Source organism: Verruconatronum alginivorum, from assembly GCF_056590205.1.
The window spans coordinates 3,458,649-3,516,319 of sequence record NZ_JBWPVQ010000001.1; the positions used below are offsets into that span (position 1 = coordinate 3,458,649).

Consider the following 57,671-nt stretch of genomic DNA (forward strand, 5'->3'; position numbering starts at 1 on the left):
TCTCGCGCTCGACCCGAATCCGTTTCTCCAAGGTGGCGAAATGACCCAGGCGCTCCGTCTGGCGGACGGACGGATCGAGATCGTCTTTGCCAAAGACGACACCCGGCAGAAGCTTCTGATTTGGCCTGATGCGAATCACCCGCTGGTCCATGTCGAGGCCGAAGGGACTGAGTCGTTCGCCGTCACCGCCACCCTCGAGATTATGCGTCCGGAGCCGCGGACGCTCTCCGGACATGAGGCCCTCAGCGCATTGGAAATCGACCAGCGCAAACTGGAAGGAGCGGATACGCTGGTAGCTACCGGCGATGATACGGTTCTATGGTACCACCGGAACGACTCGATTTGGTTTGAGAACAACCTGCGCAAACAACATTTGGAGGAGTTGATCGGAACGATCGAGGATCCTCTTGCCGACAGAACGTTTGGCGGATTGATTCGCGGTGACGGTTTCGCGGCCGTCGACGACGCCACCTTGCGGGCAGAGCCCGCCACCGAACATCGACTTTCCATCGTTGCCCACACTTCGCGCCCGAAAGAAGTGGATACGTGGAAAGAGGAGATACGCGGGCTCGCCATGAAGTTTCGAGAGAGCGACATCGAGGCGATGCGGGCCGCTCACCGTCGGTATTGGGACCGATTTTGGGAGACATCGTTCGTCCGGATTCGGACGCCGGAGGAAATACCCTTCAATGTGCGTCGGCTGGAGCCGACCCGGGAACCGATTTTTCTTGGGGCCAGTCGAGAAAATCGACGCAAGTTCCGGGGGATACTTGGTGGTGCGGCCATCAGTAACTCGATGGTGTCCGAATCCGTTTTGCGCGAACGGGCGCTCGCCGGTCCGGATCAAGTGCCTGACGGGAACGGATTGGCTGTCGCCTGGCGGTTCAATGAGGCGGCGGAGAGCTATTCGCCCGTCGCGGGAGAGGGTGATTTGACTGCGGTCGTCGAGGGGAAAGTCACCCTTGAGGATGGCGGGATTCGGCTTGGGGAGGAGACCCGGCTCCGGATCGACCAATCTCCAGCGATCAGTCTCACAAGCGGATCATTCACCACCGAATTCTGGGTGAAACTCGCCGACGCGGGTGAAGGCGGATTTTTGCTCGAACGGGGGGATGGCAACCGGTCCCGCGAGTTTTATGTCTCTCTTCCGGCAGCCCCCCACAATCAGGTGGCCCATCTTATCTATCGTGAGAATCCCAACCTGACTTCCCGTTTGGTCGGGGGCACGCTTCATAGTGACTCGGAAGTTCCGTATGGCCGTTGGGTTCACCTCGCCGTGGTTTACGATGGCGATCAAGGGATTATTCGGCATTACATGGACGGACGGGAATTGGCGTCATCCTCTCCCGAATACACTCCGGATTTGGTGGCGCAGCAATGGCACCTCACCCGCATGATGTTTGCCGGCCAGGGGAGGGGAGAAATGCCGATCCGGTTCAACGGCCAGCTCTTCACCTTCGCCTCTGCCGCCTACAACGCGGATTTTCGACGTTGGGGGGGCGGTTACTGGCTCCAGAATACTCGCTTGATGTATTGGCCGATGCTCGCCAGCGGTGATTATGAGCTGATGATGCCGTTTTTCGACATGTATGTGAACGCCCTCGATCTAGCTCGTTATCGGACGCGGCATTATTTCGGTCACGACGGAGCCTACTTTCCGGAGACGATGATGTATTGGGGGACGTATGCGGAAGGCTCATACGGACAAAACAGTTTCGGATTCATCAACAACCCGTGGATTCGTTATTACTACAGCGGAAATCTGGAAGTTCTGGCGATGATGCACGATTACTGGGAGCACACCCGGGATCGGAATTTCCTTCTCGAAAAGTATCTCCCGTTTGCGAAGGAGGTGATCGTATTTTACGATCAGCATCATGAGCGCGACGAGAACGGGCTCATCCGCCTCTATCCCGGACAGGCGCTGGAGACATATCAGGACGCGGCCAATCCGGCCAATGAAATCGCCGGTTTGCGCTACCTCCTGCCGCTTCTCGCCGGACTCCCCGACTGGGCGGTCGACGAGGAGACGCGAGCGTATTGGAAATCCATATACGAGATCCTTCCTCCGCTGCCGACTCGGGAGCTCGCCGACGGGCGTATCGTCCTGGTCGCGGCCGAGGAAAAATTTTCCGACGCCCGCAACTCGGAGAACCCCGAATTGTATTCGATTTTTCCATTTCGAATTTTTGGCATCGGCCATCCGGACCAGGCGCTGGCGAATCTCAGCTTTGCCCGCCGGACGAACCGGTCCGCGTTTTCCTGGCAACAAAGTGACACCCAGGCCGCTCTCCTTGGCCGGACGGAGGACGCAACCGATCTTCTGCTCTCGCGCAGCCGCGGCAATCATTACCGGTTTCCAACGTTCTGGCGGCACGGCAACGATTGGGCGCCCGATGGCTGCCACGCGGGCAATTTTCTCATGACCGCCCAAAGCATGCTCCTCCAGGAAGTGGACGGAGAAATCCTCGTCCTGCCGGCCTGGCCGGAAGATTGGGACGTTCATTTCCGTCTGCGCGCTTCCAACAACACCACGGTGGAGGTCCGCTACGTTGACGGTCAAATTCAGGATTTGCTGGTCACTCCCGAAACCGAAAAGTCCCGATTGCGGGTAATGGTTGGCGACGGGAACGGTAGAATCGCGGGAGGAGCCCATGATTAAGCAAGCCGGATGGTTTTGGCTTCTTTTCATGGCCGCGGGAGGAACCATGCTGGGAGATCGACTGGGTTTGCTCGATGTGCCGATCGATTCGGGGAATCCGGTCGATCGATACAACGTTGTCTGGATGGAGCCGAGCGACGGCTCGGCCGATTCGTTTCCCCTGGGCAACGGTGACATCGGATTGAACGCCTGGGTCGATGGATCCGGCGACCTGCTGTTTTATATTTCCAAAACCGACGCTTGGAGCGAGATCAACCGGCTTCTGAAAGTGGGAAGGGTGAGAGTCTCCCTTTCCCCCAATCCCTTTGCCGACGGCGGGGAGGTCGAACAGGCTTTGCTGCTGCGCGACGGGTCATGCCGGGTGTTACTGCAAAACGGAGACCATAAGCTCGCGCTACGCCTTTGGGTGGATGCCAATCTCCCGGTGGTCCGGGTCGAAGTCGAAGGGACGAGTCCGGTCTTGGTCACGGCCGCCTTGGAGGTCTGGCGTGACCGTGAAAATACGATTTCGGGAGACGAAGCCAACAGCGCCTTGGGGGTTTCGGGGCCGCGGGTGGAAAGTGCCGATGTGGTGGTCGAAACCGGGGCCGATTCCGTGATTTGGTATCATCGCAACGAGTGGAGTTGGTATGCCCGTAACCTCGAGCGGCAACATCTGGCCGATTTCCCGGAGCGGCGTGACCCGTTGCTCTACCGGACATTCGGCGGGCGGCTCGCCGGTGACGGTTTTGCCCGGAACGGACCGGCGATCGAGTCGAAGGCGAAGTCCAAACGCCACGCCTTTGAAATCGTGGTCCTGACCGCGCAGGAGCAAGACGTCGAGAATTGGATCGCTGGAATCGAAGCGCTGGCGGAGAAGGTGGCGGAAACGCCGGCGGATTTGGCCTGGAGGGAGCATGTCGAGTATTGGACGGCTTTCTGGGAGCGTTCGTTTGTTCGAGTCCGCACTCCGGAGGAGGATCCGGTTCCGCCGTATATCGTGCGGGGCAACACGGAGCCGTTTCTCTTGGGGGGTCCGACCGGATGGGACCTTCCATATGAAGGAGGCGTGGCGATGATGCGGATGAGCCGCGGGTTGCTTTCGGCGGAGGAACTGGCCCGCCGCGCGGAATCGATCGACGCGCCGGTCGCCGACGAGAATCTTATCGCCGATTGGCGGTTTCGTTCTCCGGAGCGGGAAATGCGCCCTGTTGCGGGAGATTCTTCCCTGGTGGCGAGGGTGAAGGGACCGGTCCGTTCCACCGGCGACAAAATCGATGGCCTGCAACTCGGTGGTGAAACCTCGTTGTCGATCGATTCGCCCGCGGCGGAGTTGTTCGAACAGCCGTTCACGCTGGAATTTTGGGTGCGGTTGACCGAGGAGGACCGGGGCGGCCGGTTTTTGGACAAAACCACGCCCGCTCGGACGGACGAGTTGCAAATCGACATTCCGGGCGATCGGGTTGTGCGATTTCGGACCACGAAACCCCATATCGGCCGGGGGGTGCTTCCACTGGGAGAGTGGGGCCACTTCGCGGTGCAATACGATCCGGACGCCCGGACGAAGACGATCGTTCTGCCTGAGCGGGAACCCCGTGTGCAAACCTACCGCGATCCGCAACCGTACAGTCGCGATTTGCTCGCTCAGCAATGGCATCTCCAGCGTTTCCTCAGCGCTGCCGGGGGAAGGGGAGCGCAACCGATCAAGTTCAACGGATCGATCTTCACGTTTGCTCATCCGGACGACGGTCTCAACGCCGATTACCGCCGATGGGGCGGGTCTTACTGGTTCCAAAACACCCGCCTGATGTATTGGCCGATGCTTGCCAGTGGGGATTATGATCTGATGCGTCCGTTGTTCGGGATGTTCGTCGACGCGCTGCCGCTGGCCCGATATCGGACAGAACATTACTACGAGATCGAAGGGGGGGCTTATTTTCCGGAAACGATCACATTTTGGGGCACTTATAAAGACGACGATTATGGCGGTCCCGGACGAGAGCGGGGGGATGTCCGCAGTCCATGGATACGTTATTTCTACAGCGGCAATCTCGAGCTATTGGCGATGATGCTCGACTTCTGGGAGCACACCGGCGACCGGGAGTTTCTACAGAACGAATTGGTTCCGTTGGCGGAAGGATTCCTGCGCTTCTATTATGGACGCACCGGCCGTGATGAGCAGGGACGAATCCTGTTTTATCCCTCCCAGGCGTTGGAGACTTTCCAGGAGGCGAAGAATCCGGCCAATGAAATCGCCGGATTGAAGTGGGTTCTTCCCTTGCTGATCGATCTTCCTGAATGGGCGGTGAATGAGGAGACCCGCGCTTTCTGGCGCGATTTCCTGGGGAAGTTGCCTCCTCTGCCCAGGCAGGAAGGGACCGACGGCCGAGTGACGCTCGCCGGAGCCGAGGAGATCTTCCAGCCGGCGCGGAATTCCGAAAACCCGGAACTCTACGCGGTCTTTCCCTTCCGGCTGTTTGGGTTGAACCGCCCCGAGCTGGAGCTTGCCCGGGAGACATTTCTCCAGCGGCAAAACGTGGTCGCTTTCGGCTGGCAGCAAAGCGATTCCCAAGCCGCGCTTCTGGGGATGGGCGATCACGCCGAGGAGTTGTTGCTGCACCGAAACCGGTTGGTCGATTACAAGTTTCCGATTTATTGGGGGCCGAACAACGATTGGACGCCCGACCAATGTCACGGCGGCAATCTCCTCCACGCTCTACAGTTGATGGCGCTGCAGGAAGTCGACGGAGAGATCCTCGTCCTTCCAGCCTGGCCGAGTGGTTGGGACGTCCATTTTCGGTTGCACGCTTCCAACAATACCACCGTGGAAGTCCGTTATGTCGACGGGCGGATCGAGGAGTTGTCGGTCACTCCCGAAACGGAGAAGGGACGCCTGCGGTTGGTGGGAAGCGCAAAACGGGACTGACCGTAACGCGGGGGGCGGGGCTCCGTTTTAATATGGTCGGACCGGTCAGCTTCCGGGTTTTTCGACCGGTTTGGCGGCCAACTCCGGGGGGAGTTGGTCGGCCGGGTAGGTCGGGAAGCTGAGGCGGATCAGGCTGAACCAGGGAATGTCGAAGGAGGTGTTTCCGTCGCTGCGGTCGACCATGACCGCCAGTCCGGCGGGAGTGCCGCCCGCTTGGCGGACGATCTCGATCGCTTCCTGGGCGCGCCCGCCGCGGGTGATGACATCCTCGACCACCAGGACCTTTTCCCCCGGGCTGAGGCGGAAGCCGCGGCGCAAGGCGAGCCGGTCGTTCACTTTCTCGGCGAAGATGTAGCGGGATTTGGACTGGCGGGCCACTTCCTGGCCAATCACCAATCCTCCCATGGCCGGAGCTAGGACGGTGGAGAATTCGATGTTCTCAAGTTGCCGGATCAATAATTCCGCCAGTCTTTCGACATGATTCATGTATTGGCAAACCTGGGCGCATTGGAAAAAATGCTCGCTGTGGAGCCCGGACCTCAGCACGAAATGCCCGGTCAGCAACGCCTTGGATTCCTTGAAAATCGATAATACCTCTTCCTGATGATCATTCATGAGCCCGGTCAGAATTGAGGACTCTGCGGAAAATGCCGAGTTCAATTTTCGGGGGAGGAGAGTGGGATAACATGCGGGCGGAGCCGGGACGGCCCTGGGCCTTTGGGATCAGAGGCCGGATTCAGCGAGGCGGGTTTCGGCTTCGGGGAAGGTGATTTGGTGGCGGTGGACGAGGAGGGAGAGGGCGACGGGGGAGGGATAGGTTTGGCCGGATTTCATCCGGGGGGCGACGTAGGCGAGGCAGTCGTGGAGGAGAAGGCAGGCTTGTTCGTAATCAAGAGGGGTGAGCATTTGGAGGTAACGGATGGAGCGATCGATCAACTTCAAGTTAGCCGGGACCACCGAGATCATGACGTTGTCGAGCACCCGGCCGAGGCGGACCATCGTCACGGTGGAGAGGGCGTTAAGAAGCATTTTGGCCCCGGCGCGGCGGGGGCCGTGCAGGAGGGAATCGTCCGACGGAAGGGGGATGAGTATCCGTTGCGCGGGTACGGTCCAGGAGTCGAGGAAGGTGTCGAGTTCGGCGATGGCGTCGGAGGTGCCGAGAAAAACGATGGAGGGGGTGGCGCCGTGGGAGTGGGCGCTTTCGAGTTGGCGGCGGTAAAAGCCGCTGGGATCCGTCAGAGCGGGCAGTTCGTCGGCGGTGAGGATGGCGGTGGCGCCGTCGCCGGGGCGGAATTCGCGGAAGGGAAGGCCGTCGGCGCCGATGCGGAAGCGGAGAATTTCGTCGCGACTGATGTTCCGCATGATCCGATCCTGACGGTCGAGGTCGGCCTCGCCGATCAGGCGGCGGATGGTTTCTCTCGACCATTCGACCGGCTGAAGGTCGCGCTTGAGGAGTGACCGCCAGGCCTCGGAGGTGGTGGGTTCGGGGAGGAAAAGGAAGGACCAGCTTTCGGAGGCGGCGGGGTCGTCGAATTTTTTGAAGGCCGGGATGCAGAACGTCGGGGAACGTTCGGTGGTGTCGGTGAGGACGTCGATGGCGAGGCGGTCGGCGAAGTAATTGTTGCGGCGGTGGGCGCGGTAAATGGTTTCTTCGGTTTCGACCAGGCGGGCGAGAGCCTCGCGGACCGGGGCGGAGCGAAGGGTGGCGTGGATCTCCTCCAACGACCGGAGGAAGGCGTCGGGGATTTCGGCGACGGCCGCGGGGGAGTCGTCGGCGAGGAGGCGGGCGGTCATTTCCAGGAGGGTGGTCATGACGCAGAGCTGGATGCTGGTCGCCTGCATCCGGGTGGAACCGGTGATCGCCATCGGTCCGGTGGTGAGGTTGATCTTTTCGATCCTTGGCTCGTCGATGATTTCGCGGCTGCGTTCCACGGTCTCGCGAAGAAGGTGGTCGGGATTGTTGTAAACGAAGTGAACCTTCGCTCCCGCTTCGACGGCTCGCCAGGCGGTTCCGATGACGAAAGAAGTTTCGCCGCCCTCGGTGATGGCGAAGACGGTGTCGGCGGCGGAAACGCCGAGGTCTTCGATTTGTTGTTTGCCGAAGGCGGTGTAATCTTCGAAGCCTTCGACCGATTTGATCAAGGCGAAGTCGCCGCCTGCCATGACGCTGAAGGCGCGGTATTCCCAGTCGCGGGCGGCGGCCTGGTGTTGGCAGAAGTCGCGCCAGATGGCGGCGAGTTGGATGCTGAGCCGACCGGTGGCGCCGCAACCGGTGAAGAAAACCTTGCCGCCGTCCCGCAGACGTTGGGCGAGGGTCGTGGCGATACGGAGCGGGGCGTCGCCGTCGGCCCAGGTGTGGAAGGTGGCGAGGACGTCGCGGTCGACGTCGAAAAGCAAGTCGAGTGCCTCCGGAATCGACCGGGAGGCGGTGCGGCTCAGCGCACGGCTCCGCGGATGGGGTTGCTCGGTGACGAGGCGTCCGAGTTTGAATTGGTCGGCAATGCGGAGAAAGTCAGCGGCCGGGTTCAAGGTTCAAGGTTCCGGTATGGGGGGGAAGTTGGTGTTCCGCATTTATGCGGTCCGGCTCTGTCTGGTCCGTTGGAAATGTTGGTGCTCGGCACGGAGCCGGGACGCCCCCGCCACTTTGTCAGGAAAAGACCGGCTGAAGCCGGGACTCCAACGAATCCGCGGCGACTTCGGACGATAGTTGGGTCCCGTCCGAAAAGGGTTCGCAGCGACCGGACCGGCCTGGAAACACACCCCACCGCTCTAGCGAGCGGTCCCCCCTCTCAAGAGGGGATCTTTTTGCAAACCATTCCCCTCTTGAGAGGGGGGACCATGCGCGAGCATGGTGGGGTGTGTCCCCGCTGTTTCAGCCAAGCGAACGGCCGCAACCCTTTTCGGATACCCTTTAGTTGGAGTTCCGCATTTATGCGGTCCGGCTCCGTCTGGTCCGTTGGGAGCTTGGTGCTCGGCGCGGAGCCGGGACGGCCCCGCCACTTTGTGCTCCAGCAATGGACCGCGGGCCTTCATCATTCTCTTCAGAGGTATTTGTTGATGTCGGGGATTTGTTTGGCGCGACGACCGGAGGGGAGGCGGTGGAGGTAGGGGTCGCCGGTTTCTTCCCCTTCGGTGGCATCCTCATCCTCTTCGTCCTCTTCAAGGACCGGGAGTTCGTCGAAAATCAGGGAGATGCGGCGGGGTTCGGGTTCGAGGATCAGGGCCGGGTTGCGGGTCTTGTTTCCTTTGACCTGCTCGAAATGACACGGGTAATGCTGGTCCTTTTTGAAGTGGTCGATGAATTCGTTGAGCCACTTTTGAGGGACTTCTTCGCGGCGGTTGACCAGGACGATGTCCGAAAAATGGATACAGGCTTCGTACCAGCGGAGGAGTTCCTTGTGTTCCACTCCGAGTTGGGCGTGGACGACGGTGATGACGCGGGCGAGTTCGACCGGTTGTTCGGCGAGCCAGATGGAAAAGGCTTCGACTTGGTCAACCGGGTTGCCCCGTCCGTCGGCGATCAGGAAGATATGGGTGAACTCGGGGGGGATGACGAGGTTGATTTCGTTGCCGTCCCAATGCCAACTGCCGACGGTGACGTTTTCGCCAGCCTGTTGTTCCAATTCGGCGAGGGCGGTCTCGGCGTCGGAGATCAGGACCAGCGGGCGGGCTTCCTTGTCGAGCCCATTGTGGATGAGATCGAGCAGGAGATCGCGGCGGCCGGAGCCGGGGGCTCCGAGCATGAAATAAATGAACGGTGTTTCGGCCATGGTCTTAAAATTTGAAGGTTTGGGTTTGGGCGGCGTGACGCATCCAGTGGTCGATGAGGACCAGGGCGGTCATCGCCTCGACGATCGGGACGGCGCGGGGGACGACGCACGGATCGTGGCGGCCGCGTCCGATCAACTCGGTTTCCTGTCCGTCGGTGTCGACGGTTTGCTGGGGTTGAAGAATGGTGGCGGTCGGTTTGAAGGCGACCCGGAAGACGAGTTCCTCGCCGCTGCTGATGCCGCCGAGGACCCCGCCGGCGCGGTTGGAGCGGGTGCGGACTCGTCCCTCGCGGATGGTGAAAGAGTCGTTGTGTTCGGAGCCCTTGAGTTGGGTTCCGGCAAAACCGCTGCCGATCTCGAACCCCTTGGTGGCGGGGAGGGAGAGCATCGCTTTGGCGAGATCGGCTTCGAGGCGGTCGAAGACCGGTTCGCCGAGGCCGACCGGGAGGTTGCGGACGCGGCATTCGATAACGCCCCCGACGGAGTCGCCTTTCGAGCGGACCTCTTTGATCCGGGCGATCATCCGTTCGGCGGTGGCGGGGTCGGGGCAGCGGACCGGGGTGGCGTCGACGATTTCGCGGGTCGGGAAGGCCTCGAGCGGCGGCATTTCGATATCGTGGACCCGCGTGATGAAGGCGCTGATCTCGGTGTCGCCCTGGAGGCGGAGAATCTTTTGGGCGATGGCGCCGGCGGCGACCCGGCCGATGGTTTCGCGGGCGGAGGAGCGGCCGCCTCCCTCGTGGTTGCGGATGCCGAATTTCTGTTGGTAGGTGAAGTCGGCGTGGGAGGGGCGGAATTTGTCCCGCATCTCGGCATAGGCACCGGGCCGTTGGTCGGCGTTCGGCACGGTCATGGCGATCGGGGTGCCGGTGGTTTTTCCTTCGAAGACGCCGGAAACGATGGTGACGCGGTCGGTTTCCTTGCGGGGAGTGACGATATCGCTTTGTCCCGGGCGGCGGCGGTCGAGTTCGGGCTGGATGTCGGCCTCGCTGAGGGGGAGGCCGGGAGGGCAGCCGTCGACGACGACGCCGATGCCGCCGCCGTGGCTTTCGCCCCAAGTGCTGATGGTGAACAATTTGCCGAAACTGTTAGGCATGGGAGAGGGCCCCGGCCGGGAGGCCGGGGCAATAGACGATAGACGATAGCTAAGGCTTGTGAGCGCTAGACGGTGGGGAAGCCGGGGATCAGATTTTGCCGGCTTTGCGAGATTCTATCAGTTTGTAGAAATCGATGAACAGCGGGTCGGCGTCGTTGGGGCCGGGGGCCGCTTCCGGGTGGTATTGGACGGTGAAAACCGGGAGGGACTTGTGGCGGAGGCCCTCGACGGTCTGGTCGTTGAGATTGATCTCGGTGACGATGGCTCCCCGTTTTTCGACGCTCTTGCTGTCGGCGGCGAATCCGTGGTTTTGGGAGGTGATCGAGACCTTGCCGGTTTCGAGATTCTTGACCGGCTGGTTGCCGCCGCGGTGGCCGAATTTCAATTTGAAGGTTTCGGCTCCGATGGCATGGGTGACGACCTGGTGCCCGAGGCAAATGCCGAACGTCGGGTATTTCTCGATCAATTTGGCGACGTTTTGGTGGATCGCCCGGATGGCGGAAGGGTCGCCGGGGCCGTTGGAGAGGAAGATGCCGTCGGGCTGGAGTTCCTCGACCTGTTCGGGTGAGGCGTTGGCCGGGACGACGAAGACGTCGAACCCGTGGTTTTGGAGTTTGCGGAAAATGGAATGTTTGGCCCCGAGGTCGAAGGCGGCGACGCGGAACGCCTTTTGGGGGCGGGGGATCGGGTTGAGGTTGGTCCCTTCGACGGTGAACGGAAGGCTTTGGGTGCCGTCGGGATCCCACTGGTAGGGTTCGCTGCAGGTGACCTCTTTGACGTAGTCGATGCCGAGGAGGCCGGTCCAGTCGCGGGCGCGTTGGATCGCTTCTTCGTCGCTGATCTCCTCGGTGCTGAGGCAGGCCTTCATGGCGCCGCTGACCCGGAGCATTTTGGTGACGGCGCGGGTGTCGATCTCCTGGAGACCGGGGATTTTGTATTCCTTGAGGTAATCCTCCAGGGATTGGCGGCTGCGCCAGTTGCTGGTGACCGGGCTGAGTTCGCGGATGACGAACCCGGCGACTTTGGGGGAGTCGGACTCCTGGTCTTCCGGATTGATCCCGTAATTCCCGATCTGGGGGGAAGTCATCGTCACGATCTGGGCGAAGTAGGACGGGTCGGTGAGGACCTCCTGATAGCCAGTCATGCTGGTGTTAAAGACCGCTTCGCCGACCACGGTCGTTTCGTGACCGAAGGGAAGGCCGCGGAATATTGCTCCGTTTTCGAGTGCCAGAACACCTGTTCTCAATTTCGCCATGGTGTTCCAAGGAAACGTATTCGGGCGGCGCTGTAAACAAATTGTTGGTGTTTTAGCCGGGTCTTTTGTAAGTTGGAGGGAATGTGCCGGGACGATTGACCTCGGCTTCGATGAAAGTTTCGCTAAACGAAAGTATGTCTTACCAGGAAAACCGTAGGGAGTGGTTTAAAGGACAGGGATTGTGGAAGGATGTCCCTGAGAACAACTGGAAGGATTGGGTGTGGCAGCTGAAGAACCGGCTGACATCGGTGGCGCAGTTGGAGAAGTATCTCGAATTGACGCCGGAGGAGAAGCAGGGGTGTTACTTCGCGAACAAGAAGTTGGCTCTGGCGATCACGCCTTATTTTTTCAATCTGATCGACCGGGAGGATCCCGACTGTCCGATTCGGCGGCAAGTGATTCCCCGGATCGAGGAGATGACGACTTCGCCGGAGGAGATGAAGGATCCGTGCGGCGAGGACGCGCACATGCCGACCCCCGGTCTGGTGCATCGTTATCCGGACCGGGTTCTTTTTTTGGTGACCGACCGATGCGCCGCCTATTGCCGGTATTGCACGCGGAGCCGGTTGGTGAGCAACAGTCAGGGGTATGATTTCCATCCGGAATTCGAGGGGGCGATCCGCTACATCGAGGAACATCCGGAAGTGCGGGACGTCCTGTTGAGCGGCGGGGATCCGCTGTTGTTGGCCGATCGGAAGCTCGATTATCTGTTGGGCCGGTTGCGGGCGATCAAACACGTGGAATTCATCCGGATCGGGTCGCGGATTCCGATCTTTTTGCCCCAGCGGATCACGCCGGAGTTGTGCGCGATTCTGGAGAAGCATGAGCCGATCTGGATGAGCATCCATGCCAACCATCCGCGGGAGTGCACCCTGGAAGTGAAAGAAGCTTGCGACCGTCTGGCGAAGACGGGGGTGCCGTTGGGGAACCAGTCGGTGTTGTTGAAGGGGGTCAACGACGACGTCGAAACGATGCAAGAGCTGGTTCACCGGTTGTTGCGGATGAGGGTCCGGCCTTATTATCTCTACCAGTGCGACCTGATCACCGGGAGTTCGCATCTGCGGGCCGATCCGAGGAAAGGGTTGGAAATCATCCAGAACTTGCGGGGTCACACCACCGGGTACGCGGTGCCGCAGTTCGTCATCGACGCCCCGGGAGGCGGCGGGAAGGTTCCGATCAATCCGCAATACATCGAATCGTTGACCGACGAGGAGATCGTGTTCCGCAATTACGAAGGCCGGGTGTTCCGGTATCCGTTGGAAGCCGGCGTCGGCGAGTTGCACGAATCGCTGGTGTTGCCGTCGGAGTTGTTCGTGTGAGGAGGGAAACTTAACCGCAAAGGACGCAAAGATCGCAAAGACAAGAGTGGCGGTTTTAAATGCCTTCTCTCGGAAGCGGCTTGCTTGACCGGCTTGTTTCGGGCAGTATCGTGATTATCGGAAGCTTCAACTAACCAACGACAAACAAACTTCTCCCTGTATGAATTGGAAACTTCTCTCCGCTATCGCCGTTGTATTGGCCGTCGTCATGGCGACGGGGTTCGGCTACGAACAACCGATCGTCGGCCTAGTCGCCCTGCTCCTGCTGATCGCCGTCGGGGTTTACACCCTCTACCGGCTTTCCCTCGACGATCCGAATAAACGGAAAAAGAAGGGGCGCGGGAAGACGAAGCCGTGAGCGGGACGGACTGAGGCCGGGAAACGTTCAACTTTCAATTCTCAACGTTCAACGTTCAACGTCCAACGTCCAACGTTCAACGTCCAGAGTTTGAAGTTCCCCCGTCATCCAATTTGAACGTTGAATGTTGAACGTTGAGCGTTTTCTTCCTTTTCCGGTTGAAGCGTCCAACTTTCAACTCCCAACGCTCAAAGAGTGGGAATCCCTTACGCCACCATCGCCCGGGGCTGTTCCTTTGACCGGTATTCGGTCGGGGAGCGGCCGGTGAAGCTTTTGAAGGCGCGGTTGAATTGGGAGAGGGATTGGAAGCCGACCGCGAAGGCGATTTCGCTGATTCGGAGGTGCGGATTGGTGAGCTGGGTCTTGGCGTGCTCGATCCGGACCCGGGTCAGGTATTCGGTGAAGGTCAGGCCGGTTCCTTTGCGGAAGACTTTGCAGAAGTAGAACGTGCTGGTGTGCACGGCGGAGGCGATTTCTTTGAGAGAAATGCTTTCCGAGAAGTTGGCTTCGATGTAGGCCCGGGCTCGCTGGATGATCGGAGCCTCGGTGGTTTCGCTTTCCATCACCAGGCGGTTGCCGATCAGTTCGAGGTGGGTGGCGAACTGGCGGAGAAGACTGACCGTCGCCTCGTAGCGCTGCGCGTTCATTGCGGTCGATTGGAAATAGGTTTCCTCCAGGACCGCGTCGTCGATCTGGGCGCCCATTTGAGCTAGTTTCTCCTTGAGCCGGAGAAAACCGTCGCGGGTGGGGGGCTCGGGGAGGATCTGTCCGGATTGGAGCAGACCGACCGGGGCTCCGTTGACCCGGACCGGCACGGCGGATTCGCGGAATCCGGCGAAGCAGGTGACGGTGGTCGAAGCGCTTTCCGGGGCGGCGCAAATCTCTTTCTGGGTGCCGAGGCAGGCGGAGCACGCCCGGCGGTCACCGGCGAGAATCGCGCAAACGGGATTCTCGTTCTTGCGCTCGTGCTGGGGAAGTCCCCAGGTCTCCAACGGAGTGAGCGTCAGAGGAAGGCCGGTGCTCTCCTGAAACGCCGCCTCGAACTCTTGGTAAGTGGCGGAATCGATGATCTTCTTCAGGATTTGTTTGGACGTGCATTTCATAGGATGGACGGAGCATACCATGTCCATCACTGCGCGCCAATTGGACTAAATTCCACCCGTGAGTAACCGCTTTTTCCTATCGGATATAGGTAAATTGCCTATGGCGGCCCGGCGGCCTGCGGCTTCTGGCCATCAGTCTTGGCTGCCGACCCAGCGGGCGGCGTAGGAGATCAGTTCGCGGGTGTTGGCGAGGCCGAGCTTTTCCTTGATGTGCCCTTTGTGGACTTCGACGGTTTTGCCGCTGATGTTGAGGCGGGCGCCGATCTCCTTGGTGCTGAGTGCCTGGCCGATCAGTTGGAAAACTTCGAGTTCGCGATCGGTGAGGCGTTCGAGAGGGGAATTCTCGGCTTGGGGGCGGCGGCCGGAAAAGAGGTCGAGGATGCGGGCGGAAATCTTCTCGCTCACGTGAATCTGGCCGTCGAGGACCTTGCGAATCGCCTGCATGATCTTTTTGCCCCCCTCCTGTTTCATGACGTAACCGCGACCCCCGGCGCGGAGGACCCGTTCGGCGTAGAGGGATTCGTCGTGCATGGAGATCACCAGAATGAGGATCTCGGGGGCGAAAGATTGGATGTCCTTGATCAGTTCCAGTCCGTTTTTTCCGCTGAGAGTGATATCGATCAGGATGAGCCCCGGTTTCAACGAGCGGACGGCGGCGAGGGCTTGGGCGGCATCCTCGGCTTCGCCGCAGACCTCAAGGTCGCTTTCGCGGGCGATCAATTGGGCGAGCCCCTCTCGCATCATCGGATGGTCGTCGACGATGAGGATCTTCGTTTTCCTGGCGGTGGATGATGAGGACTTGGCGGCCATGAGTCGTTGGGAAGCTAGTTTTCTTCGAGAGTGCAAACCACGCTGACGCCGGTGGGCTTGGAGGGAAGGATTTCGAGGGAGGCGCCGATCATGGCGGCACGGCGTTTCATGATGCGGAGGCCGAGGCCCTCGGCGGCCGGTTTTTTCGGGAATCCGTGGCCGTCGTCGGTGATTCGCAATGTCCGTTTGCCGTCGACCTTGCCGAGACTGACGACGATGCGGGACGGTTTGCCGTGTTTGATCGCGTTGTTGATCGCTTCCTGGGCGATGCGGTAGAGGTGGCTGGCGCGGGTGTTATCCTTGACCAGAATCGGCGAGTCGCACTCGAAGAGGCACTTGATGTTGTAGAGACTCTCGGCCGACGAGCAAAGCTCCTGCAGGGCGGCCATCAGGCCCTCGTCTTCCAGTTGGACCGGGAAAAGGCCGCGGGCGAGCATGCGGGTTTGGGAGATCGCTTCGCGGACATGTTCGGCGATCCGTCCGGCTTGGGCCGCTTGGGGAAGGTTGAGATCGGCGAGTTCCTCCTCCAAAACGTGGCTCATCAATTCGATGCCGGTGAGACGTTGGCCGAGTCCGTCGTGCAAATCCTGTCCGATCCGCCGTTGCTCGCGCCCGCTGACTTCGAGCAATTCCTTTTCGGCACGGCGGCGTTCGATCGACTGGGAAAGGAGGTTGGCCAACGATTGGAGGAAATGGACGTCGTCGGCGGAGAAGCGGCGTTTGCGGCTGGTGTCGACCGCGAGGACGCCGTAGGGACGGTCGCGGTCGAAAATCGGGGCGGCGAGGGAACTGGTGATTCCCCGGGAGGCGAAGGTCGCGGGGAGCTGGAAGCGGGGATCCTCGTGGAGGTCGGTGGCGATGACCGGTTCCAGGGAGGAAAGGGCGAGACCGGCGGGGGTGTCGGCGACCGGGATCGAAATCCGTCCGATTTGCTTTCGCTCCCAACCATGTCCGGCCCGCAGGAGAAGCGAACGGCCGTCGGGGGTAAGCTCGAAAACCTGGCTGAAATCGGCCTCGAAGGTTTGCACCAGCAACGAGGCGGTTTCCCGGAGAAGATCCTCGAAGGAGGCGCCGCCGAGGACCTTTTTGCCGAGGGCGGCGACGGAAGCCTGTTGGCGGATGCGGGCGGCGAGGGCCTTTTCGGTTTCGAGACGACCGAGGACCCGGTCGATGACCGAGGGGAGGAACTGGAGGAAATCGGTGTCCTTGATCAGGTAGTCGCTCGCTCCCCGTTTCATCATCTGGACCGCGACCCGTTCGTCGCCTTGTCCGGTGATGACGATGAACGGCACCCGCAGGTTGCGCTCCTCCAAGCGGTCGATCAGTTGGGCTCCCTCGGCGTCGGGGAGTTTCAGGTCGAGCAACATCAGGTCGACGTCGCCCTCGCCGAGCATCCGGATCGCCTCCTCGGCGGTGGTGGCTGCGGTGGCCTCGTAGCCGGCCCGGCGGACCGTTTTCTGGATCAGGCGGTTCAGGCCCGGATCGTCGTCGACGACCAGGATCCGGGCGGAGGAGGCGGTGACGGTGGTCATCTGTAAAAAGGGGGGGGATTAACCGCAGATCACGCAGATAATCGCAGATGTTTTGGATTCGTGTTTATTCGTGTCTATTCGTGGGTGATCTTCCGTTTCTCAAGGCCGGCCGGGCGGGATCTGGACGAGATTGATGAACGTCCCTAACTTTTGGATGGCGTCGGCGAACTTGTCGTAATCGACCGGTTTCACGATGTAGTTGTTGCAACCTAGATCATGGCAACGGGCGACCTCGCGGGGGTCCTCGGTGGTGGTCAGCATGATGACCGGCATTTTGCGGAGTTCCTCGTTGGCTTTGATCTGACGGAGGACCTCGGTGCCGTCGACTTTCGGCATCCGGATGTCGAGGAGCAGGAGGTAGGCCTGGGTGGCGTCGTGGTGGGGCTCCGGGCCCCGGCGGAAGAGGAAGTCGAGGATCTGTTGCCCGTCGGCGAAACGGAGGATCGAATCCTTCACTCCGGCGCGGGCGAGGTTCTTCTCGATGAGCCGGGTGTGTCCGGCGTCGTCCTCGGCGATCAAAATGACGATTTTATCTTTTTCCTTCATGCTTGTTTCTTACAACTGCCCGGCCGGAAGGCGGCGGGCGGGGATCCGGACGAAAAACGTGCTTCCTTCGCCCGGGATCGATTCGACCTCGATCCGTCCTCCGTGACGTTCGAGGATTTTTTGGGCGATGGCGAGCCCAAGACCTTCGCCGTCCCCCGCGCCGGGGTTGAGGCGGTGGAAAATTTCGAACACCTTTCCCTGGTGCTCCGGGGCGATCCCGATGCCGTTGTCGCGGACCGCGTAGACCGAGAAACCGTCTTCGCGCCGACCGGAAACGGCGATTTCCGGGGGACGGTCCGGGGCGGAATATTTGATGGCGTTGGCGAGTAGGTTGGAAAACACCTGGTTGATCTGGGTCGGGTCGCCGAAGCAGGAGGGGAGTGGCAGGATTTCCAGCGAGGCGGAGGCCTGTTTCAACTCGAACTCCATGGTGCGGGCGATCTCGGCCAGCATCTCGTTCAAATCGAGCTCGCGCGGTTCGAGCGCGGCCCGGCCGAGACGGGAGAAACGGAGGAAACCGGTCAGAAGGGCGTCGATCTTGGCGACCCCGGCGAGGATATATTCGATCGCTTCCGGGACATCCTCGTTGAGCAGCGTGGCGACATCGCCGAGGTTGGCTTTGCGGAATTCCTCGGATTGAAGTTTGGCTTGGATCAGGGAGCAGGCCTCGGCGAGTTCCTTGCTGAAGCCCTGGATGTTGACCAACGGGGAGCGCAAATCGTGGGAGGCGACATAGACGATCGTTTCCAGTTCGCGGTTTTTCTCGGCCAACGTTTGGGCGAGTTCGGCCAATTGGGATTCGGCCCGTTTCCGTTCGGTGATGTTGCGGACGAAGCCTGTGAAGAGACGGCAGTTGGCCAATCGGACCTCGCCGACCGAGAGATCCATCGGAAAAACGGTGCCATCCTTGCGTTGGCCGAGGACCTCGCGGCCGATTCCAATGATCTTGGCCTGTCCGGTATTACGGTAATTGGCAATGTAGCCGTCGTGTTCCTGACGGTAGGGCGGGGGCATCAGGATGTTGACATTGCGCCCGACCAGTTCCCGGGCCTCGTAGCCGAACATCTTCTCGGCGGCCGGATTGACCGATTCGATGATGCCACGGTCGTCGATGGTGATGATCCCCTCGACGGCGGTGTTGACGATGGCCCGGATCCGTTGCTCGCTGTCGCGCAAGGCCGATTCGTGGAGTCGCCGTTCGGTGCTGCGGGCGTCGGCGTCGGCCGCCGAAGAAGCGGCGCGCTCCTCGAGGACCTTGAGACGCTCGATGAGCTCCTCCCGGGACATGCGGGAATAATCTTTCATTTGAAGAGAATCATGAATGATGAATTCGGGATTATGAAAAGAGAGACCCTTGTGGTTCAAGGTTCAATCAATCTCATCATTCATCACTCATTCATTCATCATTCTCTTTCGCATCGCTTCCGGATCTCGGCTTCGTATTCGGGGAAATAGGTGGCGATGACGGGAAGGTCGAAGGAGCGGAGAATGGAGGTGTTGGGCTCGCGCTCGAGGAGAAACTCGAAACTCATGCGGATCAATTCGGCCGGACTGGTCGCTTCTCCGGCGAGGCGGGCGTGGGTCTCGGGGGTGAGCGTCACGGTATGACGGGTGGGGGTGGCGGCGTTGACGGTCACTTCGTAACGCGAGCCGGAAAGCGGTTTCACATCGATCATGGCGGAGGAAAGAAAAAGGAAACGCTGGAGGACTTACCAATGAAACGCTTCGTCCGGCGGATCCTGGGGAGGGGATTCAATGCGGAAGCCCTCGCCCTCGGCCCGGAAGGAGCAACCGGTGAGGAAGGCGACGGCGAGAAGACCGACCCCGAGCGCAACGAACGCGGCTTGGTTAAGACGACCGAAGTTCACGGCCATTCAGCGTAGCCGCCCGGCCCCCTGATGCAAGGAAACTTGGATCGGATGGCGCCGGAACTTGTAAGGAAAACCCACCGACAGGAATGCCGGTGTCACGTGGCACAGACATTCCTGTCTGTGATTTCCGTTCGGTGCGGTCTTCGTGGGTATTGCTACGGTCGGGAGCGGAAGCCGCCGGCGAGGAAGATGATCAAGGCGATCAGGAGGATCAGTCCGATGCCGCTGCCGCCGATCGCCGGTCCGCCGAAATAGAAACCACCGCCGCCGAAAAGCAGCAAAAGAATGAGCAATAATAGTATTAAGTTCATGGCATAAGCATACTTCTGTTTTCGCGCCACCGCCATGGGGATTCGCCTGTTCGAAACCTGAGCCAAATGCCGATCTTAAAGCGAACCCGGGGTTCGGCGTTTTCCCCTGCTTTTTCCTGTTGCCCCGGGGGGCGAACCGGAGTTTTCATTCGGTTATGAACGACTCCGAGCCTTCCGGCAACGTCAGCATCCGCGACATCGCCGCCCGGGCGGGGGTGAACATTTCGACCGTTTCCCGGGCGCTCCGGGACGCGCCTCAAATTTCGCCGGACCGGCGCCGGCAAATTCAGGAGTTGGCCCGGGAAATGGGATATGTCGCCAACCCGCTTTACAGTGCGCTCGGCCAGGCCCGCCGGGCGAAGGTGGTGCATGAATCGATGGTTTCGCTGGCATTTATCACCGATGACGACGACTCGGCGACGGTGCGGGAAATCATGGGGGCGCTTCATCAAAATGTCAGAAGCTACGGATACAGCATCGACATTTTCACCACCAGAAGGAAGACGGCGGATCAAGGGTCGCTTTCCCGGACTTTGTATAATCGGGGCGTGCAAGGGGTCATCCTGGGGCATCTTTCGGTGCCTATGCAAAGCATCGAGTTGGATTGGTCGCGGTTCGCGGTGATTGAGCTCGGATTCAGTCACCGGCTCTCGCCATTGCATCGGGTCGGGTTCGACCACTTCGCGGAAATGATCGACGCGATGAACGCGGTGACCGCAAGGGGATACCAGCGGATCGGGTTGATCATCAGCCCGGAGTCTCACATTCGCACCCGCGGGCGGCGCCTCGGAGCGTATACTGTTTGGCGCGGGCGACCCCCCGGGGCGTTTCAGCAGCCGCTCATGTGGGGACCGGCGACGCCGGCAGAATTCGCGGAGTGGTATGCGAAAGGGAAGTGGGACGCGATCCTGGTGGCGGGTCCGTCGCTCGACGACTGCCGAAATGCATATTTGGCAACAGGCATCGGGCGGGAAATCGGTTTCGCCAGTTTGAACCCGACTGAAAAACACCGTTTGGCCGGCGCGGCCGGAATGGTCCAGCGTCCGTCCCACCTCGCTACGGTCGCTCTTCGAATGTTGCACGGGCTCCTGGTCGGCAACGAACGGGGACTCACGGAGCACGCTCAGGACACGTTGATCCGTTCGGAATGGGTCGACGGGACCAGTTTGCCCGCGAAGAAATGACGGCCTTCCGAGGTTTTCGCGCTTTTGGCGAAGACCTTTGGCCCGGCGGGTCACAAGACGGCGGCTGATGGGCGACCCATCGGTGCGAACGCTACAGATTTCGACCGGCTGGGATGGCATTCCAAGTCGTTCCCCAGGAGGGACCAGCCATTCGGCCTTGGGCTTCGCCCATTCCTTGAGCAACAAGTTGCATAAACGCGCGGTTGACCGTCTGAATGAATTTCAGGATGTTCTATCGGTAGCTGAGCCTCTCTGGATTCAAACGTCGTTTTCAGTCGGTCCAAGTGGCGACGCAAAAACTTAAAATCGCACCCTTAAAGTTTATGAAAGTTACTCGACTCAGATCTCTTAAGAAACACGGGCCCGGGTTTGGCAAAACCGCCGAGGCCTTCACGTTGATCGAACTCCTGACGGTTATCGCCATCATCGGGATTTTGGCGGCCATTTTGATTCCGGTCGCGTCGAGTGTCAGGGCGACAGCGCAGCAAGCGACCTGCGCCAGCAATTTGCGGGCGGTCGCTCTGGCGGCCCATGTTTTCGCGGATGATCACAATGGCGCTTTCCACGGTTACGTGATCGCGAATTTCGAGGCGGGGAATTCGTCCAATTCGCCGAGCGCACCTTCGCCGGGGTTGGCCCATTATCTTGATTTACCGCTCCATCCGCGAGTCGCGGGAAATGTCCCGCCGATGACGACGGTCTTGACTTGTCCCACGTCCCAAATGCTCCGTCCTTCATCGGATCATGCTTTGAGGACGTATACGATCAATCGGGAGGCGACCAGCGACCATCGCAGCCCCAGTGCGATTTTCTCCACACTGTCGCAGGTGGAGAATCCGACCCGGATGGCTTATCTGATGGATGGCGCCCCGTTGTCGGAATCGGCGGCCGGTTGGTATTACGGATTGGCGGGCCGCTCGAACTACATTCCGAATTTCATTTGGCCCCACAAAGGATCGCAGAATGTGGTCTTTCTCGACGGCCACGTGGAGACCTTGGGGCCGGAGTTCTTCACTCAATATGCCTCGGGTGACACGACGACGTTTTGGATTGGTCGATAAAGCCGGTTCAACAATCCCATGAATCACAAAATTCTTCTCACCGTTGCGGTGCTGACGCTCTCACTGGGCCGGTTCGTATTGGGGCAGGGCGATATGGAACGATACGTTTTTCAGGAAAACTTTGACCGGGGTATCGGGGAGTGGCGGGTGACCGATGGGGCGGAGTTGGCCGACGACCGCGCTTTTTCCGGAAAATCGAGCCTGCGGCTTCGGCATGTCGCGGGAGGTCCTCCGGTCGAGGCGCGTCATTCGATTCCCTTCATTGCCGGACATCGGCTCTGGTTTTCCGCGAAAATTCTGTCGCCTGATTCGTGGCCCGGTTACCAGGAACTGGAGGATTACGGCGGATATATGGTGATCGAGTGGTTCGACAAGGATGGAAACCGCTTGGGTAAGACCGGTGATTTTCAGCTCATTCGTCCCTCGTTGCGGGAGCCGGGTAAGTGGGGGAATCTCGGTGGCCGGTTGCACAAGCCTGGCCGGGAAGTTCCCTTGAACGGGGACTCGGTGACCCCGGTCCTTTCGAAGGACGTCGACCGGGTGGATGTGGTGCTCAAGGTTTCTCCCGGCACGACCGCGGACTTTTATTTCGATGCGATCGAAATTCGGCCGATTCCAGCTCCGGTTCTGGTCGCCGAAGTGGTGCGGCCGCGCTACAAACGGGCGCTTCCGCCACAGGGGGAAGGTGAAATTGAAATTCAGTTTCAGACCGCGCCGCAATTCGAGGGCCGCGATGCGGGCAACCGGGAGGTGCGGGTGACTCTTTGGGGACCGGGTGACGAACTGATTACCGAGCGGATCTTCGGGGCAGGTGACATGGACTGGCATCGGGTGGTTTTCCCGATTCCCTCCGAAGCACCGCAAGGGGAATACGCCGTTGAAATCGCCTTGGTCGACCGCGAAATCGAAGGACCGGTCCGGCTCGATCCGGATGTAAAGTGGGGCTTGGAGCAAGGGCCGGCCATCGAAGGACGGCGATTCGTCTTCTTTCGCCGAGAGGTTCCTCCCCGGGCCGGCACAATGGTGGTCGACGAGTACGATCGGCTGGTCCGGGACGGGGAGCCGGTTTTCTCGCGGGTCCTCTATTTGAATACATCGGTCGATCAGGCGCAGTTGGAGAAGGCGTTGGCGGAGTTGGAGCATATTGCGGAAGCGGGCGCCTTTGACGCCGTGATGAACTATGGCATCGTGGTGGGGGATATGGACGGCATTCAGCGCTACCTCGACAAGGCGGCTGAAGTGGGATTGGGAGTGGTCTTCTGCCTGAAGGATATCGGATTGGGGCAGAGCGGTCCGACCAGTGTTCCCGAGCGTTACCGTGCGGGACTGGATCATCTATCCGAGGATCCGGACGCTCTCGCGGCGAAGCTGGTCGAGACGTTCCGGGACCATCCCGCGTTGTATGGCTGGTACATCAGCGACGAAGACTCCCTCTACAAACTCAAACGACTGAATGAACGTTACGAGCTGGTTTCCCGGTTGGATCCGTATAATCCCGTCTTCGCCGCATATATTACGACTGACTTTGGATATTATATCGATACCGGCGACGTGGTTGGGATGCACGTTTATCCGATTGGAAGACGGCAGGGTCACCCCTATGGATTCCGCTCGGTTTATGAGAGAACCAAGGCTGCCGGAGCGGATTTGAAGGGTCGAAGATTGCTCTCTTACGGGGTTCAAATGTTTGATTACCATGCCTTCGAACGCGATTTACCCGGGGCGTTTCCGAGTGAAAGTCAGCTGCGGAACATGCTCTATCAATCGTATATCGCGGGCACGAAGATGGTGTTCGGATATTCTTACACATTTATGATCCGTGGCTACCGGGCGATGGGCAAAGACGAGATCCGGGGAGGGCGGCATGACGAATTGTTCCGGACGATCGTCGCTCCGGTGTTTCGGGAAGCCCGGGATATCTCGCCCTTTCTGCTTTCGTCCGAAGAATCGCCAGCCGTGAACTGGGTGGAGGCGGAACCGGAAGGCGTTGTGGCCCGATGGTGGAAAGAGGGGGATTCCTTTTTGTTCCTGGCCGCCAACACGGGACGCCGTCCCGTTGATGCAACGGTCGATTTGAGCGGATTTCCGGAGGGAGAACTGCTTCTGAATGGAGCGAGCCACCCGTTTTCAAGCAACCTGAGGATAGCTTTCGAACCTTATCAGACCGCGAGTGTAATAATCAGACCTATTCAAAATGTTAAGTTGAACCCATAAAACGCCCAAAACAATGAAAAATATTAGAAACCATTGGTATCCCAGTATGACATCCCTTGCAGGTTTCGTTTCGGTGACGATGATCGGAATTGTATCCACATCTATTTCGCTTCATGCCGATGTGATTTACGCTACGAGCTTTGAACCGCCATTATATGCAGAAGGGGCCGTGATGACTCAGGATGGTTGGGAGAGTGCCTTCAGTTCCGGCGGCCGGTTTGTTGTGACAGGGGGAGCGGAGTATTCTCAGGGGCAACATCCTCCCGCAACCGAAGGAACCCAGTTACTGCAATTATGGAAAACGGCAATTGGCGGGACGACTGGAGTTCGACGGCAATTTAGTCCGACTCCGATCACCACCGCCTTTACTGTGACCTACGATGCGATGATCCAGTTCGACGCCACCGCGGTCAACTTGTTGGCGCCGGTCACGTTTCAGGAGACGGCTGGGACGGCGTCGGGGGCGAGGGTCGGATTTCGCGGCGACGGAACGAACGTGTATGCCTGGGCCCGCACGGGTGGGAGCGGCGACATTTTTCTCGACGCCGACCCTGAGACGCCGGGAATTCAACCGGTAGTGTCGGGACAATATTACCGGTTCAAGATGGAGCTGAGGCCGGAGGAGAACGACGTCTTCGATGTCACCCTGATGACTTTGGAAGGAGACGTGCTTTCCACCGCCACCAATGTTCAGGCCAGTGGAAATCCGACCTATCAATGGATCCGACTTTTGAATACAATCGATGGGTCGGGGCAGGTTATCGTATATTTCGACAATCTTGTTATCGAACATGCGACGGTGCCGGAAATTCCGAGACTCGCGATCGCCCGTGTCGGGGAGAACATGGAGCTCTCTTGGAACAGCGTGGAAGGGACCGCCTACATTGTGGAGTGGAGTCCGGACCTGACGACGTCGTTTACCGAACTGGATGTCGTGACAGCGGAAGGTCCGGTTTCAACGCTCATGGTACCTGTGGAAGGGGACCGGGGATTTTTCAGGTTGCGAGTTGAGTAGAAATAGTAGTCAGCCGGTCGAGTTTTCAGGGTGAGGTGTCACCGGTATTGTTAAACCCAAATAAAACGAAAGAAATACGATGAAATATAAAGTGCTTACGAGTTGGATGGCTGCGGCGGGTTTCCTGGCGTCGGCGTTATCCGTCCAGGGACAGTTTATCTATGCGACCGGGTTTGAGGCGCCGACCTATGAAACCGGCAGCGTGATCGGGCAGGATGGTTGGGGGAGTGGATTCGGATCCGGCGGCCGCTCGATTGTTGAGGGAGGCGGGTCCCATCCGGCGGCTCCGGAGGGAAGCCAACTGCTGCAGCTGCAAAAGAACGCCGGCGCCGGGAGCACGGGGGTTCGGCGGGCCTTCACGCCGGATCCGATAACGACCGCGTTTTCGGCCAGCTTTTATATGATGGTGCAGTTTGATTCCACCGGGCTGAATCTTCATACTCCCGTCACCTTTCAGCAAACCGATTCAACCGCTAATGGCGCTCGGGTTGGTTTTATCGGAGATGGATCCAACGTTTACGCGTATGTTCGCAGCAACACGACCACGATCCATCTGGATGCCAATCCGCTGATGGAGGGGGTTCAACCGATCGTGTCGGGTGTGTTCTACCAATTCGAGGTGGATGTTCGCCCGGAGGATGCCCGGTTCGACGTCCGTCTGTTGGATTCCGGCGGCTCCCTTCTTTCATCCTATTCCGATGCGATCAGCTCGGGAAACCAGATCTACCAATGGATCCGGATGATGAACTTGAACACCGCATCCGGCCAGGTGACCGCTTACTACGATGATCTTCAGATCATTCCTGAGCCGTCGACTTACGCCCTTTTTCTGGGCGGTCTCGCATTGGCAGGGTTGGTCACCTTTCGCCGGTATCGATCCGGCACGAGGTCCGGCCCCTGAGCGGAACTTTTTCGGAAAAGCTGTTTTCTGATTGGATTGTTTTGTGAGCCGCCGATCGGCCAGCGGGCTGATCGGCGGAGAGCTCTCATTGCGGGGGGATATTATGGACCGAGTTCGCGTTTTTCTTAGTTCCTGGAAGGTTGCTTTCATCTTGATTATCCTTTTTGGAAGCTCCTCCGTTTTCGGGGAGAGTATTTGGGCCAGCGGGTTTGAGTCCCCGGTTTACAACCTTGGAGCGCTTCACCAGCAGGATGGCTGGGAATCGAGCCATCAAGGGATAGCGACTGCGGTGGTCGCCGGTTCGTCAGCGCCGGAGGGGAAATGGATGTTGAGAGTGGCCAAAGGGGAGAACCAGGGGACGCTCCAAGTCAGGAAAAAGTTTATTCCCAGCGACGGCGACATCGGCAATTCGAGTGAAAACGCTCTTGTCGAACCGTTTTCGATGATGGTGGCGGGACGGGTCGATTTTTCGCCCAGTGCCTTGGCATTGAGGTCCACCTTCGTTCTGGCCAATTGGCCCACCACGGCGAATGGAATTCAATTTGGCTTCGTGGGGGACGGCACCGCCGTGTATGCCGCGGCGCGAAGCGAGGGAGCGATGGTATACCTCGACTCCGATCCATGGATGTCAGGGGTGCAGGGAGTGACTTCCGGGCGGTTCTACCGGTTTCTGGTCGATGTGCGTCCCGCGGATTTGCGATACGATATTACCCTTCTCGATCTGGAGGGGAATCCCTTGTCGAAGGTTGAAAACCTGCACATCCAAGGAAACATCAATGCCTTCAATTGGATCCGGGTTTTGAATGCGGCCTCCCCATCGGCTGGAACGGATGCGCCGGTCGACTTTTTCGTCGATGCCATCTTGATTGATAATCGAGTTCCCCATCTTCCACAGGAGTTTGAGCGATTCGCGGCGGTGGAGATTGATTTTCCGACCGCCCCCGGGCTCACCTATCAACTGCGGAAGTCGGAAGATTTGGTTCAGTGGCAAAACGCGACGGGAGCGGTGGAAGGCTCTGGAGAGCCGGTTTCCAATCTATTTTCGGCGCGGGACAAACCGAGGGAATTTTTTCGCCTTGAAGTGACGAACGGGGGCGGCGGGTTTGATCCGGCCGACGTGGCGGGTCCGGCGATTTATCCCGCCGCGGGCTTGGGATTTTACTCCGAAGCCGGGGAAATTTACCGGGTCGAGGCGTCCGATGGCGTGACCGGATGGACGGACTCCGGGGTCCGGATATCCGGTACGGGGGGATGGATTCCGTTTCTCTTGCGGGACCGCGAATCGCCTTCGCGGGAGTATCGTGTATTGGGCAGCTCGATTCGACTCCCGTGGGAAGACCGTCCGCCGGGGCAGTTGCCCTATTTGGACTCCTTTATCAACGGAGGGACCAATTGGCTTTTTTCGGAGGGCGCCTATCTGGATGAAACGGTAGCCGCGACGGGTCCGTATAGTGTGAGGTTGGAAAAGGAAACGGACGAGCCGACCGCGGTCGAAGTGCGGCGGCGGATCCATTTCGAGGCTGGAGACCGGATTCATTATTCGGTGAAAGTCCGGGCGGAAGAGGATTGGCGGGGACTGGGGGCGTTGGAAGATTATGGCGGATACCTGGCGTTGGAGTGGTTCGACGCGGAGGGCAGGTTGTTGGGGAAAGCCGGGGCATTCCAGGACCTGTGGGAATCGGCCCGTTTCAGCGGAGATTGGGAAAACCTCGGAGGAAGCCTTTACACCAGCGCCCGGTCGATTCCCTTGAACGGCGATTCCGTGACCCCGGCGATGCCGGACGAGGCGGTGCGTCTGGAGGCGGTTTTCCGGCTGGCTCCGGCCACGACCGGAAGTTTCTGGTTTGACGATCTTTCCCTCAAGGCGCTGTCGCCACCCGCCCTTGTGGTGGAACTGATCCGACCGGGCCACATGCGCACGGTGGCGGTGGAGGAAGGGGACGAAATCGAACTTTCCTTTCGGGTGCATCCGCGACCAACAGGCAGGACTTTGGTCCAACTGGCGGTTCAGGTAACGCTGTGGGGGGACGATGGCGAAATGTTGCACAAGACGACGGTCGATCCCACTGGCAACCGGCAGACCGTGACGCTCGTGCTTCCGCCCGGTGAAGAAGGAGAGATCCTCACGGTTGAGGCTGCGCTTATTGATGCCGGGGTGGTGGAAACCATCCGGCTCGATCCTGATCCGAAGTGGGGGATTGAAAACGGAGCTGCCTATGAAGGGAGGTCGTTTGAGCTGTACCGCCGGTTTGAGAATTCCACTAGCGGCATGCTGGCGCTCGATGACGAGCAACGGATCACCCGTAACGGGACCCCGACGCTTTTCACGGCATTGTATCTGAACACGAACGTCGGTTCCACCGGAGGGGTTAAGGCGATCGCGGAACTCGAACACATCGCCGGGGCCGGTTGTTTCGACGCCGTGATGAATTACGGCATCGTGAACGGCAATTTCAATGGGATCCAGGCGTATCTGGATGCCGCCCACAATCTCGGACTGGGGGTGATTTTTTCTCTCAAGGATATTGGACTCGGCCAGAGCGGCCCGTTTCATGTCCCTGCTGCTTATCGGGCCGGCCTCGATCACCTTGCGGACGACCCGGACGCGATTGTCACTGAGATCGTTGAGACCTTCCGCACGCACCCGGCCCTGGTGGCGTGGTATATCAGCGACGAGGATTCCCTGTATAAATTGAAACGGGTGAACGCGCGGTATGAGCTGGTGAAACGACTGGATCCTGACCGGCCGGTTTTCGCCGCCTATATGATGACGGATTTCGAGTATTATTCGGATACCGCCGATATCATTGGCATGCACACCTATCCCATCGCGAGACATCAGGGGTTGCCGTTCGGTTTTGGCTCCGTTTACCACAATGTGAGCCGGGCCAATCAAGCTTTGGCGAACCGCCGTCCGCTTTCGTTTGGCCTGCAAATTTTTGAGTCGCACGCCTTCAATTCCGGTTTGCCCCGGGCTTTTCCGACTCTGGAGCAAGCGAGAAACATGACGTGGCAATCCCTTATCGGAGGAACTTCGATGCTGATTGGTTATTCCTACACTTACATGATTCCCGGCTACCGCAGTCTGGGGCCGAGCGCGGTGGGAAGTGGACTGCATGGCGAACGGTTCAGTCAGATCGTTGTTCCGGTGTTCACGCAGGTCAAAGAGATGTCACCCTGGTTGCTTTCGCGCGCGCCGGCTCCGGAAGTTGCGTGGAGCGGGCCGGCGCCGGAAGGAGTGGTGGCTCGGTGGTGGGTGGACAATGGCGAAAAACTTCTCCTCATGGCCAACGTTACAGGGAAACCGGTCGAGGGTGCTTTGGATCTTTCCGGTGTCACCGGTGATTGGATCTATACTGAAGACAACCTGAATACCTGGCAAACCACCTGGCCGGTCCAGCTCGAGCCCTATGGAACTTATCGATTGCTGATTGAATAAGAAGATCCGGCGCCCCGGACTGAGCACTTCGGTTCCGTTATCTTATCTGAAGTAAAGGCCTCCGTTTACGTCGAAGGTGGCGCCGGTGATATAGCGGGCCTCATCACTGGCCAGAAAAACCGCGGTTGAGGCCACGTCCGCTCCAGTGCCGAGGCCGAGCGGGACCTGGGAGCGCATTTGTTCGACGCCGGATGGACCGTGAACCTTGCGCAGTAGATCGGTCTCGATGATTCCCGGTGCGATCGCGTTGACCGTTATTCCGAACGGCGCGGCGGTCCGGGCGAGGGTTTTGGTGAACCCGAGCAGTCCGCTTTTTGTAGTCGCATAATGAATATGTCCCTTGATCGCCCCTTGTTCGCCCGTCACCGAACTGATTTGGATAATCCGTCCTCGCATTTGCTCGCGCATGATCTCCATCGCGAATTTCGAACACAGGAACGTGCCGGTCAGATTGATTTTTAACATCCGGTTCCAGTCGTCGAGCGTCGTGGTGAAGATGTCTTTGTCTTCGGAGATCCCGGCGTTGTTGACGAGGATATCCAGGCCGCCAAATTCTTTCCGGACCGTCACGAAAAGTTCACGGACATCCACCTCGTCGCTGACGTCCCCCAGTACCACGACGGCTCTTTGCCCCAGTTTTTCGATCTCGGCTTTCACGCCGTTTGCTTCCTGCGGAGAGCCGCCGTCGTTGATCAGGAGGCTGGCCCCGGCTTTTGCGAACGCGACGGCCATCGACCGTCCCAATCCCCGGCCCGCGCCGGTGACCAAGGCGACTTTCCCTTTCAGTGAAAACGTCTCGTTCATCGATACCTGTAGAGGCGGATTTCCCCCGGGGCGAGCGGAGAGTCGATCACTTCGACGGGTCCATCGAGGCTGGACACGGCGATCAACCGGCGTTTGTGCTGCAACTCGAAGGCGGGTGTTTCTGTGTCATCGGTCGGATTCATCAGAAGAATGCCAATTTCGGCTTCCGATTCGAACGCCGTCACCTGGAGGCGGTTGTTTTGTATCCGGATACCGACGGTATCGATGAACCGGCCACTCCAGAGAAGGTCGCGGTTGTCGCGCTGGAACCGGATCAGTTTCGAGAGGTGGGCGAGAGATTCGCCCAGGTCGACGTCCTGCATCATTTGGATGCCTTCGTTTTCCGAGATCGCTTCGTAGTCTTTGAAGGAAGGACGGATGCCATGTTCCACGAAGGAGCGGTCCGGGCCATAGCGATATTCCACTTCCGGTCTCATTCCGTAACGCAACCCGAAGTTGGCGCTCTTCGGATCGATGACGGGTGTTTTGTGGCGCTGAGTGACGACGTATTCGGGAAACGTGTAACGGAAGAGGGCGGGGAATGCCGTATCATGCGGCCGAAATCCCGCGCCCGATCCGTGGGTCAGGTCGATGTGCATGTTGGTGCAATCGCAGATATGTTCCGTCATGATCAGGAAATCCGGGTCGATGCGATGCATGTGTTCCTGGATTTGTCGCAGGTTTTCCACGACACCCGGACCACAGGCCTCCCCTGGACGATCGTGATCATGCTCGCGGCTGAAGCACAGCGGCCAGCGGGGAGACCCGATCTGATCATAGAGAATCCCCGAAGCTCCAAGCTTTTGGGCCTGTTCGGCCAGCGACAACAATATCGCGCGCCATCCCTCCGTTGATTGGCATCCGTAGGCATGGACCCGGGCGGGAGCATCCCGGTATTTCTGCCACATTTCCAGAAACGGTTCGCCTCGTTCGCTGAGGCAAGCAATTCCCTTTCCGTCGCCAGGGAAGAAGTCACCCAGCACGTCCATCAACTGTCCGTTCACATATAAAATCACCTTCGTCCCGGCGTCCCGGGCTCGACGGATGTTTTCCGCCAATGCTTTTTCGCCTCCCATCGCCGGATCCGGAATGTATCGGGGGTAATGCCGGTCATGGCCGCCGGCGGTCCATCCGAACAGTCCGAGGAAATTCAGTCCATTGGTCTCGCCGAGCTTTCGGAGGAGGTCGATGTCATCGTAGTTCCAGATGATCTCGCCGTTCTGTTGTTTCATGATGACCAATTGCCAGCCGGGGAAATCCTCGGCGGCGGCCGGTCTTTTCAGGGGTTTCCACCAGGTGTTCGCCCAGCGCCGATAAAAATCCGCCGCGACGTGCCATTGGCCTTGGTAAGGTCTGATCAACGAAGGGGCCGACTTCCATTCTTCACCCGGGAGTAGGTACGGTATTTTTGTGATTGAGAGATCGAGGGCGCTATCCTGGTTCCGATAATACGCGTTGAGGTAGGTGGCCTGGAAGCTTGAGTCATGGGAACCGACGTAAAGCCCATGATCTCCGCGATCCACCACGACAAACTGCATCGAAGCTTCCTTGGGATAGGTGATCCGCATGTCCCGGATTTGAGTCGGATCATCGTAGCGTTCACCGGCCTCGTTGGGCCAGAGCAACTTGCACGGCGTTGCCTTGGGATCGATTCCACGAACCACTGGGCAATGGATCTCCCGCACGATCGATGCTGATTCACGGTTCGCTAGAGTGGCGGAAATGGAGATCGAATCTCCGTGGGTTTCGATGTCGATTGTCAGTTCGACATCAAACTGGCGGGATTCGTCACCAATAGATGAGTACACGAATTTAAGGCCGTCGGGGGTCTCCGTGATCGTGGGATCCGGTGAAGTCGCGGAAGTCACCAGATGCTTCTTGCCGAGGATGTTGCCGTCGGAGGGCTCCTGCATGACCACCTCCCACAAGTGCCCCTGTTCGGTTTGCAGGAACGGTTCCCGGCCGTTGAGGGCGATCAAGTTGATGCCTCCCTTTTGGTCGAAGCCGACCGTGCCTTCCCGGAGGTTAACGCTATGTTTATTCATGGTCGCCGGTCCTGTCTTTGGAGGAGAAGGTGGACTGAGCGTCCGGCGGTCGAATCTCCGTCAGGGCGCCGGTGTAATGACGCAGTCCGTGAATTTGATAGGGATGGGCCGCGATCGCGTCTTCATCGATTTCGATTCCCAGTCCCGGGGCGTCGGAAATCACCATTTGGCCGTCTCTCAGGTGGCAGGATTCACGGGCCACTTCGCTGCGCCAGGCCACGTCGGTGGCCATCGTTTCCAGATAGGGGAAATTCGGGGTGCATGCCGCCAATTGGAGAGTGGCGGCGTTCGCGATGGGACCGGATGGGTTGTGCGGACAAAACGGAATTTGCCAGATTTCGGCCAGAGCGGCGATTTTCCGCAACTCCCAGATTCCGCCGGCATGGGAGACATCCGGTTGGATGTAATCGGCGCAGCCTCGTTCGAAGACCTCCCGGAATTCCCACCGGCTGTAAAGGCGTTCTCCCATGGAAATCGGAGTGCGGGTCTCGTGGCGAAGCCGGGCATAGTTTTCGAGATTCCCCGGGATGAGCGGCTCCTCGAACCAGAGAACATCGTAGTCTTCCAATGCCCGGGCGATCCGGCGGGCCGCCGGCAATTCGAAGCGCCCGTGACCTTCGACCATCAGTTCCGCGGCGGTGCCGACCGCCTCCTTGACGGCTTCAACAACCCTCATGGAAATGTTCAGCTCGCGTGACGAAAGGGTCCGGTAAGCGGATCCGAACGGATCCCATTTCAAGGCTTTGTAGCCCGCTGCGGCGGCTGATTTCGCCGCGGACGCGAACTCGTCGGCGGATTTGGCGTTCGCGAACCAGGCGTTTGCGTAGCAAGGAACCGTGTCGCGGACTTTGCCGCCCAGCAGTTGCCAAACCGGGACGCCAAGAGCTTTGCCCTTCAAATCCCACAACGCCATTTCAATCGCCGAAAGGGCGCTCATCAAGACCGGGCCGCCGCGCCAATACGCATCCCGGTAGGCATCCTGCCACCAACCCTCAATGTTATGCAGATCCCGTCCGGCCAACGACCCCTCCAACTCATGCACCGCTTGCAGCACGGTCTTTTCCCGGTATTCCAGGGTCGCTTCCCCCCAGCCGTATTGACCGCAGTCGGTTTCGATTTTCACGAACGCCCAATTGGTCCGGTAGGCGTCGCAAAGGTAGGTGGTCAGTTTCTTGAGCCTCATAACTCGGGGAATCTGCGTTTGGCAATTTGTTGAAAAGTTTATTTCAAGGAACTGAGCATCGCACACAAATCGCCTGGATGCACACCGGGACGCTTTACAGGAAACGGAAAAAAGTTAATAAAATTATGCATGACCGAATTCGCGGAGGTTCCGCTGAGGCATTCCGAGGCCGGAGGCTGGCGGAATTTGCAGGTGCGTTTGACCCGATGTTACCAAGGATCCGTCGCCGGACGATCGGGGCGATTTCTGGGCAACGTTTTGACGATATGGAAATTGATCCGGGGAAGCGTTCAGGTGGAGAAGGAGGGGGTTCGGCTGGCGGCCCGGAGTGCCGATGGAGTATGGATGGTGGGGACTCCGGGGGAGAGGAACCAACGGTTTTCCGGGGATGCAGAGATTTTGTCGCTTCATTTTTCGGTCGAGTCTTCGGGCAATGGGGCGGAGTGGCGGGGGAGGCCTTTTGTATTGATAAAACCTGACGCCGGGGCGGTGCGGGCGCTTGCAAAGGTGACCGGTTGCGCGGCGATTCGGAGTTTGAGCGCGGCCCAATCCCTGCAGCTCTCGCGGCTGGATTTCTCCCTGGAAGACCAATTGGAATTGCAGGAGCGAACCGTGGGGTTGTTTCGGAGTTTGCTGAGGTTGCTGCCGGCGGCTGGACTTGACTACGGCCCGCCTCTTATCGCGGATTCCCGGGTGAGGGCGAGTCACCGCCGTTTGGCGGGATTGAGCATTCAAGCCGGGTTTTCGCGCGAGGAATTCGCGGCGGAGTACGGGTTGACCGCGGGGCAACTGGAACGGTTATGGCGGCACGAGTTGGGGGCGACGCCTTCGCAATACCGGGATCGACAGCGGAGCCTTTATGCGCGCGAGCAACTGTGGAGGAGCGATGTCTCGGTGAAGGCCATCGCCGCGGAACTCGGGTTCCGGCATTTGTCGCAGTTTTCCAATTGGTTTCGCGCCCGTCACGGAGTGTCGCCCAGGAACTATCGGGCCGCGGGAAAGACGTCGGTATAGGGGGCTTTCAAGAATGAGACCCCTCTTTGGAAATGAAATTGAGTTTCCGGTTGTTCGGTCTTTGATCGAATCATGGATCTTGAAGCGAAGTTGGAGCGGTTGAGTCCCGGGGGGGAGCATTGTTTTTTTGGATACTACGATTTGCCGGCCTGGAGCGGGCGGGGGGACCGGCATTTGGTCCACCGGGTCGGGTTTATAGATCAGATGCCGGGGCCGGAGGATGTCGCCGAGGTCGGGTTCCTGGAGGCCGGGAGCACGGAGTTCCACAAGATTGGCGAAACGACCGCGTGGAACTTCCAGCAAGGAGCGATGCTCCAATGGCATCCGGCGGCTCCGGATGATCAGGTAATTTATAACCGGCGGGAAGACGGGCGCTATGTCGGGGTCGTCCAGGACTTGGCGGGGAAGATCGTGCGGCGGTTATCCCGACCGGTGGCCAACGTCGATCCCCGCGGGCGCTTTGCGTTGAGCATTGGATTTGAACGGATGTTCGATTTTCGGCCGGGTTACGGTTACGCCGGAATCGCGGATCCATTTGCTGGCGAGGCCCATCCGACCGGTGACGGCGTATTCCGGATCGACCTCGAATCGGGGAAGTCTGAACTGGTGCTCTCGTTGCGGGTGCTCGGGGAATTCTGCCGGCCTTATTTCGGGGAGAACAAAATTTTGGTCAACCACCTGAATCTGAATCCCGGCGGGACCCGTTTCGTCGCCTTGGTCCGGAACTGGGGATGGCAATCGCAGGGGAGTGCGGACACCCAGGCAGCACCGATCGGGACGCTGGCGGTCACGGCCAACGCGGACGGGAGCGATCCGTTTATTTTATGGGACGGCGGAGTCGCGTCGCACTATCATTGGCGCGACGACGAAGTGCTGGCGATGGTGATCAAGGATCCGAAAGGACGGATCACGCTCGGCGAGTTTCGGGACCGGACCCGGGAGTATCGGTTGGTGGATCCGGATTTTTTCGTGGATGACGGTCATGAAAGTTACTCACCAGATCTCCGGCGGCTGGTTTACGACAGTTATCCCCGCGAAGGAAGGCGGCATCTGTATCTTTACGATTTGGAATCGAAGCGGGGCGTCGATTTCGGTTCGGTGAAGTCGCGCGAGTTGGACGACCCGGTCATCCGCGAAACCCGGTGCGACCTTCATCCCCGTTGGCATCCGACGGGGAAGGCCCTGTCGATTGACTCCGTCCACGAAGGATTTCGCGGAATCTATCGGTTTAGTATTCCGAAGGAATGAACTTCGGCGGGATCAAAGCTCTTTTGGGGTGTTTTTTCATCGATTGAAATAAATCTGCGCGGGGCTTTGTTGGGTTCATAAGTAACTTTATTTGAATTGATTGTGTTTTCTTAAGTCTACCGAAATCATTGCTTGAAGTCTTCTTATTGGTGTTATTAGTTTTGTTCGGTATCAAATGGTTTGACACCTGATTTGAAGGGTGAAAAAAGGTGCATGCGACTGGCTCCCATTCGGGCGGTTGCGAAATCGATCCTGGAGTCCGATGTTTCCTTTTGAACCAGCGTCGTCGATTCTTTCAGCGGAGTCCGCCGAAAAGCCGACGAAAATATTTAAGATGAACCGTGCCACGGCCGCGCAGCACAATCGTCAGACCGTACTCCATTTGCTGGCGAACCAGACCCCGCTCTCGCAGTTGCAGATCGCGCGGGTGACCAAGCTGCGTCCGTCGACTGTCTCCTATATCATCCAGGATTTGAAGAAGCTGGATTTGATCCGGGAGAGTGGCGTCATGCCCGCGACTCGGGCGGGTCCGAAGGAGACCTTGTTGGAAATTTGTCCGAAGTCCGCCTGGGCGGTCGGGCTCGACTTGGATGCGCTTGGTCCGAAGCTTTGTCTTATCAATGCCGCGGGTCACATTCTGACCCAGCACCTGTTTCCAATTATCAAGGATTTCGAGGAATTCGTGGCGGAGTTGCCGGATTTGATTCGGGAATATTCGGAGTCGCTTCGGTTGGATCCGGAAAAATCGGTCGGATTGGCGGCGAGCGTCCCGGGCATCGTCAACCCGGAAACGGGGTTGGTGTTGAAATCGATCTCGCTGGGGTGGGAGCATTATCCGTTGGGTGAAATCCTTCGGAAGCATCTTGGTCCGCGCATTTATGTGGAGCGTGACACGACCTCCGGAGCCTACGCGGAGAAATACGTCGGTCGGGCGCGCGATTGTGATGATTTCGTTTATCTCCTGCTATATCCGAAGTGGACTGGGGTCGGGCGCGCGAGTCGGCGTTATTCCTATGGTTTGGCATTTGTCATGAATGGCCGGGTGTATCGAGGATGCAATTTCGCGGCAGGTGAAGTGGACGAATTGTTGTTACCTGAGCAGATCCGGAAAGAGATCAATTTCGCGCCGGAAACCAGTCAGGAGGAGAAAGAAATGACACTGTTTCTCCAGTCGCTGGGCCGGATGATCGGCAGTATCTCCAACCTCTTTGATCCGGAAGTGGTGATTCTCTGCGCGAATGGGCAGTTTTTCTCCCCGGATCGGTTGGCGGTGGTTGATCAAGCCGCCCGGACGGCGGTTTTTAACGTCGAAGACCGGCGGTTTTCCCTTGTCAGTTCGGCGGTGGGGATTAACGGACTCTCGTTTGGCGCGGCGCTCTCGTGTTTGCATCAAGGTTTGCGGGAACGATTGAAAGCGGCGGCCGGAGGGGATTGAGGCCGGTGGCTGGCAGGACGTCCTGGTAGCATCCGGCTTTCGCCGGATGATGCATCGGCCTTTCGGCCGATGACCCGGTCTCCCAGGCTCCCGCCCGTGCGCAACGCCCATCCGGCGAAAGCCGGGATGCTACCAGAAAGACCGGAATCGCCGTAGCGTCGGCCTTTCGGCCGATGACCCGGTCTCCCAAGCTCTCTCTCCTGCGCAACGCCCATCCGGCGAAAGCCGGCATGCTACCAGAAGAACCGGAATCGCCGGAGCATCGGCCTTTCGGCCGATGAACCCGGTCTCCCAAGCTCTCTCGCCTGCGCAGCGCCCCATCCGGCGAAAGCCGGGATGCTACCAGAAAGACCGGAATCGCCGTAGCATCGGCCTTTCGGCCGATGAACCCGGTCTCCCCAGCTCTCTCTCCTGCGCAGCGCCCCATCCGGCGAAAGCCGGCATGCTACCCAGAAAGACCGGAATCGCCGTAGCGTCGGCCTTTCGGCCGATGAACCCAGTCTCCCAAGCTCCCTCTCCTGCGCAGCGCCCCATCCGGCGAAAGCCGGGATGCTACCCGAAGAACCGGAATTCCCGTAGCGTCGGCCTTTCGGCCGATGAACCCGGTCTCCCAAGCTCCCTCCTGCGCAACGCCCATCCGGCGAAAGCCGGGATGCTACCCGCAGAACCGAAATCCCCGTAGCTCAATCCTGGAGGCGCACCGAGAAGCGTTCCGAACTCGGACGGCTCGGGTCGGTGAGGTCGGCGGGGTCGACCAAGGCGACACTGCCATCGGCATAGCCGATATTCAGCCGTCCCTTGTGGCGGGCATGGAGAGCGGGGGTGGAAACATTCGCCACTTGGGCCGCGTAAAAGAGGTACCACTGGGAAGGGGTTCCGCCGGGGGTGCTGTAGGTGTCGCCCATCAGGACGTAACGGCCCGGATCGGTCAACGCGTCGAGATTGGTCTGACGATGTTCGGCCGACCCGCCCTGGGGAGTCGCGCTCACGCTGGAATGGGCGACGCGCATTCCGTAGACGCGGCTCCGGGCGACCGGATCGTCCGGATATACGTAAGGATCGAAGCTCGGGCAGACGAAGACGCTGCCGGTGGTTTCGTTGCCCAGATACCCTTCTTCTACCAGGGTTTCGTTCCAGGTAGTTTGGTTATCGGTCTGAACCGGGGGAGGCAGGAGCCGGTTGTGGTCGTCGGCATACATCAGCAGGGTTATCCCGACTTGGCGAATGTTGCTCAGGCATTGTGCTCCCCGAGCACTATCGCGCACCGAACCGACTACGGGAATCAAGATCGCCGCCAGGATGCCAATGATCGCAATCACGGTCAGAAGTTCGATGAGAGTAAATCCGGTTCGAGTCCTCCGGGCCTGGGAATAGGATTTGAGGTTCATTACAAGGGGAAACTTTGATGACAAAACCAGCGAAGTCAATGGTTAATTCAATGATCGTTCTAATTTATGTTCGAACGGACTCCAGTCGCGGAAAACTATGGGGACAGGAAGATACCCTAGAGGTTTCTATATTCTACTTAAGGCTATAGGCTGAATCGGCGACGTGGATGATGGGCGGTATTCTTCGGTTTTCCTGGGCCTCAAATAAATAGTTCTATGATTGTATTGACTTCGAAGGTGGTGCCTGATGAGCTCTATCTCGTTGGTTGTTTTCTCGTCTCAGGAAAGTGGTCCGCTGCGGACCGCAGCCCTTATTTTATGATGAAGATTTTTTTCCCGATCTTTTCGATGCGCCGACTGACTTCGGCGATGTTGGTTATGTGTCCGGTATTGGGTTTGGCGGCCTGTTCGATGGGGGCTCCCCCGATGGAGAAGCCTTTGGTGTTGATGTCCCAGCATCGTGCTGCGGGAACCTCCATTCCCGATGAACTGCGGGAGAACGTCGGGACCGTGGACATAGTTAGTCCGATGTGGTTCGAGGTGGACGATCACGGCGAGGTGCGCCGGCTCGACGACGTGCAAGGCTCCTTTGATTCCTATCGGAGTTTTTGCCGGGATAACGAGATCCGCCTCCTTCCGATCGTCCGCACCTTCTCCCCGCAACCTTTATTGGCGGACGAAAAGGCGATCACCCGCGCGGTTCGCGAAATCCATGGGTTGGCCCGGAAGGAAAAGTTCGACGGGATCCTGGTCGATTTCGAACATTTGGAGCGCCAATCGCGGGAACCGATGGTCTCGTTGATGCGGCAGCTCGCTCCGTTGATGCGGCGGGATAATTTGATTCTGGGAATCGCGGTGGCTCCCCATTCGTGGCATGGCGAGCTCGATTATGGAAACCTCGCCCGGTTCAGCGATTTTATGTTTGTCATGTTTTATGACTACACCGGGCCCTGGAATCCGAAACGGGTGGGGGCGACGGCTCCGATTCACCGTCCAGAGACGGTCAACGACGTCAGCCGCGATTTGCAGCGGATACTGGCCGATGGAGTTCCCCCGGAGAAATTGCTTTTCGGAGCCCCGATGTATGGAAACGTTTTCGAATTCGATGAAGCAGGGGTTGGGGTTTCGGCAAGGACCATGTATATCGAATCCCTCCTTGAATTGAAGACGAAGCACGGAGCCTCCCGCCAATGGGATGATACCGCCAAAGCTCCGTATTTCGAATTTCAGGACGCCGCCGGCACCCGTTTCCAAGCCTGGTATGAAGACCGGGAATCGTTCAAATTCAAATACGCCCTTGCCCGTGATCTTCAGTTGGGCGGACTCGCCTTTTGGGCGGTGGGAGCTGTCCGTGGCGGCAGTGGTCCTGACTTTTGGCCGGTCCTCAAGGAGGAAGTGGAGGAACGGAGGCAATGACGGAAGCCTGCATATCCGCCTGATTTTCACCCGATCATCCGTCTCAACCAAACAAGTACCCAGATGAAAACCAAATCCCAATTCACTCGCGGCGATTCCGTCCGCAAATATTTGATCGCCTCGGCGGTCGTTCTGGCTTGCTCGGCCACCCTGCTCCAGGCGGAAACCGCCTGGATCGGAGGCAATGGAAACTTCAATGCCGGTTCCAACTGGAGCACCGGAATCGTGCCGGGGGAAACCGATATCGCCGTCTTCGACCACCGGGCCGCAGTGACGAGCTACACCTTGAGTTTCGGCGGCGAGGATGCTGCCACCGAGGGAGCTCGTTTTCTGGCTTCCTCTGGAACGATCGGTTTCACGATCGGAAACGGGGTAACCTGGAGTGTCTCCGACCTTTTCCAGGTGGGGAATGGGGCGGGAGCCAATCCGGTTGTTCAATTGCTCACCGGCGAAATGACGGTCGGAACGTTGACGGTTCACCCGGGAGCCCGTTTTCAAATGCGGGGCGATTCCGTGCCGGCGGCGGGACCGGTCCTGACGGTGGAAAACGGCTCCAACATTGCCAGTTCCGACTTATTGATCGCTGACTTTGAGCGCGCCTTTACCTGGAGGATGACCGGGGGAGATCATCAATACACCGGGGCCGGGCCTGTCAGTATTGCCGATGGAGCCCGCTCCCAAGCGGACGTGATTGTCACTGGCCCGGAAACCACGTGGAACAGCGGCGGCGGAGCGTTGAACATCGGCCAGAGAGGCTTGGGGCATTTGTCCATTCTTGACGGAGCGGTGGTATCCACCAACGCGGCGTATCTCGGGCGTGAGCATGCGGCCTCCGCCGGGAGTTCCGCCGCCGTTTCGGGTGCCGGGTCGCGGTGGAATCTTTCGGGGACGCTCCGCGTCGGCCAGGCGTTTCCGGACACTTCGCTGGTGATCAGCGACGGGGCCGCTGTGAATGGTGTTGATGCTCGAATCGGGGAAGGGGTCGCCGCCAGTGGCAATGAGGTGTTGGTTACTGGCCCGGGTTCATCCTGGCAGCTTTCGTCGCACTTGACCTTGGGGGGAGCTGGTGGACAGAACAGTTTGCGCATCGCCGACGGGGGGACGGTGCAGAGCGCAGGCTTTGTCCGGCTCGGGCGGGAAGCCTCGACCAGTCATGAGAACCTCGTGGTGATCGAGGATCCGGGCTCGCGTTGGACGTTTGTCGGAACGCCCCCGGACGATTCGTTTACCGTCGGCCATCGGGGAAAAGACAATCAACTGCTGATCCGTAACGGCGGGGAGTTGTCGGTTACCGGTTCCAGTCTCTTGGGCGCTCTTGCCGAGAGCGCCGGTAATATTGCCACCGTGACAGACGAGGGTTCGCTTTGGTCGACCAGCGCGCTGTTGATTGTCGGCAACGGCGGGGCGAACAATCTCCTGTCGATCGACGATGGCGGCGCGGTTGTGGCCCGGGATCTTTGGGTGGGATCGACCGCTGGCTCTATCGGCAATCGAATCGAGATCAACGGCGGAAGACTCGTTGTCGATAACGAACTGCATGTCGGTCTCAACGGCGAAGGGAGTGTTCTTTTCAATGGTGGCCGGATGGAAGTCGCCCGTCTCTACGTGGAACACGAGGGGAGGAGCACGTTCGATTTTTCGGGCGGACGCCTCGAAACCGGAAGGGCGGTGATCACTCATGGAGAACCGCTGACGATCGGAGATGGCGAGCAGTGCGCGGTATGGTACATCGGCGCCGACTCCCACACGGTGGCGGGCGGAGTGGTCGTCTCGACCAGCGGGATCCTGGCCGGGGCCGGAACCTTGACCGCCGACGTGGTGAACAGCGGGCGGATCATGCCGGGCCACTCCCTCGGCGCCTTGACCATCGACGGCGATTTGATTCTGGAATCGTTTTCCGATCTGGTGTTGGAGATCGCCGGGTCGGGAGAAACCGAATACGACCGTTTGATTGTGACTGGCGATACGGTGATCGACGGAATTTTAACGGTTCGGTTGGTCGAAGGTTATCAGCCGACCGGCGAAGTTTCTTTTCAATTTTTGAATCTTGCGTCCCAAATAGGGGAATTCTCGATGGTCGATTTGCCGGAGCTTCCCGCTGGTCTTTTCTGGAACGCAACCGAACTCTATTCGGCCGGTAAACTGATCATTGAATCCGATGGAGAAACTGGCGGCTTCGACGCCTGGCGGGCCCATTGGTTTCCGGACGATCTCGGAAACGAACAGATCAGTGGCCCGGGCGCGAATCCTGCCGGGGACGGCGTGATCAACCTGATGAAATACGCCCTCGGGCTCAGTCCGGAGGTCGCATCCCGCGATTCATTGCCGACAGGCGCGATCCAGAATCTTCTGGTGGAGGGTAGCGAAGGCCGTTATCTGACCCTGACCTTCACCCGGCCGGGGAACATCACGGATATCGTGTATACGGTGGAGGCCTCTTCCGACCTCGTCGATTGGGCGTCGACACCGGTCGAGGCCCTGGTGGAGGAACACAGTGACGGAACCGTCACCTTGGTTTACCGGGACGCAGCACCCGTCGGCGAGACCGCACGTCGATTCCTTCGACTCAGCGTCCGGCTAAACTGAATACATATCCTCGACGAGTCACTCTCTTGAACCTTCCCTCCATATGAAAAAAACAACCCATCTCATTGTCGCGGGGGGGCTATCCCTCGCTTGTTCGGCCTTCTTCGCCATCTCGGCGCACGGGCAAACTTCGGCCCACTGGGTCGGCTCCGGGGGAAATTATCACACCGGATCGAATTGGAACACCTCGTCCGTGCCGACCGCCGATGGAACCGCGACGTTCGATGGCAACGCGGCCGCCTCCAGTTATACGATCGGTTGGGGAGGTGTCGACTCGACGGTCGGAAACGCTCGGTTTCTTTCCTCGGGCGGAACCATCACGCTCAATATCGGCAATGGAATCGGCTGGACGGTTGCTGATACCTTGCAAGTCGGCAATGGCGCCGGAGCCAACCCGACGGTTCTCCTGAACACCGGAACTCTGACCACGGGAACGTTGAACGTTCATTCCGGCGCGACTTTCAGCATGAACCTCGCTGGGACCGGCGGTACTACCGCCACCCTTAACACCCTCGACGGATCGAATATCGCGACCAGCCGACTCGACATCGCTGGATTCGAGCGCGGCTTCACCTGGAACATTCTTGGCGGAAGCAACACCGGGTCGACCCAGGTTCGGGTGGCGGCTTCCACCGGTTCTAACGCAACGGTCAATGTCGACGGTGCCTCCACCACCTGGAATACCGGTAGCGGCCAGTTCGACCTCGGATTCAATGGAAAGGGAACGTTGAATATTGCCGGAGGCGCGGTGGTGGATTCGACCTCCGCCCATCTATCCGTGAGTGGCACCGGATCGGGGGCAAGTTCCGCGTCCATCGCCGACCCGGGATCCGAGTGGAATCTCACCGGCACCTTGCGGGTGGGGCAGGTCATGGGGCAGAACTCCCTTTCAATTTCAAACGGCGGTCACGTTTCCGCCGCGGACGCCCGGCTCGGCGAAGGGGTGAATTCGGCCAACAACTCCGTCACGGTCACCGGCGTCGATTCCGCCTGGGCCTTGAGTGGAGGTCTCGTGGTCGGCGGGGGAGCCGGGGGCAACCAAGTCACACTCTTCGACGGAGGTTCGCTCATCACGGGTAGCGCGGTCGGCAGTATTGGCCGCGATGCCGCCAGCGGCTACAACTCGGTGGTGGTGAGCGGAGGATCTTGGCAGATGAACGGTGAAGTCGCCGTCGGAAACCGCGGCAGCAACAATTCCTTGACCGTGACCAACGGCGGCGGCGTTGCCTCTGCCTCCACAGTCGTGATCGGAAGCTGGGAGGGGTCAAACAACAACCAGGCGACGGTCTCCGGTGTAGGGTCGGCTTGGGCCGTGGGCGGCACCTTGACAGTCGGGCGAGAAGGTTCGTCCAACTCGCTTTTGATCGAAGAGGGGGGGCTCTTGACGGCCGGAAACCTCATGTTGAGCGGCACTGCTTTCGCGGCGACCAATCATGCCGAAGTTTCGCATAACGGCCAGTTGAATGTCATTGGAAACTTGACCGTTGGAGGGGCCGGATCGGCTGCGTTCACCTTGGCATCGGGCGGACAAGTCAATGCCGGGAACTTGCAGGTCGTCGGAGCGGGCAACAGCTTTGCCTTCGCGGGCGGAACCTTGGCAACTCAAGGCGCCACCATTTCCAATGGCCAGGCCTTCGTCGTCGGCGACGGCACCCAGAGCGCCACCTGGCGTTTGGGAGGCGACCATACCCTCGACGACGGGTTGCTCATCTCCGAAAACGCCGCGCTTCGTGGGAATGGCACCATCGCCGGGAATGTTGCGGTCTCCGGAATGCTTTCGCCCGGAAACTCGATCGGCGCTCTTTCGATCGGTGGCGATCTGACCTTGGGGTCTGGCTCCATCACGTTCATGGAGTTGACCTCGCCGGGTGAATTCGACGAGATTCATGTTTCAGGGAATCTCATTTTCGGGGGAGAACTGACCGTGAGTTTGTTGGGGGGTTACACCCCGGTTTTGGGAGACACCTTCCGTCTGTTTGAAGCCGGGAGCAGCACCGGAAGTTTCGGTGCCTACAATCTTCCCGCCTTGGCGAACGGCCTGTCGTGGAACACCGACGACCTCTATTCAATCGGGGATCTCACCGTCATTCCCGAGCCGCAGACCACCGCCCTTCTTTTCGGGATGGCGGTAGTTGCCTTCCTTGGAGTGAAGCGGCGTAGGGCGGGAAAGTAGCGACGCGGGAGCTTCGTCTTTCAGGCGAAGACCCGATCGACGGCGGCTCAAGCGTCACTGTTCATGCGGGTGGGAGGCGATCAGGTTTTCGCGCGAAGCGCTTTAGAGTGCGGTGCGTCCCCGCACCGCTTTCGGAACGGCCGGCGATGGCCGCGCGCCCGGCAGCCATTCGGCAACCGGAGGTCTTCTGCACGCTCGAAAGCTCAGCGAGGACGCGGAGCACTCCAAAGAGGCTCCGCCTCGGAAACCAAGTTTCAGTCCATGTTATTCTCCGGGTGCAGCGCGGGTTTTGGCTCCTATGGCCCCTCGCCACCACTGAAAAACCAGTTGCCGCCGGGCGTTTGATTTGCGGTAAAGAAAGGGATGAAAAAGCTGCTTTTTGGGATTCTGCTGGCCTTTCTTTCGGTCGGGGCGCCGGCGTGGGTGGTGGTGTCGATGATTCAATCGTTCGACCGGGAGGCCGTTGTCTTCAAAGCGCCCGGCGAGATCGTGGTCAATGTCGACGAGCCGGGGCGGTATTATCTTTGGAACGAGCATCGGACGATCTTCGAGGGCCGGTCGTATTCCGTGAGCAAGGAACTGCCCTCCGGAATGACCTTTGCCCTGGAAAAAGTCGAAACCGGCGAGTCGTTGGCGTTCGACGGAAATTTTTCGATGTCGGTGTCGACCGGACAAAAGGAAATGAACTCGGTGGGGTATTTCGAGATTAAGACTCCCGGACAATACCGGTTGTCGATTGACGGTTTGGATCAGCCGCGTGTTTTTTCGTTCGGCGAATCGGTATTCGGGGAAATTTTTTCGTTCCTCGGACGATTCGCCGCCGCGATGTTGGTGGCAATGTTCGCCTTCGTGGCTGGTGTGGCGTTGATCGTTCTCGGAATCCTTGACCTAGCCCGGCAGGAACGCAGGGGCCCTCCCGAAGTCCGGTTTCCTGAGAGTTGATCCTCCTGTTCAGCCGGTTTACGTTCAACGGTTTACCAGTTGAAGGTTGTGGTTTTTCGACGTTCTCCGTTGGAATGGCGGGATGAAATCCCCTTGCACGATCTTTCTGTCTCTGGCGCTGCTTCTTTTCGCGGGTTGCAACGAAGAGCGGGCTGGCGTGACGTCGGTTGCCGCGACGACCACCGATGCTTCCTATTTCGACGAGCGGACCTGGACTAATCAGGATGGTCAAACCATTGTGGCGAAGGTAGTCGGGGTCGAGGGCGAAGTGGTCGTTTTTTCCCGGGCCGGACAGACTTACCGGTATCCAATCGCCAGCCTGACCGCAGCCGATCAACAGATCGTCCGCACCTTGGAAAGCGCCGGAGTGGGAAACAGTCCCGTGGGAGCGCAGCTCAATGGACGGCTTCTGCGGGCCAGCGCGGAAGGGTTGCGTCCGGTGCCGGTCACCGATCTTACTGGAAAACGCTTGTTCGCGTTCTACTATTCCGCCAGTTGGTGCGGTCCGTGCCGCGAGTTCACTCCGGAACTGGTGCGATTTTACAACGAGGTGAGCCGGTGGCACCCGGAGTTTGAGTTGATCTTGATCAGTGCCGATCGCGACGCTGCCCAGATGGAGCGTTATATGCGGGATTACCGAATCGGTTTTCCGGTGGTGAGCTTCGAGCAGCGGGCGGGCCTCGATATCGCCGCCAATAATCAGGCGGGCGGGATTCCTCATTTGGTTCTGCTTGATGGGTCGGGCAAGACAATCTCCCGCAGTTGGGGAAGCGACAACAAAGCTCCTCCCCATGTATTGGCCGATATCCGACGTCAGCTCGGCAGGTGGTAGGCGGCCCCCGCGGGCGCGCAATGATGCTCCCGGCGATCGCGGCGGATTTTGATCGCGACGCAGGTGGCGACGAAGAGGATGTCGAGTCCGACGACCAAGGCGATCCAATGGGTTCCTCCGCCTCCGAAGCCGTAGCTGTGAAGTCCGGCCCCGAGGACGAAGTTCACTCCGTACCAGGTCATCAGAATGCCGTGGAAACAAAGGCAGGCGCCGACGGCGATCCCGAAATGGCCCCACCATCCGGCGAACTTGCCGTGGTTGGCGAAAATGTAGAGGAGGAGCGCGATCAACGACCAGGTTTCCTTCGGGTCCCAGCCCCAGAAGCGGCCCCAGGAGTAATAGGCCCAGATTCCTCCGAGAAGGGTGCCGGCCGCGAGGAAAATGATTCCGAGATACAGGACCCGGTCGAGCATGTAATGGACTTCTGACCGCTCGTTGACGCTGCCCGGTTTCAACAGGTAGCGGGCGAGGATGTAATGCCCCATCGCCGCCGCCAGGGCGAAGGCCGCGTAGCCGATCATGATCGTCACCACATGGGTCACCAACCAGAAGTTGTCCCGGAGGACCGGGGGCAACGGATTGATGGTCGGATCGAGCACCGTCGGCAACATGTCCGCGAGGATCAACGCCAACACCGCCATCGGAGCCGCGCAAAGGGCGTAGAGCCGCGACCGGTAGATCGCCTCGAAAATCAGGGCGAAGATCGCCAGCGAAAGCGCCGTCCAGACCACCGTTTCATACATGTTGGTCACCGGCGCTCGCTCGGCGATCCAGGAGCGGAGGACGAATCCATAGACGTTCAGCATGAAACCGATCGAAAAGAGCGTCATGCCGATTTTGTAGGTCTTCCGCGGGAGCAGGAAAAAGAAGCCGAGCAGGTAGAAAATCCACGCGAGCCGGAAGGGATGCGTCTGGTTGTAATGGACCTCCCGGGCGATCGCCGCCGTCGTTGGATAATGGTCGGGCGCGAGGCTCCGCAGAAGCTCGGCCAAGGCGACCGAGGCGGCGTCGAATTCCGTTTGGTCGCCGCTCCGGTAGGCCCCGGAGAACCGGCTCAGTGCGGCGCCCACTTCGGCGGCGGTCGCCAACGGATAATATTGTTTCGCCTCGTGCGGCATTCCCCAACGTTCCCCGGCAGATTCGGGATGGGGGAGGATGCGCATCGCCTGGCCGGTGCGGATCGCATTGAAAAGATTGATACGGCCCAGAATGACTTCCGCCTCGCGTTCGAGCGGAGTCAACGCCTGCTTGCGTGACCGCTTCTCCTCCACCACGGAGAAGTAGCGGGCGACCGCGGGATTCGCCATCAATTCGTCGAACGAGAAGTGGCGGGCCCGGGGGAGTCCGAGTTCCTCGCGGATTTCCGGATCGGAGACGAGGATCACCGGGGCGGAGCGCCAGCCGTTTTCACCGAGCCAGATGCCAAGGATCGCTTCGGTGGCCCCGATCCGTTGGCCGGACACCGGGTGGGCGACGGTGCGGCGACCGTGGATCGATTGAAGCGATTCGGCGGCAAAGGTGTCGAGCGGTTTGGCCCGTCCGGCCGATTGGATGGCGAGCCGGGCGGCTTCCCCGGCCTCGGTCACCGGTGCGGCGGACGCCCGTTCGGGCAGAAGAAGGGCGGTGGCGAGCAGAGCGAAAATCCAGATTTTCATGACGGTAAGAGCAAGAGATCCGGGGCCGTGCCCGGGGAACAACATGGAATGAAACTTGGATTTGAGGCGAAGCCTCTTTGGAGTGCTCCGCGTCCCCGCGGAGCTTTCGAGCGCATGGAAGAACTCCGCCCGTCGAACGGCTGCCGGGCGTGCGACTGTCGCCGACCATTCCGAAAGCGGTGCGGGGACGCACCGCACTCCAAAGCGCTTCGCGCGAAAACCGGATCGCCCTCCGGCCCGCATAAACAGTGAAGTTTCATAGAGGAAGGTGGAGAAGGATCATCGGGTGACCAATGCCCGGCGCTGGATGCGGCGTCGCGGTTGGGGAGCTTCGGCGGGGCCGTCGGCTTTGGACGAAGGGATCTCCGTCGTCGGCGGACCGGACCGGTTGCGTTGGAAACGTGGATACGGTTTCAGATAGAAAACGGTGACCAATCCGACGCAGAACAGAAGGGAGCCGATCCACTTCAAGGACCAACCTGGATCACGGATGATCTGGAGGGTGGTTTGGTCGAGGTTGTTGGCGTCCCAGGACGATTGGGCGAACTTGTAGGAAGTGCCGAGGAGACTGGAGGCGAGCGATTCCGGGAAGGTGGTCGGCTTGTTCATCGAGATCGACCGCCGGAGGGTGTCGCCCGATTCGTCGGTGAAGAGGAGGTGGCTGCTGAAGCTGGCGGGGGAGTCGGTGCCGGGATTGAACTCGACCTCGAACCGGTCGAGGGCGACCGAGAAATCGATCGGATACATCCGGAAGCCGAAGGCGGCGTGCAGCGCTTCGCCGCCGAGCGGGACGAACGCCATCGATCCCATCCGGAGCCAGCGTTCCACCGATTCGCCGTCCTTCTCGAAACGGACCCGGAGCCCCGAGGCGCCGGTCCGGCGGAGGCCCGGTTCGCCGAGCGGGCGAAGCTCTTCGCGGGCGACCGCGTTCTCCAGCACTTCGTCGACGCGGAGAGTCCAGTTGACCCCGGGAGGAGAAACCACCGACCCGGCCGCGAGCGGTTGGGCGGGGGAGGTCGGATCGGCGAGGTTGACCCAGACCAGGGAGTCGCCGCCGTCGTGGCGGAGGGTGAATTCGCGGGGAGCGCCGGAGGCGGGTGCGGAGCCGTTGGACGAAGCCGCGTCGGTCGGGCAACATCCGTCGCCGTGGCCGTCGGGAGCCTCCACGTGGGAAAGGGAACCGTTGGCGGAAGCGAAACGGATCAGGTCGGAGCCGACCGGCAGGCGGTTCGGTTGGCCGTGTCCTTGAAGCAGCCATTTTTCGATCGGGTGCGGGAACTCGGGCCCGGTCAAGGTGAGGCGCACCGCCGGAGCTCCTTCGCGGGCGGTGGGGCGGACCACGTCGCGGATGCCGAGTTCGTCGGCGATCTCCAGGACGGAAATCCGCAGATCGCCGGAGCGGTAGCGGAACGGGCGGTCGGGCGTCGGTCTCCGAAGATCGAGGCGGAGGCGGAACGATTCGGTGCCGTTGCCGGGACGTTGCACTTGGAGGAGGGGGTCGTTCACCACCAGGAAGTCGTGCGGCTTCTCTCCGGCGACCAAGGTAACGTGTCCCTCGACTCCCCAGATCCGGCCGATCACTCCGCCGATCAGGATCAGGACGATCGCTCCGTGGGTGATGATGAAACCGGTTTGGTGGGCTTTCCACGGATAGCGGACGACCACCGCGCCGATCAGGTTGACGCAGAGGAGGAAAAGCCAGCCATAGAACCACGGGGAGTCGTAAACGTAGGCCCGTGCGACCGAGGCGTCGAACCGGGATTCGATCAAGGTCCCGGCGATCGAGCCGACGATCACCGCGAGGAGCAACAGCATCGCGAGCTTGATCGACCCGCAAAACCGGAGAATGGAGCGGAGGGCGCGCGAGGTGGTTCTCATGGTGATCAGGTTTTCCAGGTTGTCAGCGAATCAGTTCGTCGGCGGCTTCGCAGAGGATTTCGTAATAGTCGTCGCGGGAGATTCCGAGGGCGGCGGCCCCGAAGGTTTCGGCGTCCTCGGCGGAGGCGAACGGACCGTAGTTGACCACCACCAGATGGTAGAGGACCATCGCCGGCACCCGGTGCGGCTCCACCGCGAAGAATGGATGAACATAGATGACAAAGCCTTCTTCCGGGTGTTCGCCCTTTTGCGTCGCATGGGCGAATTCCCCTTCGATCAGGTCGTCGGCGTCGAAAACGATTTCGCACGGATAACGGACCAGAGTTCGATCCTCAAGCAGGAGCATCAATTTGGTCCAAGTGATCTCGGGACCATACACTTCGTGGATTGTCATTCCCTTATCGGCGACATGGTTCGAGAGGGATTGGCGGGCGTCTTCGGCGGTGAGTTGTTGGGACATCGTCATGGCACTAACGAGTTGGCAATTGCGTGAATGGTAGCGGGGTTGGCTCCGCCGCCCCGTCTTCTGTTTCGTTTGAAGCGTCGGGGCCGGTAACCCTGCGGTCGGGCGGCAGAGCCAACCCGACTACGGTGTTTAGTTTTCGAAGACCAAAAATATTTGGATGGCACACGTGGATTTCAGCTGTTGAGGGTGGCGGCGTGCGCGGGCGGTGGCTCCGGTTTCGCCGGTTCGAGGGAGGGAGCCGGACGGTTGCGCGGCTCGTTATCCTTGTTGATGGTTCCTTGCAGGATCGGGATGCTCATCCGAAGGAAAATGGTGAACGCCATCAGGCCGAAGGCCCAAATCCCGAAAGAGACGATCGCCTCGTTCCAGGTCGGACCGTATTCCACCACCTCGCCGATGGCGGTCGGAATGAAGCCCGGGACCACCAGGCCCATTCCTTTTTCAATCCAGATTCCAACTACGGTGGCGACGCAGGCGAAGTTCAGGTAGCGGAGGCTCCGGCTGACCGGCAACATGAAGATCGCCAAGGCGACGATGTTGAGCGCGATCGCGGTCCAGATCCAGGGAACCAGCGCGTTGGCCCCGTCCAAACCGAAGTAGAGATACTTCGCGGACATTCCCCGGGCGGTGTCGGAGTAGAACTTGGTGAAGACTTCGTTCATCAACAGGAAGACGTTGATGATCATCGCCACCTGGACGATCGACCGGAGGGTCAGGAGGGCTTCGTTCGTCACCTTGTAGGTCGAAACGTAGCGGATGACCTGCAAGGCGAGAATGATCAACGCCGGCCCCGCCGCGAAGGCGGAGGCAATGAACCGGGGACCGATGATCGCCTGGTTCCAGAACTCCTTGCCTCCGAGTCCGACGAAGAGGAAGGCGGTGACGGTGTGGATCGAGATCGCCCAAACGATGGCGATGAAGACGAACGGAATGTAGAACCACTTGTGCGGTTTGTCGTTGTTATATCTTGAATACAGAAGATAGCCGACGATGTGGACGTTCAGCAGGAGGTAACCGTTGAGCACCACCACGTCCCAGGCCAGCATCGAAACCGGGAAGTTGAGTTTACCGAGTCCCGGAACCAGATGAAGGGCGCGGTCCGGTCGGCCGAGGTCGACGGTGACGAACGCCAGGCACATCAGGATCGCGGCCACCGCGAGTAATTCCCCGAAGATCACCAGGTCGTGGAGATGCCGGTTTTTGTAGATGTAAACCGGAATCACCAGCATCACCGCCGCCGCCGCGACCCCGACGAGGAAGGTGAAGTTGGCGATATAGACGCCCCATGAAACCTGTTGGGTCATCCCGGTCAAGCTGAGGCCGTCGACCAGTTGTTGGGCGTAGGCGTTGAGCCCGAGCAGGAAGACGATCGTCAGGCCGCCCATCCAGGCGTAGTAACGCCAGTCGCCGACGAAGGCGATCCGGATGCAGCGCTGGAGGAAGTAGAGATAGTTGCGTGCGGCGTCCATTTATTTCTCCATGTAGTAGAAGAACCGGGGAAGGGTTCCTTGTTCTTCCTTCAAAACGAAAACCCGTTTCTCCCGCAGGATGTGGGAAACTTCGCTGTTCGGGTCGAGGATGTTGCCGAACTTTCGGGCGCCGGTCGGGCAGACCTCGAGGCAGGCCGGGTATTTGCCGGCTCGCGTCCGCTGGATGCAAAGATGGCATTTCTCCATCACCCCGACGTCGCGGGGACGGTTACCGAGGTAGGACATGTTCGGATTGAGCTGCTCCTTCGGTATCCGCGGCTTCTTGAAGTTGAAACGCCGGGCGAAGTAGGGACAAGCGGCCTGGCAGTAGCGGCAACCGATGCACCAGTCGTAATCGATCACCGTGATGCCGTCGGACTCCTGCCAGGTGGCGTTGACCGGACAGACCTTGACGCACGACGGATTGGCGCACTGGTGGCATTGGATCGGCAGGTAAAAATGACCTTCCTCCGGGACGGATTCCGGCTCGTAATTGTGGTCTCCTTTGTTGAGATCCATCGTGCCGTTCGGCATCTTCAAAACCCGGATGTATTCAAGATCCGGATCGCCAGATTGGTTGTTCTCGACGACGCAGGCGTTGACGCAGCGGCGGCAACCGATGCAACGGCTGATGTTGAGCGCGTAAACGAATTCGACGCCGTCCATCGGACGGTAATCCCGGACGTGCGGGCGGATGCCGTATTGACGTTCCACCTCTCCCTCGATCCGGCGGAGCACCCGGTCCATGTCCTCGGGCGACATCTCCTTGTAATGCTTCTGGAAAAACTTCTCGATCGAAGTCGCTCCGGTCAATTCGCGGAGCGGGGCGAGGCCGGCGGCGATGGCGGCGACCCCGGCGAGGGCGGTCGCCCCGGCCGAGACGCGCAGGAAGCTGCGGCGATCCATGTTGCCGGGTTCTTTGCCCGGTTGGGAGTTGTCGGACATGCGGTCAATCATTGTCGTTCTCCGGGTTGAGAAGGATGCGGTTTTTGAGTGAGTGCGGCGCCGGGGCCGGTTGGAGATGCGGGAAACCCGGGTCGTGCGGATCGTGGCATTCGGTGCAATCGAGACGATGGTTTTCGCCGCGCGAGAGATCCCAATAGCCGCTGGTCCGGCCGTGGATGTTGTTTTCCCAATCGCGGTAGGTGGAGCCGTGGCAACTGGCGCACAGGAGGTTGCTTTCCTCGAAACTGAAAGTCTGGTAGGGAGTCCGCAGCCGATCCATCTGGTCGGGATCGTGGCAATTGAAGCAATGGTTGTTGTCTTCGGAATGGCCGTGGCGGAAGGTGATGTAGTCGTGTTCCTGGAGGATGATCCGGCCGAGTTCGTCGAGTTGGAGTTCGACCCGTTCGCCGCCGCGGTGGCAGGCGTTGCAGGAGAAGTCGGAGGTGTCCTCGTCGGCGGCGAGGAGGGCCGCGTAATTCATCCGGACCGGCGATGTATCCACAAATTGGCGATCGACCATCACGATCTGCGGCGCCGGACGGTCCGGGGCGAACGTGCCGGTGATGAAGGCCGCCGCCAGCCCGAGGAAGGCCAACGTGAGGCATGTGAGGACCAGGGTGATTTTTGTCTGCTGACTCATCGCTTGCGGATTGATTAACCGGAAATTGAAAGGGGTGGCCCGAAGGCCCGGGGCAGGGCGGCCTGGCCCGGACCGGGGGAGAGGAGGCATCGCCCCCGTCCCCGCGGCCCGCGCCGGTCGCGTGGTTGGTTATTGTTTGGAGTTCGCCTTCAGCGCCGCCTCGCTGGTATCGCGGGGGTGCTTCGGGTCGAATTCGCGCATGTATTCGATCATCGCTTTGATCTGTTCGTCGGTCAGGTCGTTGCCGAACGGCTTCTTCAATTCGGCGCCGGTTTCGCTCAGTTTGCCTTCCTTGACCGATTCGAACGCCTGTTCGTCCGAGACCGTTTCATGGAACTTGGCGTCGGTCATGTCGGGAGCTCCGGCGCGGATGCCGGCGCGGGTTTGCCCCTTGCCGTCGCGGCCGTGACAGGCGGCGCAGTCTTGCCGCCAGAGCGCTTCGGCGTCGATCTTGGAGATCGGACTGATGCCCGATTCGCCCGAGACCGGTTTGTCGGAGCCGGTGGCCACCGCAATCCCGCCGACGGCCAGAGCGCCGAGGAGAAGGGTGGTTCCGATTGTTTTTCTTATGGTCATGTTTCGTGTTTCCTTGGTTGGTTTTCGGTTATTCCGTTACCCGGATGACCCCTTCCATGTAAGGATGGGGGACGCAGAAGTATTTGTAGGTGCCCGGCGTATTCAGCGTGGTGCTCCAGCGCTCGGCGTGACCGAGCATCGGGGACCAGAAGTCTTCCGGTCCTTCGAAGGTGCGGACATCATGCAGCCCGGAGAATTCACCCGACAGGAAGGTGAAAACCTCCTCGTTGGTCCATTCGATGGTCGTGCCGACCGGAACTTCCACCACGGCCGGGTAGAAGGAGTTGCCGATGATGCTGATCCGCATCTTGTCCTGGCCGGGGAGGAGACGGACCGGATTGTCGAGCTGCTCCTGGGTCGGACGGAAGGGGGAGATGGTGCGGACCGCGGTTTCGAGGCGGCGCTCCATTTCCTCTTCGGAGTAGGAAGGTCCGTCGGCCATGATGGTCGGGGACCGCTCGTTGTCGGCGGAGGCGTTGAGGATGCCGATCGCCCCGCGGGTGGTGGAACCGAAGGCGTGGGTGACGATCAGATAATTGCCTTCGTCGGGTGGTACCCGGAAATCAACTACCCATGAATCGCTCGGACCGGCGAGGACGGTTTGTCCGCCGACCAGAAGGTTCTCCGGATCGGGCATTCCTTGCCAGTAAGCGAAGTCCCAGACGATGCCGACCAAGTGGAAGGTGGAGATGATGTTGGGACCGGCGTTCAGGAAATAGATCCGGACGAAATCGCCGGGCTTGGCCCGGATCGGATCGGCGACGTAGCGGAAGAGTTCGCCGTTGAACATCACATAGTCGGCCTTGCCTTCGACGGCCCGTTTGCCGGTCGAGTAGAGTTCGTGTTGGACGAGGAAGATTTCGAGGTCGGGACCGCGGCCCATCACTTCGTCCATTTTGAACTGCTTGCTCTTCGGCTTGACGACCATCATGCCGTATTGACCGAGGAGGGTGTGCATCGGGATGGCATGGCCGCCCGGAGCGCAGTGATACATGTAGACGCCGGGGTGGTTGACCCGGAAGATGTGGCTCTTGCTTTCGCCGCCGTCGATTTGTCCCAGGTATTTGGAGGTCTGGGTATAGACGGCATGAAGTGAAACCCCGTGGGGGATTTCACCCTTGTTGACGACGGTCAATTCGACGATGTCGCCTTCCTCCATGATCAAGGTCGGCCCCGGGATGGTGCCGTTCACGGTGAAGCCGTCGTAGATGACGCCGTTGCCGATCGAGACCGGACCTTCTTCCATGGTGATGGTGAAGCGCCGGTTCGGGACGGTTCCCGCCGGGACGTAGCTGGTTTCGTAGATGCCGAGGTTGCGGTCGCGCTCGATGATGTCGATGAACGGATGGTCGGCCGGGACGTCGAAGGCATGGCCTCCGGTTGCGCGTGGCGCTGCGGCTGCTTCGGTCCCTTCGGCCGCTTGGGGTGCCCGTGGTGGAGTGGCCCGGCGCGGGCTGGCTTGGGCGAGAGTCATTTCGGGCGTGACTTCGCGGCCGGAAAGCATCGCGAGATTGGTCCGGAGTTCGGCGGAGGCAGGATCGTCGGCCCGGTTGATCAAGTTCCACATTTCCTCCGAATGTTTCGACGGTTGTTCACCGTTCAGGAGCCTGTCGGTCAGCATCAAGCTGCAACCTTGGCAGGCGTCGCTTTGTGAAACGCCGAACCCAAGTGCGCCTACGGTCGCAAGGAGAAGGGCGCGCCGGGGAAGCGTGCGGATATAGTTTTTAATAGTCATCGGTCTGGCTGGTTTTGGTTTTGATGCTCACCGAGACGACGGCGAGAAGTCGGGAATCAATTTACCGGGGCCGGGACCGGGTCGCCTTGACGCAGGTCAATTTCCTCTTCCGGTTCCTACGGATTTCGGCTGAAGCGGGAAGAGGGGCGCGATTTGTATCCATGTTTATAATATCTATTAGCCAGTGTTTTCGGGAACCTCCCGGACTGGACGTCGGCGGCAAAATCGCTCTTCTTGACCTACGTCAATGAAGAACCGCCCGGGCGCCGGTATCTTCGGCACACTCAATCATCATGAAAACGAGATCATACATCAGAAACTTGATTTGCATCGCCGCCGTGGCTCTTGTGTCCGCTTGCGGAGGCGAGTCCAATACCGCGGTCACAGGCGGAACTTCGCAGCCGGCCGCGGCGGGTGAAATTCGCATCACCGGAAACGACCGGATGCAATTCGACCGGACGGAGTTCACGGTCAAGGCCGGAAGCGAGGTCGTCTTGACCTTCCACAACATCGGCCGGATGCCGAAGGAAACGATGGGACACAACCTCGTGGTCCTCGACAAGAGCGTCGACGCGCTCGCCTTTGCCAACGCCTCGATGCAACACGCCCAGACCGCGTATGTGGCCCCCGATTTCAAGGACCGGGTGATCGCCGCGACCAAGATCCTCGGACCGGGTGAGAAGGAAACTTTGACCTTTACCGCTCCTTCCGAGCCGGGCAACTATCCGTTTGTTTGTTCCTTCCCCGGCCACACTCCCGCCGGAATGCGGGGGATCATGAAAGTCGAATAACGAACCAGAGGGCATCTGAGAGGAACGGGAAACACACCCCACCGCTCTGGCGAGCGGTCCCCCCCTCTCAAGAGGGGAATTTTATGATAGATCCCCTCGTGCCGGGGGACCATGCGCAAGCATGGTGGGGTGTGTTTGCCTGGAGTTTATTCAACCGACAGTCGAAACGACACATCGCTTATGAAAATCAAGAAACTAAATTTTTGGCCCGCGCTCCCCGTGCTCATTCTTTTGGCTGCCACCGCCACCTCCCGTTTGTTGGCGGCCGCCGAAAATCCTCCCGAAGAAGACGGTCCCGACTTCGTTCCCTGTTGCGAGATGTGCGTGGAGTTGATGGGCGAGGGATCGCCCTGAAGAGGCGTGAGTTTGCGTTGTGACGAAAGCGTTTCCGGTTTGCCGGGAGCGCTTTTCGCCGTCAGAAGCACGTCTCGGCCCTTGCGTTTTTACCCTCCTTTCCCTTTTCTTGTCCGCCAAACCGTTAACCGTGGCAACACCGACCCAATGAAACTGAAACCCGCATCCGCTCTTTTTCTCGCACTTGCTCTTCCGGCCGCTTCCGCGGTCGCTTCCGCCGAACCGGCGGCCGCCAACTCGTCCCGGCCGATCTGGGAAGAGATTTTTCTCGAAGGAAAATTTTCCTTCGACCTCCGGCTCCGCTACGAGTTCGCCAACCAATCCGGACTCGACGAATCCCATGCGTTGACCGCCCGAACCCGTCTCGGATACGGCACCAATATCGCGTTACCAATTTCCGGATACATCGAACTCGAAGACATCCGCGCCCTCGATGGTGACGCCTACAATCAAGCCGGTTTAAATAATCAGCCCGGCAAAACGGTGATCGCCGATCCCGAAACCACCGAGCTCAATCAAGCCTTTCTGCGGCTGCGGCATGGGTCGTTCGATTCCCGGGTGGGACGTCAACGGATCATTTTGGACAACCACCGGTTCATCGGCAACGTCGGCTGGCGGCAAAACGAACAGACCTTCGACGCCGTTTACGCCACCTATCAGCCGGCGACCGCCACGGCCCTCACCGCCGGTTACATCGAGCGGGTAAACCGGGTGTTCGGCCGGGAGCATCCGCAAGGACGTTGG

General features: G+C 59.5%; 46 protein-coding genes (2 of these 46 cut by a window edge). 22 read left to right on the forward strand and 24 right to left on the reverse strand.

Features of this window, described 5'->3' with window-relative positions; genetic code table 11:
* Together ACWUI2_RS12355 and ACWUI2_RS12360 are read left to right on the forward strand one after the other, a co-directional pair.
* On the forward strand, positions 1 to 2,662 hold the 3' portion of the coding sequence (locus ACWUI2_RS12355) for a DUF5703 domain-containing protein (protein WP_486983154.1). The gene continues 269 nt to the left of window position 1, outside the view; only the last 2,662 of its 2,931 coding nucleotides appear in the window; the start codon falls outside the window, past its left edge; its stop codon occupies positions 2,660 to 2,662.
* Positions 2,655 to 5,567 (forward strand): DUF5703 domain-containing protein, encoded by a 2,913-nt coding sequence (locus ACWUI2_RS12360; RefSeq protein ID WP_486983155.1) that lies wholly within the window; start codon positions 2,655 to 2,657, stop codon positions 5,565 to 5,567. The genes ACWUI2_RS12355 and ACWUI2_RS12360 overlap by 8 nt, the downstream gene beginning before the upstream one ends.
* Positions 5,568 to 5,612: 45 nt before the next feature.
* Here the strand turns inward: ACWUI2_RS12360 and pyrE are convergent, their stop codons facing one another.
* The 5 genes from pyrE to carA all read right to left on the reverse strand — a co-directional run bounded on the left by pyrE (position 5,613) and on the right by carA (position 11,688).
* Positions 5,613 to 6,182, reverse strand: coding sequence for an orotate phosphoribosyltransferase (gene pyrE / locus ACWUI2_RS12365; RefSeq protein ID WP_486983156.1), 570 nt, complete (start codon positions 6,180 to 6,182; stop codon positions 5,613 to 5,615).
* A 108-nt stretch (positions 6,183 to 6,290) separates the two neighbouring features.
* A complete protein-coding gene (locus ACWUI2_RS12370) occupies positions 6,291 to 8,096 on the reverse strand; it encodes a hypothetical protein (protein ID WP_486983157.1) in 1,806 nt (601 codons plus the stop codon).
* 512 nt (positions 8,097 to 8,608) lie between these two features.
* Positions 8,609 to 9,337, reverse strand: a complete 729-nt coding sequence (locus ACWUI2_RS12375; RefSeq protein ID WP_486983158.1) for a hypothetical protein — start codon at positions 9,335 to 9,337, stop codon at positions 8,609 to 8,611.
* Between the two features lie 4 nt (positions 9,338 to 9,341).
* Positions 9,342 to 10,433 (reverse strand): chorismate synthase, encoded by a 1,092-nt coding sequence (aroC, locus tag ACWUI2_RS12380; RefSeq protein WP_486983159.1) that lies wholly within the window; start codon positions 10,431 to 10,433, stop codon positions 9,342 to 9,344.
* 88 nt (positions 10,434 to 10,521) lie between these two features.
* On the reverse strand, positions 10,522 to 11,688 hold the full coding sequence (gene carA, locus ACWUI2_RS12385; RefSeq protein ID WP_486983160.1) for a glutamine-hydrolyzing carbamoyl-phosphate synthase small subunit: 1,167 nt from the start codon (positions 11,686 to 11,688) through the stop codon (positions 10,522 to 10,524).
* A 134-nt stretch (positions 11,689 to 11,822) separates the two neighbouring features.
* On the opposite strand from carA, the gene ACWUI2_RS12390 reads away from it, so the two are divergent.
* Positions 11,823 to 13,007: a KamA family radical SAM protein gene (locus ACWUI2_RS12390; RefSeq protein WP_486983161.1), complete on the forward strand. Its 1,185-nt coding sequence runs from the start codon at positions 11,823 to 11,825 to the stop codon at positions 13,005 to 13,007.
* Between the two features lie 160 nt (positions 13,008 to 13,167).
* Positions 13,168 to 13,365, forward strand: coding sequence for a hypothetical protein (locus tag ACWUI2_RS12395; protein WP_486983162.1), 198 nt, complete (start codon positions 13,168 to 13,170; stop codon positions 13,363 to 13,365).
* 206 nt (positions 13,366 to 13,571) lie between these two features.
* Here the strand turns inward: ACWUI2_RS12395 and ACWUI2_RS12400 are convergent, their stop codons facing one another.
* The 6 genes from ACWUI2_RS12400 to ACWUI2_RS12425 form a co-directional block, all read right to left on the reverse strand.
* On the reverse strand, positions 13,572 to 14,468 hold the full coding sequence (locus ACWUI2_RS12400) for a helix-turn-helix domain-containing protein (protein ID WP_486983163.1): 897 nt from the start codon (positions 14,466 to 14,468) through the stop codon (positions 13,572 to 13,574).
* A gap of 132 nt (positions 14,469 to 14,600) precedes the next feature.
* Positions 14,601 to 15,278, reverse strand: a complete 678-nt coding sequence (locus ACWUI2_RS12405; protein ID WP_486983164.1) for a response regulator — start codon at positions 15,276 to 15,278, stop codon at positions 14,601 to 14,603.
* A 14-nt stretch (positions 15,279 to 15,292) separates the two neighbouring features.
* Entirely contained in the window at positions 15,293 to 16,810 is a 1,518-nt protein-coding gene (locus tag ACWUI2_RS12410) for a GAF domain-containing sensor histidine kinase (RefSeq protein ID WP_486983165.1), read from the reverse strand.
* A gap of 99 nt (positions 16,811 to 16,909) precedes the next feature.
* Positions 16,910 to 17,356 carry a response regulator gene (locus ACWUI2_RS12415; RefSeq protein WP_486983166.1) on the reverse strand — a complete coding sequence of 149 codons (447 nt, stop codon included), beginning with the start codon at positions 17,354 to 17,356 and terminating at the stop codon, positions 16,910 to 16,912.
* A 9-nt stretch (positions 17,357 to 17,365) separates the two neighbouring features.
* Complete coding sequence (locus ACWUI2_RS12420) at positions 17,366 to 18,661, reverse strand: sensor histidine kinase (protein ID WP_486983167.1); 1,296 nt, start codon at positions 18,659 to 18,661, stop codon at positions 17,366 to 17,368.
* Positions 18,662 to 18,759: 98 nt separating this feature from the next.
* Positions 18,760 to 19,032 (reverse strand): hypothetical protein, encoded by a 273-nt coding sequence (locus tag ACWUI2_RS12425; protein ID WP_486983168.1) that lies wholly within the window; start codon positions 19,030 to 19,032, stop codon positions 18,760 to 18,762.
* A 39-nt stretch (positions 19,033 to 19,071) separates the two neighbouring features.
* Between ACWUI2_RS12425 and ACWUI2_RS12430 the strand changes: the two genes are divergently transcribed.
* Positions 19,072 to 19,239: a hypothetical protein gene (locus ACWUI2_RS12430; RefSeq protein WP_486983169.1), complete on the forward strand. Its 168-nt coding sequence runs from the start codon at positions 19,072 to 19,074 to the stop codon at positions 19,237 to 19,239.
* A 143-nt stretch (positions 19,240 to 19,382) separates the two neighbouring features.
* Here the strand turns inward: ACWUI2_RS12430 and ACWUI2_RS12435 are convergent, their stop codons facing one another.
* A complete protein-coding gene (locus ACWUI2_RS12435; protein ID WP_486983170.1) occupies positions 19,383 to 19,538 on the reverse strand; it encodes a hypothetical protein in 156 nt (51 codons plus the stop codon).
* A gap of 155 nt (positions 19,539 to 19,693) precedes the next feature.
* Between ACWUI2_RS12435 and ACWUI2_RS12440 the strand changes: the two genes are divergently transcribed.
* The 6 genes from ACWUI2_RS12440 to ACWUI2_RS12465 all read left to right on the forward strand — a co-directional run bounded on the left by ACWUI2_RS12440 (position 19,694) and on the right by ACWUI2_RS12465 (position 29,352).
* Positions 19,694 to 20,722 carry a LacI family DNA-binding transcriptional regulator gene (locus tag ACWUI2_RS12440; RefSeq protein ID WP_486983171.1) on the forward strand — a complete coding sequence of 343 codons (1,029 nt, stop codon included), beginning with the start codon at positions 19,694 to 19,696 and terminating at the stop codon, positions 20,720 to 20,722.
* 323 nt (positions 20,723 to 21,045) lie between these two features.
* On the forward strand, positions 21,046 to 21,783 hold the full coding sequence (locus tag ACWUI2_RS12445; protein ID WP_486983172.1) for a type II secretion system protein: 738 nt from the start codon (positions 21,046 to 21,048) through the stop codon (positions 21,781 to 21,783).
* 18 nt (positions 21,784 to 21,801) lie between these two features.
* Positions 21,802 to 23,997 carry an alpha-amylase family protein gene (locus ACWUI2_RS12450; protein WP_486983173.1) on the forward strand — a complete coding sequence of 732 codons (2,196 nt, stop codon included), beginning with the start codon at positions 21,802 to 21,804 and terminating at the stop codon, positions 23,995 to 23,997.
* A 46-nt stretch (positions 23,998 to 24,043) separates the two neighbouring features.
* Positions 24,044 to 25,012, forward strand: coding sequence for a hypothetical protein (locus ACWUI2_RS12455; RefSeq protein ID WP_486983174.1), 969 nt, complete (start codon positions 24,044 to 24,046; stop codon positions 25,010 to 25,012).
* 79 nt (positions 25,013 to 25,091) lie between these two features.
* Positions 25,092 to 25,913 carry a PEP-CTERM sorting domain-containing protein gene (locus ACWUI2_RS12460; RefSeq protein WP_486983175.1) on the forward strand — a complete coding sequence of 274 codons (822 nt, stop codon included), beginning with the start codon at positions 25,092 to 25,094 and terminating at the stop codon, positions 25,911 to 25,913.
* Between the two features lie 103 nt (positions 25,914 to 26,016).
* Positions 26,017 to 29,352 (forward strand): alpha-amylase family protein, encoded by a 3,336-nt coding sequence (locus ACWUI2_RS12465; RefSeq protein WP_486983176.1) that lies wholly within the window; start codon positions 26,017 to 26,019, stop codon positions 29,350 to 29,352.
* A gap of 42 nt (positions 29,353 to 29,394) precedes the next feature.
* Here ACWUI2_RS12465 and ACWUI2_RS12470 read toward each other — a convergent pair whose 3' ends face one another.
* Genes ACWUI2_RS12470 through dgoD form a run of 3 tightly spaced genes read right to left on the reverse strand, consistent with a single transcriptional unit; the run spans position 29,395 to position 33,384 of the window.
* Positions 29,395 to 30,156 carry a 3-oxoacyl-ACP reductase family protein gene (locus tag ACWUI2_RS12470; RefSeq protein WP_486983177.1) on the reverse strand — a complete coding sequence of 254 codons (762 nt, stop codon included), beginning with the start codon at positions 30,154 to 30,156 and terminating at the stop codon, positions 29,395 to 29,397.
* Complete coding sequence (locus tag ACWUI2_RS12475; RefSeq protein ID WP_486983178.1) at positions 30,153 to 32,201, reverse strand: DUF6259 domain-containing protein; 2,049 nt, start codon at positions 32,199 to 32,201, stop codon at positions 30,153 to 30,155. The genes ACWUI2_RS12470 and ACWUI2_RS12475 overlap by 4 nt, the downstream gene beginning before the upstream one ends.
* On the reverse strand, positions 32,194 to 33,384 hold the full coding sequence (dgoD, locus tag ACWUI2_RS12480; RefSeq protein WP_486983179.1) for a galactonate dehydratase: 1,191 nt from the start codon (positions 33,382 to 33,384) through the stop codon (positions 32,194 to 32,196). The genes ACWUI2_RS12475 and dgoD overlap by 8 nt, the downstream gene beginning before the upstream one ends.
* Positions 33,385 to 33,513: 129 nt before the next feature.
* Between dgoD and ACWUI2_RS12485 the strand changes: the two genes are divergently transcribed.
* The 3 genes from ACWUI2_RS12485 to ACWUI2_RS12495 all read left to right on the forward strand — a co-directional run bounded on the left by ACWUI2_RS12485 (position 33,514) and on the right by ACWUI2_RS12495 (position 37,081).
* Entirely contained in the window at positions 33,514 to 34,398 is an 885-nt protein-coding gene (locus ACWUI2_RS12485) for a helix-turn-helix domain-containing protein (protein ID WP_486983180.1), read from the forward strand.
* Between the two features lie 72 nt (positions 34,399 to 34,470).
* Positions 34,471 to 35,646, forward strand: a complete 1,176-nt coding sequence (locus tag ACWUI2_RS12490; protein WP_486983181.1) for a TolB-like translocation protein — start codon at positions 34,471 to 34,473, stop codon at positions 35,644 to 35,646.
* A gap of 334 nt (positions 35,647 to 35,980) precedes the next feature.
* Positions 35,981 to 37,081 carry an ROK family transcriptional regulator gene (locus ACWUI2_RS12495; protein WP_486983182.1) on the forward strand — a complete coding sequence of 367 codons (1,101 nt, stop codon included), beginning with the start codon at positions 35,981 to 35,983 and terminating at the stop codon, positions 37,079 to 37,081.
* Positions 37,082 to 37,764: 683 nt separating this feature from the next.
* On the opposite strand, the gene ACWUI2_RS12500 is transcribed toward ACWUI2_RS12495, so the two are convergent.
* Complete coding sequence (locus ACWUI2_RS12500; protein ID WP_486983183.1) at positions 37,765 to 38,469, reverse strand: prepilin-type N-terminal cleavage/methylation domain-containing protein; 705 nt, start codon at positions 38,467 to 38,469, stop codon at positions 37,765 to 37,767.
* Positions 38,470 to 38,787: 318 nt separating this feature from the next.
* Between ACWUI2_RS12500 and ACWUI2_RS12505 the strand changes: the two genes are divergently transcribed.
* The 5 genes from ACWUI2_RS12505 to ACWUI2_RS12525 all read left to right on the forward strand — a co-directional run bounded on the left by ACWUI2_RS12505 (position 38,788) and on the right by ACWUI2_RS12525 (position 46,418).
* A complete protein-coding gene (locus ACWUI2_RS12505) occupies positions 38,788 to 39,885 on the forward strand; it encodes a glycosyl hydrolase family 18 protein (protein WP_486983184.1) in 1,098 nt (365 codons plus the stop codon).
* 63 nt (positions 39,886 to 39,948) lie between these two features.
* A complete protein-coding gene (locus ACWUI2_RS12510; protein WP_486983185.1) occupies positions 39,949 to 42,471 on the forward strand; it encodes a hypothetical protein in 2,523 nt (840 codons plus the stop codon).
* A gap of 43 nt (positions 42,472 to 42,514) precedes the next feature.
* Positions 42,515 to 44,644, forward strand: coding sequence for a beta strand repeat-containing protein (locus tag ACWUI2_RS12515; RefSeq protein WP_486983186.1), 2,130 nt, complete (start codon positions 42,515 to 42,517; stop codon positions 44,642 to 44,644).
* Positions 44,645 to 45,007: 363 nt separating this feature from the next.
* Positions 45,008 to 45,586, forward strand: coding sequence for a hypothetical protein (locus tag ACWUI2_RS12520; RefSeq protein WP_486983187.1), 579 nt, complete (start codon positions 45,008 to 45,010; stop codon positions 45,584 to 45,586).
* Between the two features lie 82 nt (positions 45,587 to 45,668).
* Positions 45,669 to 46,418, forward strand: a complete 750-nt coding sequence (locus ACWUI2_RS12525) for a thioredoxin-like domain-containing protein (RefSeq protein ID WP_486983188.1) — start codon at positions 45,669 to 45,671, stop codon at positions 46,416 to 46,418.
* Here the strand turns inward: ACWUI2_RS12525 and ACWUI2_RS12530 are convergent.
* The 8 genes from ACWUI2_RS12530 to ACWUI2_RS12565 form a co-directional block, all read right to left on the reverse strand.
* Entirely contained in the window at positions 46,400 to 48,073 is a 1,674-nt protein-coding gene (locus ACWUI2_RS12530; protein ID WP_486983189.1) for a cytochrome c biogenesis protein, read from the reverse strand. The two genes, ACWUI2_RS12525 and ACWUI2_RS12530, sit on opposite strands and share 19 nt — an antisense overlap.
* 279 nt (positions 48,074 to 48,352) lie before the next feature.
* Positions 48,353 to 49,951, reverse strand: coding sequence for a cytochrome c biogenesis ResB family protein (locus ACWUI2_RS12535; protein ID WP_486983190.1), 1,599 nt, complete (start codon positions 49,949 to 49,951; stop codon positions 48,353 to 48,355).
* A gap of 22 nt (positions 49,952 to 49,973) precedes the next feature.
* A complete protein-coding gene (locus tag ACWUI2_RS12540; RefSeq protein ID WP_486983191.1) occupies positions 49,974 to 50,417 on the reverse strand; it encodes a hypothetical protein in 444 nt (147 codons plus the stop codon).
* A gap of 173 nt (positions 50,418 to 50,590) precedes the next feature.
* Positions 50,591 to 51,886: a sulfate reduction electron transfer complex DsrMKJOP subunit DsrP gene (gene dsrP / locus ACWUI2_RS12545; protein ID WP_486983192.1), complete on the reverse strand. Its 1,296-nt coding sequence runs from the start codon at positions 51,884 to 51,886 to the stop codon at positions 50,591 to 50,593.
* Positions 51,887 to 52,843: a 4Fe-4S dicluster domain-containing protein gene (locus ACWUI2_RS12550; RefSeq protein ID WP_486983193.1), complete on the reverse strand. Its 957-nt coding sequence runs from the start codon at positions 52,841 to 52,843 to the stop codon at positions 51,887 to 51,889.
* Complete coding sequence (locus ACWUI2_RS12555) at positions 52,836 to 53,471, reverse strand: hypothetical protein (RefSeq protein WP_486983194.1); 636 nt, start codon at positions 53,469 to 53,471, stop codon at positions 52,836 to 52,838. Before ACWUI2_RS12555 ends, ACWUI2_RS12550 begins: the two co-directional genes overlap by 8 nt.
* A gap of 129 nt (positions 53,472 to 53,600) precedes the next feature.
* Positions 53,601 to 54,047 (reverse strand): c-type cytochrome, encoded by a 447-nt coding sequence (locus ACWUI2_RS12560; protein WP_486983195.1) that lies wholly within the window; start codon positions 54,045 to 54,047, stop codon positions 53,601 to 53,603.
* Positions 54,048 to 54,075: 28 nt separating this feature from the next.
* Positions 54,076 to 55,782 (reverse strand): multicopper oxidase domain-containing protein, encoded by a 1,707-nt coding sequence (locus ACWUI2_RS12565; RefSeq protein WP_486983196.1) that lies wholly within the window; start codon positions 55,780 to 55,782, stop codon positions 54,076 to 54,078.
* Between the two features lie 293 nt (positions 55,783 to 56,075).
* Here ACWUI2_RS12565 and ACWUI2_RS12570 point away from each other — a divergent pair, with 293 nt between their 5' ends.
* The 3 genes from ACWUI2_RS12570 to ACWUI2_RS12580 all read left to right on the forward strand — a co-directional run.
* Complete coding sequence (locus tag ACWUI2_RS12570) at positions 56,076 to 56,573, forward strand: plastocyanin/azurin family copper-binding protein (protein WP_486983197.1); 498 nt, start codon at positions 56,076 to 56,078, stop codon at positions 56,571 to 56,573.
* Positions 56,574 to 56,753: 180 nt separating this feature from the next.
* Positions 56,754 to 56,927 carry a hypothetical protein gene (locus ACWUI2_RS12575; protein ID WP_486983198.1) on the forward strand — a complete coding sequence of 58 codons (174 nt, stop codon included), beginning with the start codon at positions 56,754 to 56,756 and terminating at the stop codon, positions 56,925 to 56,927.
* Between the two features lie 147 nt (positions 56,928 to 57,074).
* Positions 57,075 to 57,671, forward strand: partial view of an alginate export family protein gene (locus ACWUI2_RS12580; RefSeq protein WP_486983199.1) — the 5' portion only. Its footprint extends 639 nt past the window's final position; 597 of the gene's 1,236 nt are visible here — the first part of the coding sequence; it begins with the start codon at positions 57,075 to 57,077; its stop codon lies beyond the right edge, outside the window.

Bases quoted from the DNA above. Each gene is read 5' to 3' on its own strand.
- ACWUI2_RS12360 (WP_486983155.1), top strand. From the start codon at position 2,655: ATGATTAAGCAAGCCGGATGGTTTTGGCTTCTTTTCATGGCCGCGGGA.
- pyrE (WP_486983156.1), bottom strand. From the start codon at position 6,182: ATGAATGATCATCAGGAAGAGGTATTATCGATTTTCAAGGAATCCAAG.
- ACWUI2_RS12375 (WP_486983158.1), bottom strand. From the start codon at position 9,337: ATGGCCGAAACACCGTTCATTTATTTCATGCTCGGAGCCCCCGGCTCC.
- aroC (WP_486983159.1), bottom strand. From the start codon at position 10,433: ATGCCTAACAGTTTCGGCAAATTGTTCACCATCAGCACTTGGGGCGAA.
- carA (WP_486983160.1), bottom strand. From the start codon at position 11,688: ATGGCGAAATTGAGAACAGGTGTTCTGGCACTCGAAAACGGAGCAATA.
- ACWUI2_RS12390 (WP_486983161.1), top strand. From the start codon at position 11,823: ATGTCTTACCAGGAAAACCGTAGGGAGTGGTTTAAAGGACAGGGATTG.
- ACWUI2_RS12395 (WP_486983162.1), top strand. From the start codon at position 13,168: ATGAATTGGAAACTTCTCTCCGCTATCGCCGTTGTATTGGCCGTCGTC.
- ACWUI2_RS12400 (WP_486983163.1), bottom strand. From the start codon at position 14,468: ATGAAATGCACGTCCAAACAAATCCTGAAGAAGATCATCGATTCCGCC.
- ACWUI2_RS12405 (WP_486983164.1), bottom strand. From the start codon at position 15,278: ATGGCCGCCAAGTCCTCATCATCCACCGCCAGGAAAACGAAGATCCTC.
- ACWUI2_RS12410 (WP_486983165.1), bottom strand. From the start codon at position 16,810: ATGACCACCGTCACCGCCTCCTCCGCCCGGATCCTGGTCGTCGACGAC.
- ACWUI2_RS12415 (WP_486983166.1), bottom strand. From the start codon at position 17,356: ATGAAGGAAAAAGATAAAATCGTCATTTTGATCGCCGAGGACGACGCC.
- ACWUI2_RS12420 (WP_486983167.1), bottom strand. From the start codon at position 18,661: ATGAAAGATTATTCCCGCATGTCCCGGGAGGAGCTCATCGAGCGTCTC.
- ACWUI2_RS12425 (WP_486983168.1), bottom strand. From the start codon at position 19,032: ATGATCGATGTGAAACCGCTTTCCGGCTCGCGTTACGAAGTGACCGTC.
- ACWUI2_RS12430 (WP_486983169.1), top strand. From the start codon at position 19,072: ATGAAACGCTTCGTCCGGCGGATCCTGGGGAGGGGATTCAATGCGGAA.
- ACWUI2_RS12435 (WP_486983170.1), bottom strand. From the start codon at position 19,538: ATGAACTTAATACTATTATTGCTCATTCTTTTGCTGCTTTTCGGCGGC.
- ACWUI2_RS12440 (WP_486983171.1), top strand. From the start codon at position 19,694: ATGAACGACTCCGAGCCTTCCGGCAACGTCAGCATCCGCGACATCGCC.
- ACWUI2_RS12445 (WP_486983172.1), top strand. From the start codon at position 21,046: ATGAAAGTTACTCGACTCAGATCTCTTAAGAAACACGGGCCCGGGTTT.
- ACWUI2_RS12450 (WP_486983173.1), top strand. From the start codon at position 21,802: ATGAATCACAAAATTCTTCTCACCGTTGCGGTGCTGACGCTCTCACTG.
- ACWUI2_RS12455 (WP_486983174.1), top strand. From the start codon at position 24,044: ATGACATCCCTTGCAGGTTTCGTTTCGGTGACGATGATCGGAATTGTA.
- ACWUI2_RS12460 (WP_486983175.1), top strand. From the start codon at position 25,092: ATGAAATATAAAGTGCTTACGAGTTGGATGGCTGCGGCGGGTTTCCTG.
- ACWUI2_RS12465 (WP_486983176.1), top strand. From the start codon at position 26,017: ATGGACCGAGTTCGCGTTTTTCTTAGTTCCTGGAAGGTTGCTTTCATC.
- ACWUI2_RS12470 (WP_486983177.1), bottom strand. From the start codon at position 30,156: ATGAACGAGACGTTTTCACTGAAAGGGAAAGTCGCCTTGGTCACCGGC.
- ACWUI2_RS12475 (WP_486983178.1), bottom strand. From the start codon at position 32,201: ATGAATAAACATAGCGTTAACCTCCGGGAAGGCACGGTCGGCTTCGAC.
- dgoD (WP_486983179.1), bottom strand. From the start codon at position 33,384: ATGAGGCTCAAGAAACTGACCACCTACCTTTGCGACGCCTACCGGACC.
- ACWUI2_RS12485 (WP_486983180.1), top strand. From the start codon at position 33,514: ATGACCGAATTCGCGGAGGTTCCGCTGAGGCATTCCGAGGCCGGAGGC.
- ACWUI2_RS12490 (WP_486983181.1), top strand. From the start codon at position 34,471: ATGGATCTTGAAGCGAAGTTGGAGCGGTTGAGTCCCGGGGGGGAGCAT.
- ACWUI2_RS12495 (WP_486983182.1), top strand. From the start codon at position 35,981: ATGAACCGTGCCACGGCCGCGCAGCACAATCGTCAGACCGTACTCCAT.
- ACWUI2_RS12500 (WP_486983183.1), bottom strand. From the start codon at position 38,469: ATGAACCTCAAATCCTATTCCCAGGCCCGGAGGACTCGAACCGGATTT.
- ACWUI2_RS12505 (WP_486983184.1), top strand. From the start codon at position 38,788: ATGATGAAGATTTTTTTCCCGATCTTTTCGATGCGCCGACTGACTTCG.
- ACWUI2_RS12510 (WP_486983185.1), top strand. From the start codon at position 39,949: ATGAAAACCAAATCCCAATTCACTCGCGGCGATTCCGTCCGCAAATAT.
- ACWUI2_RS12515 (WP_486983186.1), top strand. From the start codon at position 42,515: ATGAAAAAAACAACCCATCTCATTGTCGCGGGGGGGCTATCCCTCGCT.
- ACWUI2_RS12520 (WP_486983187.1), top strand. From the start codon at position 45,008: ATGAAAAAGCTGCTTTTTGGGATTCTGCTGGCCTTTCTTTCGGTCGGG.
- ACWUI2_RS12525 (WP_486983188.1), top strand. From the start codon at position 45,669: ATGAAATCCCCTTGCACGATCTTTCTGTCTCTGGCGCTGCTTCTTTTC.
- ACWUI2_RS12530 (WP_486983189.1), bottom strand. From the start codon at position 48,073: ATGAAAATCTGGATTTTCGCTCTGCTCGCCACCGCCCTTCTTCTGCCC.
- ACWUI2_RS12535 (WP_486983190.1), bottom strand. From the start codon at position 49,951: ATGAGAACCACCTCGCGCGCCCTCCGCTCCATTCTCCGGTTTTGCGGG.
- ACWUI2_RS12540 (WP_486983191.1), bottom strand. From the start codon at position 50,417: ATGACGATGTCCCAACAACTCACCGCCGAAGACGCCCGCCAATCCCTC.
- dsrP (WP_486983192.1), bottom strand. From the start codon at position 51,886: ATGGACGCCGCACGCAACTATCTCTACTTCCTCCAGCGCTGCATCCGG.
- ACWUI2_RS12550 (WP_486983193.1), bottom strand. From the start codon at position 52,843: ATGATTGACCGCATGTCCGACAACTCCCAACCGGGCAAAGAACCCGGC.
- ACWUI2_RS12555 (WP_486983194.1), bottom strand. From the start codon at position 53,471: ATGAGTCAGCAGACAAAAATCACCCTGGTCCTCACATGCCTCACGTTG.
- ACWUI2_RS12560 (WP_486983195.1), bottom strand. From the start codon at position 54,047: ATGACCATAAGAAAAACAATCGGAACCACCCTTCTCCTCGGCGCTCTG.
- ACWUI2_RS12565 (WP_486983196.1), bottom strand. From the start codon at position 55,782: ATGACTATTAAAAACTATATCCGCACGCTTCCCCGGCGCGCCCTTCTC.
- ACWUI2_RS12570 (WP_486983197.1), top strand. From the start codon at position 56,076: ATGAAAACGAGATCATACATCAGAAACTTGATTTGCATCGCCGCCGTG.
- ACWUI2_RS12575 (WP_486983198.1), top strand. From the start codon at position 56,754: ATGAAAATCAAGAAACTAAATTTTTGGCCCGCGCTCCCCGTGCTCATT.